The 48113-nt window shown below is 63.6% G+C and carries 48 protein-coding genes and 6 tRNA genes; 10 read left to right on the plus strand and 44 right to left on the minus strand.

All coding sequences use genetic code 11. The features are described 5' to 3' along the window. Positions 1-165: 165 nt before the first annotated feature. Positions 166-357 (minus strand): hypothetical protein, encoded by a 192-nt coding sequence (locus B5F19_RS17000; RefSeq protein ID WP_140394136.1) that lies wholly within the window; start codon positions 355-357, stop codon positions 166-168. A 75-nt stretch (positions 358-432) separates the two neighbouring features. Here B5F19_RS17000 and B5F19_RS01525 point away from each other — a divergent pair, with 75 nt between their 5' ends. From B5F19_RS01525 to B5F19_RS01550, 6 genes are all read left to right on the plus strand, one after another. Beyond that, positions 433-660 (plus strand): helix-turn-helix transcriptional regulator, encoded by a 228-nt coding sequence (locus B5F19_RS01525; RefSeq protein WP_087286996.1) that lies wholly within the window; start codon positions 433-435, stop codon positions 658-660. Between the two features lie 653 nt (positions 661-1313). Next, complete coding sequence (rbfA, locus tag B5F19_RS01530) at positions 1314-1709, plus strand: 30S ribosome-binding factor RbfA (RefSeq protein ID WP_087286999.1); 396 nt, start codon at positions 1314-1316, stop codon at positions 1707-1709. Further along, positions 1706-2668, plus strand: a complete 963-nt coding sequence (locus B5F19_RS01535; RefSeq protein WP_087287002.1) for a DHH family phosphoesterase — start codon at positions 1706-1708, stop codon at positions 2666-2668. Before rbfA ends, B5F19_RS01535 begins: the two co-directional genes overlap by 4 nt. A gap of 184 nt (positions 2669-2852) precedes the next feature. Next, entirely contained in the window at positions 2853-3722 is an 870-nt protein-coding gene (gene truB / locus B5F19_RS01540; protein ID WP_087287005.1) for a tRNA pseudouridine(55) synthase TruB, read from the plus strand. A 36-nt stretch (positions 3723-3758) separates the two neighbouring features. Next, positions 3759-4679, plus strand: coding sequence for a riboflavin biosynthesis protein RibF (gene ribF, locus B5F19_RS01545; protein ID WP_087287008.1), 921 nt, complete (start codon positions 3759-3761; stop codon positions 4677-4679). Positions 4680-4702: 23 nt separating this feature from the next. Continuing rightward, positions 4703-6058, plus strand: a complete 1356-nt coding sequence (locus B5F19_RS01550) for a DUF1576 domain-containing protein (protein ID WP_242972655.1) — start codon at positions 4703-4705, stop codon at positions 6056-6058. 327 nt (positions 6059-6385) lie between these two features. On the opposite strand, the gene B5F19_RS01555 is transcribed toward B5F19_RS01550, so the two are convergent. The 3 genes from B5F19_RS01555 to B5F19_RS01565 form a co-directional block, all read right to left on the minus strand. Continuing rightward, the gene (locus B5F19_RS01555) at positions 6386-7108 is read right to left on the minus strand and encodes a sigma-70 family RNA polymerase sigma factor (RefSeq protein WP_087287011.1); all 723 of its coding nucleotides are present in this window, start codon (positions 7106-7108) and stop codon (positions 6386-6388) included. Further along, positions 7105-7542 carry an anti-sigma F factor gene (gene spoIIAB / locus B5F19_RS01560; protein WP_087287014.1) on the minus strand — a complete coding sequence of 146 codons (438 nt, stop codon included), beginning with the start codon at positions 7540-7542 and terminating at the stop codon, positions 7105-7107. Before spoIIAB ends, B5F19_RS01555 begins: the two co-directional genes overlap by 4 nt. Before the next feature lie 195 nt (positions 7543-7737). Further along, positions 7738-8070, minus strand: a complete 333-nt coding sequence (locus B5F19_RS01565; RefSeq protein ID WP_087287017.1) for an anti-sigma factor antagonist — start codon at positions 8068-8070, stop codon at positions 7738-7740. A gap of 257 nt (positions 8071-8327) precedes the next feature. Between B5F19_RS01565 and B5F19_RS01570 the strand changes: the two genes are divergently transcribed. Further along, positions 8328-9683 (plus strand): MATE family efflux transporter, encoded by a 1356-nt coding sequence (locus tag B5F19_RS01570; protein ID WP_162612495.1) that lies wholly within the window; start codon positions 8328-8330, stop codon positions 9681-9683. Between the two features lie 50 nt (positions 9684-9733). Here the strand turns inward: B5F19_RS01570 and B5F19_RS01575 are convergent, their stop codons facing one another. From B5F19_RS01575 to B5F19_RS01640, 13 genes are all read right to left on the minus strand, one after another. Next, positions 9734-10246: a hypothetical protein gene (locus B5F19_RS01575; protein ID WP_087287023.1), complete on the minus strand. Its 513-nt coding sequence runs from the start codon at positions 10244-10246 to the stop codon at positions 9734-9736. A 232-nt stretch (positions 10247-10478) separates the two neighbouring features. Beyond that, on the minus strand, positions 10479-10844 hold the full coding sequence (locus B5F19_RS01580) for a type II toxin-antitoxin system PemK/MazF family toxin (protein ID WP_087287026.1): 366 nt from the start codon (positions 10842-10844) through the stop codon (positions 10479-10481). A 233-nt stretch (positions 10845-11077) separates the two neighbouring features. Beyond that, the gene (alr, locus tag B5F19_RS01585; protein WP_087287029.1) at positions 11078-12211 is read right to left on the minus strand and encodes an alanine racemase; all 1134 of its coding nucleotides are present in this window, start codon (positions 12209-12211) and stop codon (positions 11078-11080) included. 17 nt (positions 12212-12228) lie between these two features. Further along, complete coding sequence (locus B5F19_RS01590) at positions 12229-12831, minus strand: hypothetical protein (RefSeq protein WP_242972656.1); 603 nt, start codon at positions 12829-12831, stop codon at positions 12229-12231. 356 nt (positions 12832-13187) lie between these two features. Beyond that, on the minus strand, positions 13188-14861 hold the full coding sequence (locus B5F19_RS01600; protein WP_087287038.1) for an NAD(P)H-hydrate dehydratase: 1674 nt from the start codon (positions 14859-14861) through the stop codon (positions 13188-13190). Next, entirely contained in the window at positions 14858-15370 is a 513-nt protein-coding gene (locus B5F19_RS01605) for a hypothetical protein (protein WP_087287041.1), read from the minus strand. Before B5F19_RS01605 ends, B5F19_RS01600 begins: the two co-directional genes overlap by 4 nt. Before the next feature lie 152 nt (positions 15371-15522). Beyond that, entirely contained in the window at positions 15523-16317 is a 795-nt protein-coding gene (locus B5F19_RS01610) for a helix-turn-helix transcriptional regulator (protein ID WP_087287044.1), read from the minus strand. A 152-nt stretch (positions 16318-16469) separates the two neighbouring features. Beyond that, on the minus strand, positions 16470-16745 hold the full coding sequence (locus B5F19_RS17850; RefSeq protein ID WP_242972657.1) for a class II fructose-bisphosphate aldolase: 276 nt from the start codon (positions 16743-16745) through the stop codon (positions 16470-16472). A 1194-nt stretch (positions 16746-17939) separates the two neighbouring features. Continuing rightward, positions 17940-18014: transfer RNA gene (locus B5F19_RS01620), tRNA-Cys, on the minus strand. Between the two features lie 26 nt (positions 18015-18040). Beyond that, positions 18041-18116 (minus strand) — tRNA-Gly (locus tag B5F19_RS01625). Between the two features lie 43 nt (positions 18117-18159). Then, a tRNA-Phe gene (locus tag B5F19_RS01630) sits at positions 18160-18235 on the minus strand. A 154-nt stretch (positions 18236-18389) separates the two neighbouring features. Next, a tRNA-Asp gene (locus B5F19_RS01635) sits at positions 18390-18466 on the minus strand. A gap of 14 nt (positions 18467-18480) precedes the next feature. After that, positions 18481-18556, minus strand: a tRNA-Val gene (locus B5F19_RS01640). 300 nt (positions 18557-18856) lie between these two features. Between B5F19_RS01640 and B5F19_RS01645 the strand changes: the two genes are divergently transcribed. Beyond that, on the plus strand, positions 18857-19870 hold the full coding sequence (locus tag B5F19_RS01645; RefSeq protein ID WP_087287049.1) for an ATP-dependent 6-phosphofructokinase: 1014 nt from the start codon (positions 18857-18859) through the stop codon (positions 19868-19870). Between the two features lie 69 nt (positions 19871-19939). Beyond that, positions 19940-20197, plus strand: a complete 258-nt coding sequence (locus B5F19_RS01650) for a GNAT family N-acetyltransferase (protein WP_087287052.1) — start codon at positions 19940-19942, stop codon at positions 20195-20197. A gap of 127 nt (positions 20198-20324) precedes the next feature. On the opposite strand, the gene gltA is transcribed toward B5F19_RS01650, so the two are convergent. The 27 genes from gltA to B5F19_RS01785 form a co-directional block, all read right to left on the minus strand. Next, positions 20325-21710, minus strand: a complete 1386-nt coding sequence (gene gltA, locus B5F19_RS01655) for an NADPH-dependent glutamate synthase (protein ID WP_087287055.1) — start codon at positions 21708-21710, stop codon at positions 20325-20327. Further along, complete coding sequence (locus tag B5F19_RS01660; RefSeq protein WP_087287058.1) at positions 21703-22560, minus strand: sulfide/dihydroorotate dehydrogenase-like FAD/NAD-binding protein; 858 nt, start codon at positions 22558-22560, stop codon at positions 21703-21705. Before B5F19_RS01660 ends, gltA begins: the two co-directional genes overlap by 8 nt. A gap of 121 nt (positions 22561-22681) precedes the next feature. Further along, a complete protein-coding gene (locus B5F19_RS01665; RefSeq protein ID WP_087287061.1) occupies positions 22682-24595 on the minus strand; it encodes a 5'-nucleotidase C-terminal domain-containing protein in 1914 nt (637 codons plus the stop codon). A gap of 151 nt (positions 24596-24746) precedes the next feature. Then, on the minus strand, positions 24747-25517 hold the full coding sequence (gene sigG / locus B5F19_RS01670) for an RNA polymerase sporulation sigma factor SigG (RefSeq protein ID WP_087287064.1): 771 nt from the start codon (positions 25515-25517) through the stop codon (positions 24747-24749). 214 nt (positions 25518-25731) lie between these two features. Next, entirely contained in the window at positions 25732-27765 is a 2034-nt protein-coding gene (locus B5F19_RS01675; RefSeq protein ID WP_087287068.1) for a complex I subunit 5 family protein, read from the minus strand. 30 nt (positions 27766-27795) lie between these two features. Then, positions 27796-29259, minus strand: coding sequence for a proton-conducting transporter membrane subunit (locus B5F19_RS01680; RefSeq protein WP_087287071.1), 1464 nt, complete (start codon positions 29257-29259; stop codon positions 27796-27798). 48 nt (positions 29260-29307) lie between these two features. Further along, the gene (locus tag B5F19_RS01685; RefSeq protein ID WP_087287074.1) at positions 29308-30780 is read right to left on the minus strand and encodes a proton-conducting transporter membrane subunit; all 1473 of its coding nucleotides are present in this window, start codon (positions 30778-30780) and stop codon (positions 29308-29310) included. Positions 30781-30816: 36 nt separating this feature from the next. Beyond that, positions 30817-32304, minus strand: coding sequence for a proton-conducting transporter membrane subunit (locus B5F19_RS01690; protein WP_140394138.1), 1488 nt, complete (start codon positions 32302-32304; stop codon positions 30817-30819). A gap of 37 nt (positions 32305-32341) precedes the next feature. Then, positions 32342-32725, minus strand: a complete 384-nt coding sequence (locus B5F19_RS01695; RefSeq protein WP_087287080.1) for a cation:proton antiporter subunit C — start codon at positions 32723-32725, stop codon at positions 32342-32344. Continuing rightward, a complete protein-coding gene (mbhE, locus tag B5F19_RS01700) occupies positions 32722-33750 on the minus strand; it encodes a hydrogen gas-evolving membrane-bound hydrogenase subunit E (protein WP_087287083.1) in 1029 nt (342 codons plus the stop codon). The genes B5F19_RS01695 and mbhE overlap by 4 nt, the downstream gene beginning before the upstream one ends. Next, a complete protein-coding gene (locus B5F19_RS01705; RefSeq protein WP_087287086.1) occupies positions 33740-34000 on the minus strand; it encodes a hydrogenase subunit MbhD domain-containing protein in 261 nt (86 codons plus the stop codon). Before B5F19_RS01705 ends, mbhE begins: the two co-directional genes overlap by 11 nt. Further along, complete coding sequence (locus B5F19_RS01710) at positions 33997-34326, minus strand: monovalent cation/H(+) antiporter subunit G (protein ID WP_140394139.1); 330 nt, start codon at positions 34324-34326, stop codon at positions 33997-33999. The genes B5F19_RS01705 and B5F19_RS01710 overlap by 4 nt, the downstream gene beginning before the upstream one ends. Then, the gene (locus B5F19_RS01715; protein ID WP_087287092.1) at positions 34323-34628 is read right to left on the minus strand and encodes a monovalent cation/H+ antiporter complex subunit F; all 306 of its coding nucleotides are present in this window, start codon (positions 34626-34628) and stop codon (positions 34323-34325) included. The genes B5F19_RS01710 and B5F19_RS01715 overlap by 4 nt, the downstream gene beginning before the upstream one ends. A gap of 1 nt (position 34629) precedes the next feature. Next, positions 34630-35094, minus strand: a complete 465-nt coding sequence (locus tag B5F19_RS01720) for a Na+/H+ antiporter subunit E (RefSeq protein WP_087287095.1) — start codon at positions 35092-35094, stop codon at positions 34630-34632. Positions 35095-35323: 229 nt separating this feature from the next. Next, entirely contained in the window at positions 35324-37009 is a 1686-nt protein-coding gene (gene recN / locus B5F19_RS01725; RefSeq protein WP_087287098.1) for a DNA repair protein RecN, read from the minus strand. Between the two features lie 24 nt (positions 37010-37033). Beyond that, entirely contained in the window at positions 37034-37483 is a 450-nt protein-coding gene (locus B5F19_RS01730; protein ID WP_087287101.1) for an arginine repressor, read from the minus strand. Then, positions 37480-38352 carry an NAD(+)/NADH kinase gene (locus B5F19_RS01735; protein WP_087287104.1) on the minus strand — a complete coding sequence of 291 codons (873 nt, stop codon included), beginning with the start codon at positions 38350-38352 and terminating at the stop codon, positions 37480-37482. Before B5F19_RS01735 ends, B5F19_RS01730 begins: the two co-directional genes overlap by 4 nt. Next, a complete protein-coding gene (locus B5F19_RS01740) occupies positions 38349-39161 on the minus strand; it encodes a TlyA family RNA methyltransferase (protein ID WP_242972658.1) in 813 nt (270 codons plus the stop codon). The genes B5F19_RS01735 and B5F19_RS01740 overlap by 4 nt, the downstream gene beginning before the upstream one ends. Then, positions 39151-41010, minus strand: a complete 1860-nt coding sequence (dxs, locus tag B5F19_RS01745; RefSeq protein WP_087287107.1) for a 1-deoxy-D-xylulose-5-phosphate synthase — start codon at positions 41008-41010, stop codon at positions 39151-39153. Before dxs ends, B5F19_RS01740 begins: the two co-directional genes overlap by 11 nt. 44 nt (positions 41011-41054) lie before the next feature. Next, positions 41055-41510 carry a divergent PAP2 family protein gene (locus B5F19_RS01750; protein ID WP_087287110.1) on the minus strand — a complete coding sequence of 152 codons (456 nt, stop codon included), beginning with the start codon at positions 41508-41510 and terminating at the stop codon, positions 41055-41057. 25 nt (positions 41511-41535) lie between these two features. Next, a complete protein-coding gene (locus tag B5F19_RS01755) occupies positions 41536-42417 on the minus strand; it encodes a polyprenyl synthetase family protein (protein ID WP_087287113.1) in 882 nt (293 codons plus the stop codon). A gap of 3 nt (positions 42418-42420) precedes the next feature. Next, complete coding sequence (gene xseB / locus B5F19_RS01760) at positions 42421-42657, minus strand: exodeoxyribonuclease VII small subunit (RefSeq protein WP_087287116.1); 237 nt, start codon at positions 42655-42657, stop codon at positions 42421-42423. A 419-nt stretch (positions 42658-43076) separates the two neighbouring features. Then, complete coding sequence (locus B5F19_RS01765) at positions 43077-43577, minus strand: hypothetical protein (RefSeq protein WP_087287119.1); 501 nt, start codon at positions 43575-43577, stop codon at positions 43077-43079. Position 43578: 1 nt separating this feature from the next. Continuing rightward, positions 43579-44868, minus strand: coding sequence for an exodeoxyribonuclease VII large subunit (xseA, locus tag B5F19_RS01770; RefSeq protein ID WP_204248283.1), 1290 nt, complete (start codon positions 44866-44868; stop codon positions 43579-43581). Beyond that, positions 44865-45809: a DNA-binding protein gene (locus tag B5F19_RS01775; RefSeq protein WP_087287122.1), complete on the minus strand. Its 945-nt coding sequence runs from the start codon at positions 45807-45809 to the stop codon at positions 44865-44867. The genes xseA and B5F19_RS01775 overlap by 4 nt, the downstream gene beginning before the upstream one ends. 3 nt (positions 45810-45812) lie before the next feature. Further along, positions 45813-46325 carry a transcription antitermination factor NusB gene (nusB, locus tag B5F19_RS01780; RefSeq protein WP_087287125.1) on the minus strand — a complete coding sequence of 171 codons (513 nt, stop codon included), beginning with the start codon at positions 46323-46325 and terminating at the stop codon, positions 45813-45815. 257 nt (positions 46326-46582) lie between these two features. Continuing rightward, positions 46583-47533 carry a cell wall hydrolase gene (locus B5F19_RS01785; RefSeq protein WP_087287128.1) on the minus strand — a complete coding sequence of 317 codons (951 nt, stop codon included), beginning with the start codon at positions 47531-47533 and terminating at the stop codon, positions 46583-46585. A gap of 352 nt (positions 47534-47885) precedes the next feature. On the opposite strand from B5F19_RS01785, the gene B5F19_RS01790 reads away from it, so the two are divergent. Beyond that, positions 47886-47959: transfer RNA gene (locus B5F19_RS01790), tRNA-Gly, on the plus strand. The last annotated feature ends 154 nt before the right edge of the window (positions 47960-48113 follow it).

Raw genomic sequence — 48113 nt, forward strand, 5'->3', positions numbered from 1 at the left:
TGAGAAGTTCCAGGACATCAAGGAAGGCGATATCGTGGAGGCCTACCTCATGGAGCAGATCGAGGTCTGATTCTAATGCAGAAGGCAGAATGTCCTTCGCCAGACCCCATTTTGATGTTCAATAACCCCAACAGCAGGGCGGGCGGTTTCGCCCGTCCTGTTGTTTTATGATTGTATTTTTGAGAGCCTTTCGGCGTCCAATGAGAGAAACACCAGCGAGACAGCCAGTTTAAATCCTTCCTCAAATGCATATTGACCATAGGCTCGAACCGGGTCTCCACGCATATAATCTGGAAACCGTTCTGGATCAAACGGGCTGCACCAAGCGTTATAAAGCAATTCAAACAGTACAGTCATCAGAGACACCTCCAAATAATTTTACTTATAGTAAAATTATAGTTTACTGAAAGTTAAATGTCAAGGGGGTATTCTATGTTCAGCAAAGAAGAATTTGGGCAGCGGTTGAAAAAACTGCGTTTGGAGCGCCAGGAAAACCAGTCAGTCCTGGCAGAGGTTCTCGGCGTCAGCGTCGCCCAGATCAGCGAGATCGAAAACGGGAATAAAGCTACCACGCTGGAGAAGTTTGCCCTGATTTGTGAACACTATCAAGTGTCTGCCGATTATCTGCTGGGGTTTCAACCCGGTCCGCGGGAGGAGTAGCCCCCTCCCCTGCGGCTGTGCCGCTTCCTTCCTGGTAATGCGAGGTCTGGGACGGGTGTCCACATGGGGCCGCCCCTACAAGAGGTCCGACCCCTGCCCCCTCATCCGTCACGGCTTCGCCGTGCCACCTTCCCCCCAAGGGGAAGGTTTAGGAGGCGCAGAATTCGCACCGGGAGCGTTGGCTCGGCAAAGCCAGGCGCAGTAGTGAAACCGCACCAGCGGCAATTTTTGCAAACCCAGGGCCCAGTGGCCCGGGAGGAATCGCGGAAAGCCACTCCATTTTTGCGCGCCGGAAATGACGCACAGTCTCTCAGGAGCGCGTCCTCCGTAACGGGGGACCGGGGGTAAGGCGAATATGGACACGGAGTGTCCATCCTGAGCCGTCCCCCGGCGATTCTTTGGTGACTTTCTCATCGCTGAGAAAGTCACTCGCCGCCGGAGCGGCGAAATTCTCCCCTCATTCCCTGAAAGGGAACGAAAAGAGGCGGCGGGGGCAAGTCCCCGCCCTACCGCGGATCTGCGCCTTAACCTATCCCCTCATCCGCCCCCTTCGGGGGCACCTTCCCCTCAGGGGGGGAGGCTATCAATATTCGTACGACCATCACCATATAACAAAACCGACTCTCTGACCACAAAGGAAAGGAGAAACCACTATGGCAAGCAATCGCATCGGCCGCATCAACGAGGAGATCCAGCGTGAGCTGTCCTCCCTCATTCCCACGGTGAAGGACCCCCGGGTCACCGGCATGATCTCGGTGACGTCGGTGAACACCACGCCGGACCTGAAATACGCCAAGATCTACGTGAGCGTCCTGGACAAGAGCCAGGAGACTCAGGTGCTCAAGGGCCTGAAGTCCGCCGGAGGCTATCTGCGCCGGGAGCTGGGCCGCACCCTCAACCTGCGCAACACCCCGGAGCTCTCCTTTGTCCCCGACGACTCCATCGACCACGGGGCCCGCATCCTGTCCATGCTCCGGGACCCGGAGGTGGTCAAGCCGGTCAACCCGGACAACCACTACGGCGAGGACCAGGAGGAGGACGAGGAATGAACTTCACCATCGAGCAGACCGGAGAATTTCTCAAAGACCACGACGGCTATCTGATCCTCACCCACGTGCGCCCGGACGGAGACACAGTGGGCTGCGCCGCCGCCCTGTGCCGGGGTCTGCGGGACCTGGGCAAGACCGCCCATGTGCTCCCCAACCCGGAGACCACCTCCCTGTTCTCCCCCTATCTGGAGGGCCTGCTGGCCCCGGAGGATTTTCGTCCGGAGACCGTGGTGTCGGTGGATATGGCCGCCCGGGGGCTCTTCCCGGACAACGCCCAGCAGTATCTGGAGCGTGTGGATCTGGCCATTGACCACCACCCCTCCCAGGAGTTTTTCGCCCAAAACACCTGCCTGGATGCGGAGCGGGCCGCCTGCGGCGAGCTGATGTACGATATTCTCCGGGGAATCACCCCTATCACCCGGGGCATCGCCCTCCCCCTCTATGTGGCTGTGTCCACCGACTGCGGCTGCTTCGTGTACGGGAACACCTCCGCCGGCACCCACCGGGTGGCCGCCGCCCTCATGGACACCGGCATCCCCACGGCGGAGCTGAACAAGCGCCACTTCCGCACCAAGAGCTTCAAGCGGCTGCGGCTGGAGAGCATGCTCACCGAGTCCCTGGAGTTCCACGACGGCGGTGAAATCGCCATCGCCGCCATCAGTCTCCATATGATGGACACCCTCCAGGCGGACGAGCGGGACGCGGAGGACATCGCCGCCTTTGTGGGCCAGGTGGAGGGGGTCAAGACCGGAGTCACCATCCGGGAGCGGAAGGACGGCTCCTGCAAGATCTCCCTGCGCACCGACCCGGACGATCTAAACGCCAGCTCGGTCTGCGCCCTTCTGGGGGGCGGCGGCCACGCCGCCGCCGCCGGGGCCACGGTGGAGGGGGACATCCCTCACACCAAGCAGGTCCTGATGGAGGCCATCCGGACGGTACAGGGCCGGAAGGGCCAATAACCGGGGGGTTTTATGGCAAACGGAATTTTAATCATCGACAAGCCCCAGGACTGGACCTCGTCGGGGCTCGACCTTATGGAACGCGGAACCGCTGGCGCGATTCCGCTTATCCCGGCGGCCGGCCCCTCCTCTTCGCGGCAAACCCGCTGCGCTGGGCTTTGCCGCGAGAAACGGGGGTGTCTCAGTGCCTAACGGAATTTTAATCATCGACAAGCCCCAGGACTGGACCAGTATGGATGTGTGCGCAAAGCTGCGGCGGGTGCTGGGCGAGCGGCGCATCGGCCATGCGGGCACTCTGGACCCCATGGCCACCGGGGTGCTCCCGGTGTTTGTGGGCCGGGCCACCCGGGCGGTGGAGTTCGCCAGCGAGGGGGAGAAGGAGTACCTGGCCGGCCTGCGCCTGGGCCAGGTCACCGACACCCAGGACACCACCGGCACGGTGCTGGAGACCCACCCAGTGGACGTCACCCCGGAGGCGCTGGAGGCCGCTCTGGAGCCCTTCCGGGGGGACATTCAGCAGATCCCCCCCATGTACTCCGCCATCAAGATCCAGGGCAAAAAGCTCTATGAGCTGGCCCGGAAGGGCAGGGAGGTGGAGCGGCCCCCCCGGAACATCACCATCCACTCCCTGACGGTGGAGGAGCAGGTGAGCGGCACCGACTTTCTTCTGCGGGCGCGGTGCTCCAAGGGCACCTATGTGCGCACTCTGTGCCACGACATCGGCCGGGCCCTGGGCTGCGGCGGGACCATGTTCTCCCTGCGCCGGACCATGGCCGCCGGGTTTACTCTGGCGCAGTCCCATCCCCTGCCGGAGGTTCTGGAGCACCCGGACCCGGCCTCCCTGCTCATTCCTGTGGACGCCTACTTTTCCGGGCGGCCAGAGCTGCGCCTCCGCCCTGAGGCGGAAAAAAAGGTGCGCAACGGCGTGTCCTTCCCCCTGCCCGGCACAGAGGACGGGGAGTACCGGGTATACGGCGCCACAGGGGAATTTCTGTCCCTGAGCCGGGTGGAGCGGGGAACCCTGCGGACCATCAAGAGCTTTTTCGAGGTATAAGACCCTGTACGGGCCTGTAAAGGAGAGTAATTGGTTTTGAATAAAAGCAAACGCGTCATTGCTCTGGGCTTCTTCGACGGGGTCCACCGGGGCCACGGGGCCCTGCTGAAGCGGGTCGTGGAGACGTCCAGAGAACTGGGGGCGGTGGCCTCCGCCTTCACCTTCGACCGCAGCCCCACCGCCGCCATCACCGGCCAGGTGGTCCCCCTGCTCAGCTCGGTGGAGGACCGGGCGTGGCTCATGCGCACCTGCTATGGCATTCAGGAGGTCATCGTCTCCAGCTTTGACGGCATGATGCGCATGGACTGGCGGGATTTTATCACCCAGTACCTGGTGAAGGAGCTGGGCGTGGTCCATGTGGTGGCGGGACACGACTTCCACTTCGGCTACATGGGCAAGGGAAATCCTCAGCGGCTCCAGGAGACCTGCGCCCAGCTGGGGATCGGCTGTGACATCATCGGCAAGGTGGAGCTGGAGGACATCACCATCTCCTCCACCTATATCCGAACCCTCATTGCCCAGGGGGAGATGGACCGGGCGGTGGAGTTCTTGGGCCACCCCCACGTGCTCACCAACCGGGTCACCCACGGGAAGAAGATCGGCAGCTCCTCCCTGGGCTTCCCCACGGTGAATCTCCAGATTCCCTCCCCGGTGATCGTCCCCGCCTTCGGGGTGTACGCCACCCAGGTCTCGGTGGCCGGACAGCGCTATACCGCCGTCACCAATGTGGGGGTGCGGCCCACCGTGGAGGATAACGACGGCCGGGTGACCGTGGAGGGATTTATTCTGGACTTCTCCGGAGACCTGTACGGCCAGGAGCTGCGGATGGAGTTCTACCACCGCATCCGGGAGGAGCGCAAATTCTCCTCCTTCCAGGCCCTCTCCGACGAGATCCGCCGCAACGCCCAGCAGACCCGGGACTACTTCCAGGCGGTCCCCCCGCTCCCCATCCCCTGACACAGCGGAAAGGAGACTCCTCTATGCGCCACCATGCGGACTCCATGCGGTATGACCGGATGTATGCACTGCTTTGGATCTACACCGCCGCCCTGGCCCTGTTCGGCCTTTTTCTGGGCCCTCTGGATCAGATCCTCCCCGGTCTGGCGACCATTGTTCTCACCGAGGACGCGCTGATCACCGACTATGTGCTCATCGCCGGACCCGGGGCCGCCCTGATCAACTCCGCCCTGGTGACCGCCGTCACCCTGGTGATGCTGCGCCTCTCCCACGAGCCGTTCAACGGCTTCTCCCTTGTGGTGGTGGGGCTCATGTCCGGCTTCTCCCTGTTTGGCAAAAATCTTGTCAACATCTGGCCCATCCTGCTGGGGGCCTGGCTCTACGCCAAGCTCCGCCGGGAGCCCTTCGGAAAGTATGTCCCCACCGGCCTGCTCTCCACCGCTCTGGCTCCGGTCATCAGCTACATCGCCCTGGACAACGGCTGGGGCACCCCCCTGCTGGGCGGCTTGGCGGGGGTGCTGATCGGCTTTATCCTTCCCCCGCTCTCCGCCTACACCTATAAGATTCAAAACGGCATGAACCTATATAACATGGGTTTTGCCTGCGGCCTGCTGGCTTTTATTCTGATCCCACTGATCAGTTCTATGGGGGCCACTCCAACCACCCGCTATCACTGGGCTGAGGGGTATAACTTGCTCTTCGGTCTTGCCTTGGGCTTCTTCTGCGCCGCGCTTTTTCTCCTGGGACTGCTGTGCTCCGGCAGGCCGGCCTGGGCCTCCTGGGCCGGATACCGCCGCCTGCTGCTCACCAGCGGGCGGGCCCCCAGCGACTATCTGCGCATGTTCGGCGCCGGCCCGGTGCTGATCAACATGGGAATCAACGGCCTCATCGGCATCGCCTTTATCCTGGGCGGAGGCGGCGACCTGAACGGCCCCACGGTGGGGGGCATCCTCACCATCATGGGCTTTTCCGCCTTTGGCAAGCACGCCCGGAATATCATCCCTGTGATGGCCGGAGTCTTTCTGGGGGGCGTGGTGATGCACTGGTCCCTGAGCGACTCTGCTGTCCAGCTGGCCTGTCTGTTCTGCACCACCCTGGCCCCCATCTCGGGCTACTTCGGCTGGCCCTTTGGGGTGCTGGCCGGCTTTCTCCACTCCTCAGTGGTGCTCTATACCGGCACGCCGGTGGCGGGAATGAACCTCTACAACAACGGCTTTTCCGGGGGGCTGGTGGCCATTGTCCTCTACCCCCTGATCATTGACATCTTCCGGCACCGCAGGCCCACCCTCACCGACCGGGACTACTTCGACCCGGTGGAGCACGACGAGCCCCTTCCGCCCCCGGACCGCCAGGAGATGACCGAGGAGCGGGATCACTGACCCCAGTGTCCCCGCTCCCGAATTCTTAACGTTACTTTAGCGTTTCCCTCTCCTTCATTTATACCTGTTTAATCTTTCCGCTGTTATAATAGGAACTGTAAAGAGGATTTCTTACGGGTCCTGGACAGATTTGAGGTTTGTCCCGGGCGCCATTCTCTCCCGCGGCGTGCTGATCACGGTCCTCTCTCTCCTGACCGTATTCAAGTCCTCCACGCCCGGTTTACCGCCTCCCCTCCGCCAAGGGGAGGCGGTTTTTTCTATGCAAAAAACATTAAGATGCGCCGCTGCTCTTGTCTCTGATCCCGGTGCGCCAAGGCCCATGAAGTTTTATTCCGGCGGGTCCAGCATCTGCCGCAGCCGGTCCACCGCCCGCCGCTCCAGCCGGGAGACCTGCACCTGAGACACCCCCAGCACCTTGGCCGACTGGGTCTGGGTCAGTCCCTTGTAGTACCGCAGCAGCAGCACCTGGCGCTCCCGCTCCGGCAGCTCCTCCAGGGCGGAGCGCAGGGAGAGCCGCTCGATGAGCCCCTCCTCCATGCCGCCGCTGGTGAGCATCCCCTCCAGGGTCAGTCCCCCCTCCCCCGTCTCCGTCTGGAGGGAGATCACCGGCTCGGCGGCGGTCTCCGCCGCGGCGATCTCCTCGGGGGTCAGGCCGGTGGCCTCCGCCAGCTCGGACAGGGCGGGCTCCCGCCCCAGCTCTCCGCACAGCCGGGCCCGGACCCCCCGGAGGGAGATGCTCCGCTCCTTCAGCCCCCGGCTCACCTTCACCGCCCCGTCGTCCCGAAGGAATCGGCGGATCTCCCCGGCGATCTTGGGCACCGCGTAGGTGGAGAACTGGGTGCCGAAGGCGGGGTCAAAGCCCCGCACTGCCTTGAGAAAACCCAGGCAGCCCAGCTGGTACAGGTCGTCCGGCTCCACCCCCCGGCCATAGTACCTGCGCACCACGGACCAAATGAGGCCGTTGTTCTCCTCCAGCACCTGCTCACAGGCCCGGTTGTCCCCGTTCCGGGCGGCCTCCAGCAGCTCCGGGGCGGTGGGCGTCCCATTCATCCCGACACCCGGCGGGCGATCTGCCGCCGCATGGTCACCGTGGTCCCCTTTCCCGGGGCGGAGCGCACCTTCAGGGAGTCCATGAAGCTCTCCATAATGGTGAAGCCCATGCCGGAGCGCTCCTCGCTGCCGGTGGTAAACAGGGGGGTGCGGGCCTGCTCCACATCGGCGATGCCCACCCCCCAGTCCCGCACCACGATCTCCAGCACCTGGTTCTCCCGCCGGCGCAGCTTCATCACCACCCGGCCGATGCGGTCGGGATAGGCGTGGACAATGGCGTTGGTCACCGCCTCGCTGACAGCGGTCTTGATGTCGTTGATCTCCTCCAGGGTGGGGTCCAGCTGGGCGGCGAAGCAGGCCGCCGCCGCCCGGGCGAACCCCTCGTTGGCGGAGCGGCTGGGGAACTCCAGGGTGACATAATTTTCCGCGTTCATATGTAAAACCTCCTTGTCTGGGGCACAGCTCTCCAGGCCTTGCTTGAAACATGTCAACATACCCAAACGTGGGTCTTTTCCCGCCATACTGCGTTGATTTTTCTTGCAATCCACCTAAGGATTGCCGCGCCAAACCGCCTTGTCTGGCGAAAAAATCCCTCGCCGTCGGGCACATTTCCATGCTTCAAACAGGACCTAACCGCCAGGGTTTGATTTGACATCGGGCTCAAACGGGACCAGCTTGTCCAGGCCGGCGGCCTGAAACACCCGTCTGGCCTGCTCCGGGGCGTTGACCACCGCCATGCTCCCCTGGAGCTGCCGCATCCTCCGGAAGGTGCGCAGCACCACGGCGATGCCGGAGCTGTCGGTAAAGGTCAGCCCGGCCAGATCCAGGGTCAGCTTCCGGGGCAGGGCGGCGTCGATCTGCCGGTCCAGCTCCTCCATCACCTCCCGGGCCCGGTGGTGGTCCAGCTCCCCGGACAGGGACGCGGTGAGGCAGCGGTTTTCCTCCATACAGGTCACGGACATACGCGCTCTCCCTTCCAGGCGCCTCTCCAGACGGAGGGCGCCCAAATTCTGGATGGACTCATTATAGGACAGGCCCTCCGTCAGATTCGGCTGTTTCCTGTCGGGGCCCCGGATTTCTGTCCCGGGCCACCTATTCCTTTTTGTTTATGAGAAACCGCCGGATCATGCATTTTACAAATGCTGCTTTTTCGGGTATGATAGTAGCATCCGGTCGTTTTTTCCCGCTTCCGGAGCTCAATCCCGAGGAGGTCCTGCCTGTGTCCAAACAAATTCATCTCACCTCCGGCCCCATCACCGGACAGCTGATCCGGCTGTGCCTCCCCCTACTGGCGGCCAACGTGCTCCAGCAGCTGTACAACATCATCAACTCTCTGGTGGTCACCTACTACATCGGCGGGGACGCCTTCGCCGCCCTGGGGGTTGCGGAGAGCGTGATGAATCTGTTTATCTATGTGATCACCGGAGCCTGTATGGGCTCCTCCGTGCTGGTGGCCCGGTTTTTCGGGGAGGAGAACTTCCCCCGCCTGCGCCAGCAGCTCTTTGTCTCCGGCGTGCTCATCGGCGGAACCGTGCTGGCGGCGGTGAGTCTGACCCTTCTGTTTTTAAACCCTCTGCTGGTTTTGATCCAGACTCCCCCCGAGCTGATGGACTATGTCACCGACTACCTGCGGATCATCCTGGTGGGGATGGTCTTTACCTTCGCCTATAACTACCTGGCCGCCACCCTGCGAGCCATCGGCAACACCCAGGCGGCCCTGTTCTTCCTGCTCATCTCCCTGGGGTACAACCTGGGGGCGGCCTGGGTGCTGGTGGCCCAGCTGGGACTGGGCATCCAGGGGACCGCCCTGGCCACCTCCAGCGCCCAGCTCCTATCCGCCCTGCTGTGCCTGGTGTATATCCGAAAAAAGCAGCCCTTCCTGATGATCCAGCGCTCCGACATGCGCATGGACCCGATGCTGATGCGCCTCACCGCCAGCTATGGGGCGGTGGCCGCCCTCCAGCAGTCCAGCCTCTATCTGGGCAAGCTCATCGTCCAGAGCGCCGTCAACGGCATCAGCACCGCCGCCATCTCCGCCTTCACCGCCACCACCCGCGTGGAGAACTTCAGTCAGGCCTTCGGCATCAGCGGCTGCGAGGCCATCGCCATCTTTGTGGCCCAGAACCAGGGGGCCAAAAAACATCGCCGGGCCCTGGACGGCTTCCGGAACGGAGCCGCCATGGTGGTGGGGATCGGCGTGGTGTTCTCCCTCCTGCTGACCTTCGGAGGACACGCCCTGGTGACCCCCTTCCTGGACGGGGACGGGGAGAGCATCGCCCTGGGCGCCTCGTATCTGCTCTGGATGGGCCCCTTCTACTTCCTGTCCTTCATCGGCCACTCCTATGTGGGCCACTACCGGGGTATCGGCCGGATGAACGTCACCTTCATCGGTACCACCCTCCAGATCGCCGTCCGGGTCATCGGGACCTACGCCCTGGTGGGCCTGCTGGGCCTGAACGCGGTGGCCCTGGCTACCGGCCTGGGCTGGGTGGTCATCGTCCTGTTCCACTCCACCGTCTTTATCCTGGAACTCAAAGGGATCGGCTACCGCCTCCCCACCCGGGACGAAGCATAAAAATACGGCTCGGACCTTTTGGGTCCGAGCCGTATTTGCATTTGATTTTGTTATGAAAGGCTGTATCCGCCCCGGACCAGCACCTTTACCGTGCTGCCCCCGGCGGTGATGTAGTGGTCGGTCATGGTAGCCATGTACAGATGGTTCTGCACCAGCCCCTCGCCGCTGTTCAGGTTCCCGCCGGTGGTCACGTCCACCAGAGCCGGGTTCACCGCCGCCCCCGCGGCGGCGCTGCCCACCCGGAGCATCACCTCGGCCCCCAGGTCCAGATTCATCCTCTGTCCCGGGTTGAGGGTGACCACCGTGTAGGAGGCGCTGGTCCCCCCTCCGCCCTGGGCGGCGATCTGATTGAACTGAGTGGTGAGCTCCGCCTGACGGGTCTCGGCGCTGGCCTCCACGTCCTGCTTCAGCTTGGGGAGCACCGTATCGTTGAGATAGCTCAGGGTCACCAGGGGGTCGCTCTCGCTCCCCGCCCCCGCCGCCAAGGCCACCCCGGTGCCCAGGCACAGGGCGGTCAGGCAGAAGGCCCCCACGCGGATCTTCCAGTTGTGTGTTTGTTTCATCCTCTGTACTCCTTCGGGCCGCGCCCCTTTATCGTTATGTAAACCGCCCCAAAAGAGGCGGCCGCCCAGGCCCTGTTTGAAAATGGAAATGTACCCAGCGGCGAGGGATTTTTTCGCCAGACAAGGCGATTTGACGCAGCAATCCTTTGTGGATTGCAAGGAAAATCAACGCAGTATGGCGGAAAAAGACCCGCCGTTTGGGTATATTGACATGTTTCAAACATGGCCTATGTCACACCATGGTCTCCGGGTGGAGGCCAAAGCTGACCGCGATGGCGTTGTCTACTTTTTTCATGACCGCGTCGTCCAGCTTGCCCATGTGCTCCCGCAGGCGGCGCTTATCCAGGGTGCGGATCTGCTCCAGAAGGATGATGGAGTCCTTGGGCAGCCCGCAGCTCAGGGCCGAGAGGGAGATATGGGTGGGGAGCCGGGCCTTTCCGGTCTGGGAGGTGATGGCCGCCGCGATGACGGTGGGACTGTGCCGGTTTCCCGTGTCATTCTGCACGATGAGCACCGGCCGCACGCCCCCCTGCTCACTGCCCACCACCGGGCTGAGGTCGGCGTAAAAAATATCGCCTCGTCTTACGCTGTTGTCCACACACTTTCACACTCCGCTGGAAAATAGTATGCGTTACGAGGCCACAGTGGTCTTATGTAACGCTGTACTAGGATTTTCCCACGGGTCGTCGGGGATTATACGCCGCCGGAGCGGAAAATTCTCCCTGCGCTCCTCCCCTGCCGCAGGCAAACGGCCTGCCGCTCCAGCGCATTCTATGTGCGTTCGACGGAATGTGTGCCGGCCCTTGCCCGCCCTCCTGATGGGGGCCAGGCTTACTGGTTCTCCAGGTACACCCGGGGCACCCGGGGGCTGACGGCGCACAGCAGCTCATAGGGGATGGTGCCCGCCAGCTGGGCGGCCCGCTCCAGCAGGGGGCCGTCATACACCACGGCGGTGTCCCCGGCCTGGACTCCGGGCACGCCGGTCACGTCCACCATGCACATGTCCATGCACACCCGGCCCACGATGGGGCACTCCGCCCCGCGGATTTTCATGGTCATCCGGTTGGACAGGCTTCTGGGGTAACCGTCCCCGTAGCCGATGGGCACCACCGCCAGCAGGGAATCCCGCTCCAGCCGGGCGGTGCGGCCATAGCTCACATAGGTGCCCTTGGGCAGAGCGCGGACGGCGGAGATGCGGCTCTTCACCGTCATCACCGGCTCCAGGCCGGGGCCGTCCAGTCCCTTCAGCTCCTGGGCCGGGTAGTAGCCGTACAGGGCGATCCCCGGCCGCACCATGTCCAGGTGGGTACAGGGATAGTTTAGCACAGCGGCGCTGGAGGCACAATGGCAAATTTGAAAGGTGATCCCCCGGGCCTCCAAAGCGGCCTTGGCGTCCAGGAATTTGGTAAACTGCCCCATGGTGTACTCCTCGCTGCCGTCGGCGTCGGAGAAGTGGGTGAACAGCCCCTCCGCCTCCAGGCCGGGGAGGCGGCACAGCCGGGCCATTTCATCGGCCGTCTCGTCCGCCCGGTCCGCCTCCCAGAAGAAGCCCAGGCGGCTCATGCCCGTATCCAGCTTCACATTGACGGTCAGGGTCTCCCCCGCCCGCTGGGCGGCGGCGGACAGCTTCTCCCCGGTCTCCAGGTCCTCCGCCATCTGGGTGATGTGGTGCTCCAGCAGCAGGGGATAGCACTCCTCCGGGGTCTCCCCCAGGCACAGGATGGGGGCGGTGACGCCGCTGCGGCGCAGCTCGACGGCCTCGCTGACGCAGGCCACCGCCAGCATCTCGGCCCCCAGCTCCTCCAGCTTCTTGCCGATCACCGCCGCCCCGTGGCCGTAGGCGTTGGCCTTGCACAGTCCCAAAAACCGGCAGCCCGGGGCCAGCATGGCCCGGAGGGTCCGGTAGTTGTGCTCCAGGGCGGACAGATCGATCTCCGCCCAGGTCCTCATCTTTGTGGTATCCAAAGCTCCTCGCTTCCTCTCTATGATCCTATGGTAAATTCTGAAATGGCGCACCGGATGACCCGCAGGCCGTCCACGCTGATCTCCCCCTCCACCAGAGCGTGGGTGTCCGGGTCGAACCAGAGGGTGGTCTCCCGCCCCTCCCCCGGCGCCTGGTCCGGGTCGGCATACCGCACCTGTAAAAGGGTCCTCTGCTCCCCCTCCTCCAGGGAGCACCCGGCCATATAGCCGGACCGGGCCGCCTCCAGCAGCTGGGGCAGGGCAGACATGGGGGACAGGTCCTCCCCGTCCAGGGGGCCGGTCTCCAGGATCAGGCTGTCGTACTCCAGCTTGTCCTCCTCCCCGGTGATCCGGGCGGTGAGGCCCGCCGCCCACTCCGGCTTGGTCAGGGTGAGGACGGTCTCCTCCCCGCTGACGGCGGCGGTGAGGGCGAAGTCATAGACCCGCGCCCCGTAGTCCGCGGTGACGTCCATGCTGGCGCTCAGGCTGTCCATGGCCAGGTACTCCCCCCGGATGGTCAGGGCCAGCTCCTCCGCCTGGTTTTGTTCCTCCATCCCGCCGCAGGAGGGGAGCAGCAGGAGGGAGAGTATCATTGGTGCGAAAAATTTTTTGGATTTTCGCACGGGGTTCTTCCTTTCTGAACATAATTGCAGGGGGATTTCGCCGCCTGCGGGCGGCGACCTACTTTGCCCATGGCGGCAAAGTAGGCAAAACGCCCCCGGGGACGGCTCAGATGAGCGCTGGCGCGCTCATATTCGCCTTTCCCCGGACCCCATTGCGGGAGACGCCCTCCTGGTTTGTACTGCAATGATTCCGGCGCGCAGAATCAGGAGTGCTTGCCTGCGTTTCCTTTCGGGCCCACTGGGGCCCTGAGTGAGCAAAATTTGATTTTACTGTGGTTTTCGGACTGCGCCTGAGTTTGACGAGCCAACGCTCCCGGTCCGGTCTCCTCCGTAGGGGCGGCACACTGGCCGCCCGCCTATCGCTCCCGTTCCTTCAACGCCTCTGGGATATAGGCGATCAGATCCTCCGGGGTCATGCCGTATTCCCCAAATTTTCGGGCCGCCTTGTCCCCGGCGGAGCCGTGGAGGTACACCGCCGCGGCGGTTAGGGCCGCCGGAGATCCAAACTCCAACTGCTTCTGACTCAAGAAGGAGGTGATGAGGCCCGCCAAGACGTCCCCGCTGCCCCCCTTGGCCATACCCGGGTTGCCGCTGGTGTTGATCCAGGCCCGGCCGTCCGGGGCGGCGGTGATGGTCCGGTGGCCCTTGAGCACCAGAATGCAGTTGTGGGCCCTGGCAAAGGACTGGGCCGCCGCCAGGCGGTCTTGGACGGGCAGGGCGGTCCCGGTGAGCCGGGCAAACTCCCCGTCGTGGGGGGTGAGCACGGTGAGGGCCTTCCGCCCGTCCAGTATATCCATATGCCCCGCCAGGGCATTTATGCCGTCGGCGTCCAGCACCACGAGAATTTCCAAATCCTCCAGCAGCGCGCGGACCAGCTTCTCCGTCTTGGGCGCTCTCCCCAGGCCGGGGCCGATGAGGGCCGCGTCGCAGGAGCGGGCCTTCTCCAGGATCTCCTCGTACCGCTCCGGGAGGGGGAAGGGCATGGCGGAGGAACACTTCACCGCCACGATGGGGTAGATCTCCCTGGGCACCCCCAAAAAGACCAGCCCCGCCCCGCTGCGCACGGCGGCAGAGGCGGCCAGCACCGGTGCGCCGGTATAACCCTCGCTCCCGGCCAGGAGAAACAGCCTGCCGTAGTCCCCCTTGTGGCTGTTGGGCTTCCGGCGAGGGATGGTGAAGGTCCCCTCCACCGCCTCCACCGGGAAGCGCTCCCGGGCCTCCGGACCGAACAGCAGTTCATCTGGGATGCCAATGTCCCGGATGCGCAGTTCTCCCGTATATTCCACCCCGTCCCCCAGGTAGTGGCCGGGCTTGGCGCAGGTGAAGGTGACGGTGACTCCCGCGTGGACGGCCTCCCCCAGCACCTCCCCGGTGTCCGCGTGGACGCCGGAGGGGATGTCGCAGGACACCACCCGCCGGAAATGGGGCCGGTCCTGCATCTCCCGCACCGCATAGAGGAAGTCCCCTTCCACGGGCCTTGACAGGCCCACTCCGAACAGGGCGTCCACCAGGCAGTCGCACTGGGCCAGCCAGAAGGACTGCTCCCGATCCAGGGGCAGATATGCCTCCAGCGCCCCGCCGGCCTCCTTCAGTTTCTCCTCCATGGCCCGCTCGTCCGGGGTCATCTTGGACCGGTCCCCCACCAGGAAGGCCCTGACCCGGCACCCCATGCCCATGAGAATGCGGGCGGCGGCCACCCCGTCCCCGCCGTTGTTGCCCGGGCCGCACAGCACTCCCACCCAGGGGACCTTGCTCCTGGCCTTCTCCTCCGCCAGGGCGTTGGCCAGGTTCTGGAGCCGCTCCTGCTCCCGCCGGGCCTCCTCCCGGTCCGGGCCGCCCACCAGGACGGCGATGGGCCCGTCGGCTCCGCCAATGACTCCATTGTCCTCGTCCTCCCGGCCCACCAGACTCCAGACCGCGCCGGCCACCCCCAGGGCGGCCCGCTCCATCAGGTCCAGGGACGGGATGCCGTATTCCTCAATGGCCTGCCGGTCCAGCTCCTTCATCTGGGCCGCCGTGGCAACCATCATCGCTCCTCCGCTCCTTTCCAGTCTTTGGGCAGCAGCTCCGACAGGGGTACCAGCTCCACCGCCCGGGCGGCCGCCTCCTTGGAGGGGTAGAGGGCCAGTCCCTGGGCCGGCTCCCACAGTTCCCTCCAGTCCTCCCCCGCCAGCAGGCGGCGGGCAAACTCCTTCATACTGTTAGACACCCGAAAGGGCTCCCCCTCTGGTGTGATATAGTAAACTTCTTCCTCGCCGCAGGTTGACGTTCCAAACCATCCGCCCTCCCGGTCCCGGGCAAAGAGCTCCAGCCGGGGGACGGCAAAAAAGGGAGCTTCCAGCTCATCCCGGTCCGAGAAGAAAAAGAAGATGCCGTACCGCTCCTCCACCTCCCCATACTGGGGCGTCTGCTCCCGCGTGCGGGGGGACATCACACGGAAGGTAGTCCCGGCGGGGACCACATTGACTTCACTGCTGCTAATGCCAAAGATGCCGCTGTTAGGCGAAAGCTCACTCATATCCCAGTAAACCGTTTTCACCCGGAACCACTCCTCCGTCCTCGGCTTCTGTTGTTGGGTATTGTACCACACATTCCGCCTTTATGGTACCACCCAGGGGACAAAAAAGAAAGGGGCGGCGAATGGAGTTTTCTCCTCGCCGCTCCTCTCCTGTTTTTTCGTCCAATGGCGCTTTATTTTTGTTCCAGCAGATCCTCATAAGTCATGGAGTGGTCTGACAATCCTGTAATTCGCACCAACGGTTGGAGATACTCCACCCCGTCTATGCAAAAACCCACCGCAATGGTCTCATCTGCTCCGAGCACTACAGGCACCTGGGCGGAGTAAACACCGCCCGCCCCAGCATCGGCCTGTGTCTCCACCCGTCTGGCGGCCGTATCAGACCCATATACCTGAAAAAAGATCTCCCAGTCCCTGTCTTGCTCCCTGCGGGACAGGGCTACTGTGACCCCTACATTCTGGGTGTACCCTATCTCCGGACTGTACATCTGCACATCGCTGTCCGGGAGACTCAGTTCCCAGCCCCCCACCAGGTCCGCCGGGTCCAGGGTATCCTGCATCACCATCTGCTGAACCACCCGTTCCTCCAGGGCAGTCAGACGCACTTCTGTCCAGACCAGCCCAACAGCCAGCACCAGGCACATGGCAGTCAGAGCACCTAACAGCCACCTGGCTCTGTTTTTACGCGGGCTTCGTCCTGCCCCAGCGCTCCCCCGACTCTCATTGGGTCCGCACCCCATCTCCTGTCCGGATGTAGAAGTCCCCTCCGGCCCCTCTACCTGGAGCAGCTCATTGAGGGTGAGCCCAAACAGTTTCGACAAGGCAATCAACTTGTCAGTATCCGGCACAGCGGCATCCGCCTCCCATTTGCTCACCGCCTGGCGGGACACCCCCAGCCTTTCCCCCAGGGCCTCCTGGGACAACTCCAGCCGGAGGCGGTGCTCTTGAATCCTCTGTCCTAGCGTCATGGCGCTCACTCCCTTCTTCCGTCTCTATCCTACCTCATGGCGGAATATTTGGCAAGCGGCCGGTCCTTACACCCTGTCAACCGGCAGTTGACAGGCGCGCGCACCCCCATTTTTTCGGCTCCGGCCGGTCCGGCGGCGCTTTTCACTCCGATTCAGGGCGGCTCCAACAAAAAGCGGCGCAGCCACAGGCCGGTGTTGGTGTTCCCGCCCTTCATCTGGACCAGCTCTCCGGGGATCAGCACCTGGGAGAAGGGCTTCATCCGGGCCACCTGGCGTACATTGTTCTCATGGCTGTCGGTGGAGCGGTCATACATAATGTAGGAGAACTCCAGGCGCAGGGCCACCACAATCTTTCGGTCGGTGAGACCGTGGTCGTGGTGAAGGACCACCGGAACTGACGCCTCTTTCGCCCCCTTGTAGTCCAGCATGCAATAGCAGCCAAAATTAAGGGATGTGTGGTTATTGTCCCAAACCCATGTTATAAACTGGGTTCCGTGTTCCGTTTGGTGTCCGGCAAGTACGACGTTATTAAATTCTGACAGCAGACAGAAACCGCTCTCCAGTCCCTTAGCCTCTAAAACTGGAGCGAATTCCATTGCCGCTGCGTATTCCTGTACGGCAGCGGCTAAATCTATGGCTTTCGCACAGGCATGCTCGGCTTCAATCGTATTTACATCTTGAGGGACATAACGCACCCCGCCAGTCTCAGTGATTCAACATAGGCGGTGCCCATTCCATGCAACAGGGAGGCGCTGTTCCTGTTCTGGTAAAGGGGTAAATCCCTCTTTCTGCAGTACGATGGCCAGCTCCTTAAAGTATCGTTCTCGTATCATCTCTGAGTACCTCCTTCTGGGCGAGCGCCCTTTTTCATTTGTTGGGAAAACAAAAAAGGCGCCAGTCTGATGGTTTTATAAAACCAACAAACTAGCGCCTGATTTTTTGTATATCTTTTTTTCTTCACACTGCCCTTTTTAACCGTGAAAAAGGGTGCTGGGCGGTTTTAGAGTACACAAACCTACGAAAACACAGAGAAACCGGGGGTTCGAATCACCCCAACTTCCGAAATCACTGAAAAATATCTATGGAACAAACAACAGATTTTGAGCAATAAAAAAGTCGCTACCCCTTGATACTCTAGGCGTTCGGCCCAAAATATCTAGATTGTAGCGACTTTGTGAGAAGTCACTACAATCTGAATATTTTCAAATTCTCTGCAAGCGGACAGAACTGCACCCACCCGGCCTTCTGGCCGGCGGCGCGAGTGCGCCGTACAAGCGTTTTCACCGCAGGTGAAAACCTTGGCGCAGGGGCGGCTTTGCCGACCCCGAGCATTGAAATCCCGAAGGGCGGAGACCGCCTTTGGCGGTCGGAGCCCAAAACGAAAGGACATCCGAAAGGATGTCCTTTTGTTTTGGCAAGTCACTACAATCTAGATATTTCAAATTTTCAATCGGCTTTCTGCATCTTGCCCAACGGCCCTTCTGGGCCGCGCCGCTTTTGCGGCGTTCGAGCGTTTTGCCAAAGGCAAAACCTCGGCGCAGGGCGAATTCACTTCGCCCGAGCAATTTAAAGAACCCCAGGTATCCAAAAAAGAAGCACCTGCATAGCAGGTGCTTCTTTTTTGGAGGTGCCACCCAGATTTGAACTGGGGAGTGGAGCTTTTGCAGAGCTCTGCCTTACCACTTGGCTATGGCACCGAATGGAGCAAAGCTGCTCCAAAAAATGGAGCGAGTGACGAGGCTCGAACTCGCTACCTCCACCTTGGCAAGGTGGCGCTCTACCAGATGAGCTACACTCGCATGTTGCCTGGAAGGAGGGTGCCCTTCCAGGGCTTTGTTTGGTTGGTGCCTCCGGTCGGAATCGAACCAACGACACGAGGATTTTCAGTCCTCTGCTCTACCAACTGAGCTACAGAGGCAAATCTTTCTTTTTAAAAGACTGCAATCAGGAAAACCATCTAAAGCTTTCTTTGCTTACTTTCTTTTTCAAAAGAAAGTAAGTGGCGACTCGGAAGGGGCCTTTGCCTCATCCTTCGGATGGCGCATCAGGCAACTCCAGTCAGGAGAAATAAGTGGCGACTCGGAAGGGACTTGAACCCTCGACCTCCGGCGTGACAGGCCGGCGTTCTAACCAACTGAACTACCGAGCCAGGTAGTTAGGGGGTGGTGGGAACAACAGGGCTCGAACCTGTGACCCCATGCTTGTAAGGCATGTGCTCTACCAGCTGAGCTATGCTCCCTTGTCCGTGGCTTTCAGCGGTTCGCCGCTCTCGCGACGGCTTAGTTAGTATACTAAATCTTTGGCCGCTTGTCAACAGGAAAATCAAATTTTTTTGGAATTATTTTTTTGGAAGTTTTTCCCGGAAAAACTCGGCTTTCTTTCCCCAGAAAAAGGAACTCCAGAAGGAATTTCACTTGACTGGTTTTTGAAAGAGTGACATAATGAAACGGAACCAAACGGCCATCCGGTCCGGATGACAGCAGGCCCCCCTCTGGCAGACAGCCGGGCAAGGTGTGGTTGGATTAGGAGGTACAAGCATATGGAGAACAAGGTAAAGCGGATCGGCGTTCTGACCAGCGGCGGCGACGCCCCGGGCATGAATGCCGCAGTACGCGCGGTGGTCCGCACCGCACTGACCCAGGGGATCGAGTGCGTGGGCATCCGCCGGGGCTGGAACGGCCTGATCAACAGCGATTTCGTCCGGATGGACTCCGCCAGCGTCAGCCATATCATTGACAAGGGCGGCACCATCCTCTATACGGCCCGGAGCAAAGAGTTTATGACCGAGGAGGGCCGCGACCAGGCTCTGGCCACCTGCAAGCTGCTGGGGCTGGACGGGATCGTCGCCATCGGCGGCGACGGCACCTTCCGGGGCGCCCTGGCGCTCTCCCGGCAGGCCGCCGCAGCCGGCTCCTCCCTGAGCGTGGTGGGCATCCCCGCCACCATTGACAACGACATCGGCTGTTCCCACTACACCATCGGCTTTGATACCGCCTGCAACACCGCCATTGAGTGCATCGACAAGCTGCGGGACACCATGCAGTCCCACGAGCGCTGCTCCGTGGTAGAGGTCATGGGCCGCCACGCCGGTTATCTTGCCCTGTATGTGGGCATCGCCGTAGGCGCCACCGCTGTCCTCATCCCCGAGCGTGAGGTGGACTTTGAGAACGACGTGGTGGAGAAGATCCGCCGGGCCCGGCTGGCGGGCACCACCCACTATATGGTAGTGGTGGCCGAGGGCGCTGGCAGCGCCATCGACATCGGCAAGCGCATCCACGCCGAGGTGGGCATTGATCCCCGGGTCACCGTGCTGGGCCACATCCAGCGGGGCGGCTCCCCCACCGCCCGGGACCGGGAGACCGCCAGCCGCATGGGCTACGAGGCGGTCCTGTCCCTGGTGGAGAACCGGGGCAACCGAATCATCGCCATCCGGGACGGCCACACGCTGGATCTGGACATGGAGGAGGCCCTGGCCATGACCAAGACCTTCCAGATGGACCGCTACCAGGTGCTGGAGGCCCTGACCAACAACGGAGGTCCCCGCATCCTGTGAGACTCCTCCCGCCGCTCCCAGCCCTCTGAACCGCCGCTGTGCGCTATTCTGAACAAGGAGGCCGATCCCATGATCCCGTTTCTGCGAGAACCTACCCGGGTGTACGCCCTGGACGGCAGCGGCCGTCTGGTGGCGGAGATCACCTTTCCGGAGACCGCCCCGGGCGTGTACACCATCGACCACACCTTTGTAGACGCCTCCCTGCGGGGACAGGGCGTGGCTGACCAGTTGGTGCGCGCCGCCCTGGAGCAGATCCAGGCCAACGGCGGAACTGCCGCCGCCACCTGCTCCTACGCAGCCGCCTGGCTGGACAAGCACCCCCAGTAATTCTTAAGATGGCCGCCCCGTGGGGGGCGGCCGTCTTTTGTTTGCTCCCAATGGCAGAAAGGCCGTCTCTCCCGATCATACAGCAAAAAGATGGCAGACACTAGCGTGCCTGCCATCTTTTATATGTTTACTGTTTGCTCTTAATGTACGCGTCGATGGACTTGGCGGCGGACTTGCCGGCTCCCATGGCCAGGATGACGGTGGCCGCTCCGGTGGCGGCGTCGCCGCCGGCAAACACGCCGGGCAGGTTGGTGTGTCCGCCCTCGTCGGCGGCCACACAGCCCTTCCGGGTCTTCTCCAGGCCCTCGGTGCCCTTGGTGCTCATGGGGTTGGGGGAGGTGCCCAGGGCCATGATCACCGCGTCCACCTCGAATTGGAACTCGCTGCCCTCCACGGGGACGGGGCGGCGGCGGCCGGAGGCGTCGGGCTCGCCCAGCTCCATGCGGATGCAGGTCATGGACTGGACATGGCCCTTCTCGTCCCCCTCAATGGACACGGGGTTGGTGAGCAGGTCGAAGATGATGCCCTCCTCCTTGGCGTGGTGGACCTCCTCCGCCCGGGCGGGGAGCTCCGCCTCGGAGCGGCGGTAGACGATGTGGACCTCGGCCCCCAGGCGCTTGGCGCACCGGGCGGCGTCCATGGCCACGTTGCCGCCGCCCACCACGGCCACCTTCTGGTTGTGAAGGATGGGGGTGGGGCTGTCCTCCTTGTAGGCCTTCATCAGGTTGATGCGGGTGAGGTACTCGTTGGCGGAGTAGACGCCCACCAGCCCCTCGCCGGGGATCTTCATAAACATGGGCAGGCCGGCGCCGGAGGCGATGAACACCGCCTCATAGCCCCGCTCAAAGAGCTCGGGGATGGTCAGGATCTTGCCGATGACCATATTCAGCTCGATGTCTACGCCCATCTTCTCCAGGTTAGCCACCTCCCGGGCCACGATGGCCTTGGGGAGACGGAACTCGGGGATGCCGTAGGTGAGCACGCCGCCGGCGGTGTGGAAGGCCTCAAACACGGTGACGTCGTAGCCCATGCGGGCCAGCTCCCCGGCGCAGGTCAGGCCGGCGGGGCCGGAACCGATGACGGCCACTTTATGGCCGTTCTTGGGGGCGGTGGCCACATTGGCGATTCCCTGCCCGGCGGCCCAGTCGGCCACGAAGCGCTCCACCCGGCCGATGGCCACGGGCTCGCCCTTCACGCCCCGGACGCACTTGCCCTCGCACTGGTTCTCCTGGGGGCACACCCGGCCGGAGATGGCGGGCAGGGCGTTGGCGTTGGACAAAATCTCATAGGCGGCGGCGATGTCCCCCTCGGCCACCTTGGCCAGGAAGTCGGGGATGGGGATGCCCACGGGGCAGCCGCTGACGCAGGCGGGGTTCTTGCAGTGGATGCACCGCTGCGCCTCGTTCATGGCCTGCTCCAGGGTGTAGCCCTGGGCCACCTCCAGGAAGTTGTGGTTGCGGACCTGGGGGTCCTGCTCGGGCATGGGGGTCTTCGTCATCTGCATATTAGCCATTGAGGGCACCTCCTCCCAGACGGCAGAGGTGGTCCTCTCTCGCCTTGGTCTCAAAATCTCTGTACGTAGCGTTCCGGGCGATCACCTCGTCGAAGTCCACCTGGTGGCCGTCGAAGTCGGGGCCGTCCACGCAGGCGAACTTCACCTCGCCGCCCACGGTGAGGCGGCAGCCGCCGCACATGCCGGTGCCGTCGATCATAATGGGGTTCATGCTCACGGTGGTGGGGATCTCGTACTGCTTGGTCAGCTTGCAGGCAAACTTCATCATCATCAGGGGGCCGATGGCGAACACGTGGTCGAACTTCACCCCGCTCTGGATGAGCTCCTCCAGCTTGCCGGTGACAAAGCCGTGATAGCCGTAGGTGCCGTCGTCGGTGCAGATGTGCAGGTCGGTGCAGGCCTGCCCCATCTCCTCCTCCAGGATCACGATATCCTTGGTCTTAAAGCCGCCGATCAGGTCCACCTGGTTGCCGGCCTCGTGCAGGGCCTTGGCCACCGGCAGGGCGATGGCGCAGCCCAGGCCGCCGCCCAGGACGGCCACACGGCCGTAGCCCTCCACGTGGGTGGGCTCCCCCAGGGGGCCCACAAAATCGTGGAGACAGTCCCCCTCCTGGAGCTGGTCCAGAGCCATGGTGGTGGCCCCCACCTTCTGGAAGATGACGGTGATGGTCCCGTTCTCCGTGTCAGCGCTGGAGATGGTCAGCGGAATGCGCTCTCCATCCGCGTCCACCCGCAGAATGATAAACTGACCCGCCTTGGCCTTGGCGGCCACCAGCGGCGCATGGACGGAGATCTGGCTGATCTCCGGCGTCAGCACCTTCTTTTTCACGATTTGATACTGCTGTTTCACGCTTTCTCCTCCTTATCGGTCCGAAATCCTCAGGGCGCCGGGACATCATTCTGCGGCACCCCGCGGTCCCCCTCCGTCCTTCTCGCTATATCGAAGCGCGGCAGGCCGCGCAGGGATAACTCTATTTGAAAAATCTTCTCCGTCGGTATCCGCCGTACCGCCCGCTGCGCCTCCGGCGCACCAGGGCCCGAACCAAAAGCGCCACCGCCGCGATCAGCGCCGCCGCCAGCAGCAGGACACCGATGGTGAGCAGGCTGGGGCTCTTGATGAGCTCGATGGGGTTCCAGCTGCTGCTCACGTCCTTGCGCCCGTCTGGCCAGGCGTACGAGGTGGGAATCCCGTCCTGCCCAAAGCTCTGGAGATAGGCCGCCAGGGCGTACCACTCCTTCAGCTCGTGCCCGGAGGAATCGTACAGGATGTAGTCCTCCAGATTGGTCGCCGGCTGACCGTTCTCATCCTTCGGCACAATGGAGAGCAGCCCGAAGGAGCGGTCCCGCACTGTGCTGAGCATCTGGCCGCAGTACAGGCTGGTCACCACCCGGTACAGCTTTCCGTTTTCCGGCGCCTCCCCCGTCTGGGTGAGGGACGCCCCCGTCACCTTATTGAAAAACATCCGGTGGGTGTTGAAGGAGTAGTCCACTCCGGACAGGTAGAGCTGGGCCTCCGGCATCAGGGTGGACACGGTGGCGTCAACCTCCAGCACCGCCCGCAGCTCCTTGCCCGTGAGGTAGCAGGAAATCAGCGGAGACCCGGCGGTCCCGTCGGCCCCGGCCCCCACATTCAGCACATCAAAGACCTGGGCCGTGGTGACATTTCCCCGGGGCAGCGGCGCCCGCAGCACCCCGTCCGCCGTGAGGGCGATCAGGGGCTCTCCCTCCGGCAGCCCGGCAATGGTTCGTGCCGCCCAGGCAAAGGAGTCCGCCGTCAGCTCTCCCAGGCCGTTTCCGTCCTGAACCCCCGCCTGGGGCAGCGGGAGGAAAAAGTCGCTTCGGGTCAGCACCTGGTCATAGGTGAGGCCATAGGAGCCCAGATAGCCGATGTCCACCTGCTCCTTCCAGTCCTGGGCCAGAGCGGAAATCTCCGGGTCCTCCCCCGCCGTCCCGTCAATGGGGATCAGGCGGTACTCCTCCAGGGTCTTCTCCCCCGCCCCGTTCCAGGACAGGGTGATGCTCCCCAGGTTTTCACAGTTGGACCCGGCGGAGACAATGTAGGTGTCCCCCACCACAATGGGTTCCGGCAGGGTGGTGTGGGTATGTCCCGATACGATCAGGTCGATCTCCGGCACCGCCCGGGCCAGCTCCTCATCCTCCGAGACGGAGGTCTGGCTGGTGCCGCTGTGGGACAGGCAGATGATAAACTCCGCCCCCTGCTCCTCCAGCCGGCTCACACAGCGCTGGGCCGCCTGGGCCGGCTCCTCCAGCACAAAACTGGAGGTGGGCGCGCTGGCGTGGGCGTCCTGACCCATCAGCCCAAAAATGCCGTAGGTCACGCCCCCCCGCTCTAAAAGCAGGTACTCCTGCACCCCATACGCGGCCATGGCGCGCTGGAGGTCCAGGCGGTTCGGGTCGTCCTCCGCCGGGCGGTAGTTGGCCATGACCAGGGCGGGCAGGGCGCCGCTCCCTCTCCCGGCGGCGGTGAGCATCTCGCCGAAGCCCAGCGGCCCGTTGTCAAACTCGTGGTTGCCCGCCGTCACCGCGTCATAGCCCATGGCCCCCAGGGTAACCAGCTCCGGGGCGCGGGTGGTGGACAGGGTCTGGACCAGGGAGCCGGAGGAGAAGTCCCCGGCGTCTACCGTCAGGGCGTCCGGATGCCCTGTCCGCTCCTCCGTCAGGGCAGCGGCCAGGCGGGCAAAGCCGCCCCGCTCCTCCCCGCCCTCCTGGACCCTTGGAAAAAAGCAGGAGTGGAGGTCGTGGGTAAAGAGCACCGTGGCTTCCCCGGCCGATTGTCCTTCCGCCGCCCAAATATTCAGCGGCAGCAGGCCCAACAAAAGCACAGCCGTCAGCAGAATCCTGAAAAAATGGCCCTTTCGTCTCATGCCGCCCCTCCTTGCTCCGACGGTTCTTTGGTTCCAGGGTTTATTTTGCCACAAATCCTGCAAATACGCAAGAGGCGATTGCCGGACGGACCAAAATACTTTCAAAATACCGGCGCGGGAGGCGGTTCTCTCCGCCCCCCGCGCCCAAAATTCACAGCTCCTTGCGGATCTGCCGCAGAGCGTTTTTCTCCAGGCGGGAAACCTGGGCCTGGGAGATGCCGATCTCCTCCGACACCTCCATCTGGGTCTTGCTCTGGTAGAAGCGCATGGCCAGGATCTTCTGCTCCCGCTCGGTCAGGTGGGAGACCGCCTCTCTCAGAGCGATATGCTCCAGCCACATCTCGTCGGTGTTCTTGCTGTCCTTCACCTGGTCCATGACACATACCGTGTCCCCGCTGTCGGAGTAGATGGGCTCGTACAGGGACACCGGGTCCAAGATGGCGTCCAGGGCGAACACCACATCCTCCCGCTTGATGCCCAGGATCCGGGCGATCTCCTCCACCGTGGGCTCCTTCTGATGCTTGGCCATATAGGCCTCTTTGGCCTGGAGCACCTTATAGGCGGTGTCCCGCATGGCCCGGGACACCCGGATGGTGCTGTTGTCCCGGAGATAGCGGCGGATCTCCCCCACGATCATGGGGACCCCGTAGGTGGAGAAGCGCACGTCCAGGTCGGTATTGAAATTGTCAATGGCCTTGATAAGGCCGATGCACCCCACCTGGAACAGGTCGTCCACATTCTCTCCCCGGTTGGAAAACTTGTGGATCACCGACAGCACCAGACGCAGATTGCCCTGGATCAGCTCCTCCCGTGCCTGCTTGTCCCCCGCCTTTGAGCGGCGGAGCAGTTCCTGGGTCTCCTCATTCTTCAGCACTTTCAGTTTCGCGGTGTTCACGCCGCACAGCTCCACCTTGTTCTGCATGACCAACAAAACCTCCCGCCCAGGTGATACCGATAGTTCCAGTATCTCCTGAGCGGGTGGTTTCATACTGTTCCCAGGCCTGCAATATTTTTTAACGTCAGACGGACTTCGATTGCTTTTTCACAGCGGCTGCAAGAACGGCACTTTCCCGGCGTCCCGACGGCCGGCGTTATGCTTTACACAGTCAATGCAGCTCCTTTTCTTTGTTCCCTGATCAGACGTGAATGCCATAGAGCAGGATGAACAGCAGCGCAAAGGCCATCCCCAGTCCGGTGAGAATCAGCCCGAACGCCAAGGACTGAACAAAGCCCCCTCCCCGGCGTGGGGCGTCCTCATAGTGGGCAAAGTGCTCGTCGTCCGCCGCCTGCTCCACCGAGGGCTGGGGGGCGTAGCGGCCGCCGGTCAGTCTCCGGACCGCCCCCTCCCAGCACTCCACCCCGCTCTGGTGAATCCGTCCGATCCACCGGGGCAGGGCCTGGAACAGCAGCCGGGGCAGCAGCCGGTCCACCAGAGTGGCCAGCACCACCGCCGTCTTGGCCAGCAGGTCCAGAAGCGGGCGGTACAGCCCGTACTCCAGACTAAGCCCCGGCGGGATGGGGTCAAAATAGCGTTTTTTCCGCACCAGCAGCAGCCGCACCACCAGCACATAGACGACGGCGCCGATGGCCAGGGAGATCCCCGCCCCCTCCAGATTCACCGGGGAGAAGTAGTCCACCGGGTGGTCCGGGGCGTGGCCGTGGAGAAAGCCGCGGGTCATGGCCGCCACCGCGTCCATGGTCATGTTGGGCTCCGAACCCAGTCGGACCATCACCAGCAGGTAGCAGGCGATGGTCCCCAGGGAGGCGGGGGCGATGTAGTGCTCCCCCCTCCGCCGCCACTTTTTGTCCAGCACCTCCTGGGGCAGGGGGTTCTTCTCCACGAACAGACAGACAAACAGCTTGAGCATATAGGCCAGAGTCAGCCCGCCGCTGAGCAGGAACAGCCCCTCCAGGGCGGAGAACAGCAGATCGTACTCCCCCGCCAGCGGAATGTACTCCACAATGCTCTCGTGGAGGAGGGTCTTGCTCACATAGCCGTTGAGGGCGGGCACTCCCGCCAGACTGAGCATGGGCAGCCCCATGAGCAGGGCCAGCATGGGCTTTCCCCGGCCAAAGCCCCGGATCTCATTGAGATCGAAGGAGTGGGTGGACAGATGGATGATCCCCGCCAGGGGAAAGAGCACCATTTTAATGAGGGAGTGGTTCAGGATGTGCAGGATGGTTCCGTCCACCGCCAGGGCGTTGTGCTCCCCCAGCAGGCACACCATGGCCGTCCCCACCAGAATAAAGCCGATCTGGGAGATGGAGGAGCAGGCCAGGGTGCGCTTCAGGTCGATGGAACACACCGCCAGCACCGCCCCCAACACCATGGTCACCGTACCGATGGCGGCCAGCAGCAGCCCCCAGGCCCCGTCATACAGGAAGATGGTGGTGGACAGCACCAGAATGCCGTACACCCCCGTCTTGATGATGATGCCGGACAGCACCGCCGAAGCCGGGGCGGGAGCCGCCGGGTGGGCGGTGGGCAGCCAGATGTGCAGGGGGAAGGCTCCCGCCTTGGCCCCAAAGCCCACCAGCACCAGCAGGGAGCCCGCCCACAGCAGCGTCCGGTCCTCCACCGCCGCCGCGGCCGCCCCCATCCGGTCCAGGTCCAGGGTGCCCAGCTGTCCGTAGAGGAGGAACAGTCCCGCCAACGCCGCCAGGCCGCCGATCACCGCCACCGCCAGATAGGTCTCCCCCGCCTTCAGGGCCTGGTACTCCTCGGTCTGAATCACCAGGACGAAGGAGGTGAAGGACATGACCTCAAAAAACACGAAGGCGGTGAACAGCTCCGCCGACAGGAACACCCCCATGGTGGCCCCCAGGGTGAGCATCCAGAAGAAGTAGAACCGGTTCCGCTTGCGGACATGGACCATATACTCCCGGCAGAACACCGAGGCGGCCAGCCAACCCGCCGCCGTGAGCAGGGCCATCAGGGTGTGGAAGCCCCCCGCCTGGAAGCGGATGCCCAGGGCGCAGAAGCCCTCCACCGCCACCGAGGCCTGGGACAGCTCCGGGTTGGTCCAGATGGTCAGCACCAGCAGCAGCTCCATGGCCGTGGCCGACAGCACGAACATGTCCCGTGCCTTCTCCTGCCAGCGGCCCAGCTGAAAGGCGAACAGACCGGCCAGCATGGGAAAAAACACCGGAAACAGCAAAAATCTGTCCACTCTCTCCCCTCCTTTCCCGCTATTTTTCCGTCATACCCCCAACAGCAGGGAGACGGTGCGCTCCAGAACGCCCGCCCCCAGGCCCAGGACCACCGACCCCGCAGACAGCACGGTCAGGGGAACGGTCATCCGCCAGCAGGGGTCCTGCCGGGCCCGCTTGGGCACCCGGACGGTGAGCTGCCGGTTCTGCCGGGGGAAGAAGGCCAGCAGAACGATCTCCATGAGGTACAGGGCGGTGAGCAGGGCGGACACGATGAGGGCCGCCGCCCCCAGATAGCCGATCCACTCCCCCATGCCCACCGCCGCCGTGGCCAGCAGCCACTTGCTGGCGAAGCCCGCCAGGGGCGGCACCCCCATGAGCCCCAGGGAGGCCACGGCAAAGGTGCCGAACACCACCGGCATGAGCACGCCGCACCCCTCCACATCGGGCACAAAGTCCCGGTGGAGCTTGTAGTGGACGGCGCCCACGCCGAAGAACAGGGTGATCTTCAGCACCGCGTGGACCACCATGTGGACCATGCCGGCAATGAGCCCCGCCGTGGTGAGGGTGGCGATCCCCAGGAGGATGTAGGACAGGTTGCTGACGGTGGACCAGGCCAGACGGCGCTTCAGGTGCTTGGTGCGCAGGGCCTTGGAGGAGGCGTAAACAATGGTGAACACGGCCGCCCCCATGGCCAGATACTGGCACCAGCTCCCCCGGAGCAGGTCGGGGCCGAAGCCGTACCAGGTGATCCGGGCCACCGCGAACACCCCCGCCTTCACCACCGCCACCGCGTGGAGCAGGGCGGTCACCGGCGTGGGGGCCACCGAGGCCCGCAGCAGCCACTTGTGGCCGGGGAACACCGCCGCCTTGACGCCGAAGCCGAAGAATCCCAGAATATAGGCCATCCGCAAGGTATTTTCCTTGCTGGCCGTCACCGTCACGCTGCCCCCGAACTGGAAGAACCAGGCCCCGTGTTCGATCATCAGCACCATGGCAATGAAGCCCAGGGCGGCCCCGCACATGGAGTAGGTCAGATACACCCGCCCGGCATACCGGGCCTTACCGTCCATGTGGTGCATCACCAGGGGCAGGGTGGCCAGGGTGAGCAGCTCATAAAAGAGGTACATGGTCAGCACATTGGCAGAGAAGGCGATGCCCAGGGTCACACCAAAGCTGCTGAGGTAAAAGACAAAGAAGCGGTTCTCGCTCCCCTCCCGGCTCATGTACTCCACCGCATACAGGCTGGCCAGGGGCCACAGCACCGACACCAGGGCGGCAAAGATACAGGACAGGCCGTCCACCTGGAAGGCGATGGTCAGCTTCTCCCCCATGGACAGGAGCACCAGAGGGTCCTCCCCCCGGAGGGTGAACACCGCCGCCAGGGCGCACGCCGCCGTCAGGCAGGCAGACCCCACCACAAAATTCTGACGGGCCGTCCGGTCCTTGGGCCGCCAGGCGGCCAGGGCTCCCCCCGCCAGCATGGGCAGGGCGATGGCCAACAGCATCCACATGGGCTGATTCACTCCTCTCCGGTGGATTTTTATTGGGCGGACCGCTGGTCACCCCTGGAACATGGGGCTCACGATCCCCTCCATCAGCGGGTCCAGCACCCCGGGGAACATCCCCAGCAGCACCACCGCCGCCGTCAGCAGGCACAGGGTGATCCACATGAGCCAGGTGTTCTGCTGGCGGACCACCGACTGCTGGTCAAAGTCTTTTCCCGGGAAAAATGCCCGGACCACGATGGGCAGCAGGTACCCCGCCGTCAGCAGGGCGGACGCCATCAGCACGCCGATACCCCAGAAGGCCATGGGGCCGGTCTCCGCCGCCAGGGCACCCTCCGCCAAAAACCACTTGCTCACAAAGCCGCCGGTGGGCGGGATGCCCACCAGGGACAGGGAGGCCAGGGTGAAGCACCACATGGTGATGCTGTATGGGCCGCCGATGCCCCGCAGCTGGGACACCTGGGTCAGGTGGGTCTGATAGATGATGGCGCCGGTGGCCATGAACAGGGCGTTCTTGGCGATGGCGTGGAACACCGCCTGATAGATGGCCCCCTCCAGGGCCAGAGGGTGAAAGAGCATCAGCCCGAAGATCACATAGGAGACCTGGCTCACCGTGGAGTAGGCCAGACGCTTTTTCAGGGTGTCCTCCCGCAGGGCCAGGGAGGAACCCATGAACACCGTGATGAGGGAGAGCACCAGCACGGCGGCCTGGGCCCAGGAGCCGTCCAGGAAGGACCAGCCGAACAGGTAGTACGCCACCCGGATCAGGGCCAGCACCCCCATCTTGGTGATGAGGCCGGACAGCACCGCCGAGGCGGGGGCGGGCGCCACCGGGTGGGCGATGGGCAGCCAGGCGTGGAGGGGGAACATCCCCGCCTTACAGCCGAAGCCGACCGCCATCACAAAGAACACCAGCAGCAGCAGCTCCCGGTCCTCCCCCGCCCACAGGGCGTCCAGCACCCCCCCGGGGGTAAACAGGTCGGTGGTGCAGTAGCCCTGGAGGACGAACAGGCCCAGCAGGCCCAGCCCGGCCCCTGCCACCGAGAAGCCCAGATAGCGGTAGGCCGCGTCCAGGGCCTTCCGGGTGCCGATGTGGAGCACCAGGGGGACGGAGAGCAGGGTCATCATCTCGTAAAACAGGTACAGGGTGACCAGATTGCCCGCGAAGCACACCCCCATCATGGCCCCCAGGGTCATCAGGTAGAAGCCGAAGAACCGCTCCCGGTGGCCCTCGTGGTTCATGTACTCAAAGGCGAACACCGCCACAGCCAGCCAGACGGCGCAGATGAGCAGGGAGAACAGCCGCCCCAGGGCGTCCGCCTGGAGCACCAGCCGCACCCCTCCCGCCAGGGTCAGGATCTGGGCGGGCTCCGCCGCCCGCGCCCCCAGGACAGCCACCAGCGCCAGCTGGACGGTCAGGAGGAGAAAGATGACCCGGCGGCGGGTCTTTAACGTATGAATGCCCAGCACCCCCAGCCCGCCTAACAGCGGGAACAGGATGGGCAGCAGCAGCCAGCTTCCCGGCATCTTCTCACCTCCTCCCAGCGTATTTTGCCGTTACGTTCAAAACAGGGCGATTCCCTGCTGGAGCAGCTCCCAGACCGGGCCGAAGGCGGTCCCCAGGAACACGTTGCCCGCCAGCAGGACCACCAGGGTCCCCTTCCCCGGCTTGTCGCTCCAGTCCCACACCAAAGGCTGCTCCTCCCCCGCCCGCTTCCGGCCCCAGATGGCCAGGATGGCGGGGATGTAGTACATGGCGTTGAGCACCGAGCTGGCCGCCAGCCCGAACAGGGCGGGGAAGGTCTGCCACTCCGCCTCCAGCGCCGCCCCGGCGATGCAGTATTTGGCGGAAAAGCCCGCCAGCAGGGGCAGTCCGCACAGGGACAGCCCCCCCACGGTGAAGGCCAGCCCCCCCAGAGGGGCCAGCCGGGCCGCTCCCCGCAGCTCCCCCCAGTAGTGGCCGCCGGAGGCCCGGATCATCTCCCCCGCCCCCAGGAAAATCATGGATTTGGTCATGGCGTGGGCCAGGATCTGATAGCAGGCGGCGATCAGCCCCTCCGTGCTCCCCAGCCCTAAGGCCAGGAAGATGTAGGAGATCTGGGCCGAGGAGGAGTAGGCGATCATCCGCTTGACCTCCTCCTGCCGCAGGGCGGCCACCGAGGCGAACAGCATCCCCGCCAGCCCCAGCAGGAACAGCAGGTCGTCCATGCAGATGCTCACCAGCAGGGCCGGGCTGAACACCCGCAGGATCAGCTTTATGATAATCACCAGATAGCCCTTGAGCACCAGGCCGGACAGAATGGCGCTGGACGCGGTGAAGGTGCTGGCGTGGGCGTCGGGCAGCCAGGCGTGAAAGGGGAACTGGGCGCTCTTGATGGACAGACCCAGGGTCATCAGCAGAGCGGAGACCACCAGTGGGATGAAGTAGGTCCGGCTCTCCGCCAGGGCGGCCACCGCCCCCTCCAGGCTGTCAAAGAGCAGGTGCCCGGTGATGCTGTACAAAATGGAGATCCCCAGCAGAATGAGGCCGGACCCCAGACAGCTGAACATCAGGTACCGGATGGCCGAGAGGATGGAGCGGCCGCTCTCCCGGGCGGCCACGGCGATACAGGCGGTCACCGCCGCGATCTCCACGAAGACGTAGGCGGTAAACAGGTCGTCGGTGTACACCATGGCCAGCAGCGCCCCGTACAGCAGCTGCATGAGCAGGCAGTACCACCCCAGCTGGTCGGAGCGCAGGGACTCCCTCAGTTCCCGGGCCCCGCCGGTGAGGGAGAGCACCATCACCAGGCTGAAGGTCAGGGCCAGCGCCGCCTCCAGGGGACCGGCCCGGAGCATGTTTCCCCACGGGGCGGGAAAGTGGCCCATCTGAAAGGTGAAGCTCTCCCCGGCCAGGCTCAGCTCCGCCAGAAGATAGGCCGAAGCCGCCGCCGCGGCCAGCTGCACCCCCCGCACCAGATTCAGGGCCCAGCGCCCATTGCGGAGCAGAGGGACCAGGATGGCGCTGACCATGGCCAGAAGGATGCTGAGAAACGGGATATTATAGGACAAGGACAACGGCTTTCCCCCTCTCTCCTTGCAGCAGGTTTCAGTGATCGTTCTTCTCCCCGCCCTCCCGGGCCAGCATGAGAATCACGTCCAGATTCAAACTGTGGTACTTCCGGTACAGGCGGTGGGTGAGGGCCAGAAACAGGGCCGTGGTGCTCACCGCCACCACGATGCCCGTGAGCACCAGCCCGCCGGGCACCGGGTTGACGTAGGCCTCCGCCGCCGCTCCCGGCTCCACCATGGGGGCCTTCCCCCCGTCCACATAGCCCATGGCCGCCAGGAACAGAAAGACCGCCGTATCCATCAGGTTCATGCCGATAATCTTTTTGATGAGATTGGGGTGCAGGAACAGGGTGACGAAGCCGATGCTGAACAGCACCACCGCCGCCACATAGTACCGCTGCTGCAGCAGCGTCTCTATCATTCCGTCTCCTCCTCTCCCGGCAAAAACAGGGTATAAAAGGTGTACATAGTGCAGGCCACGATGATCCCCACGCAGATGTTCAATGGCAGGATCAGCCCGCCGCTGAGCAGCTCCCCCGGGGTCCCCTTGGGCACGTCCCAGCCCACATGGTTGCCCCCGGTGAAGAAGGAGTACCCCTTCATCACCCCATAGGCCAGCAGGCAGGCCGCCGTCAGAACCGTGGTCCGGCGGCCGGGCAGCAGCTGCTCCATCCGCTCCTCCCCCAGCACCAGGGAGGCCAGGATCAATCCTGCCCCCAGCACCGCGCCCCCGGAGAAGCCGCCCCCGGGGCTCAGGTGGCCGTTGAGGACCACATAGACGCCAAAGAGGAGGATCACCGGCAGCAGGGACCGCCCCAGCAGGCTGGTGAGCTGGTCGGGCCCCCGGTAGGTGCGCAGATGCCGTCTGGGGCTGTTCAGCAGCAGAATGGTGCTGGAGGCCGCGGCAAAGAGCACCGCCGACTCCCCGAAGGTGTCGAAGGCCCGGTAGTCCAGAATCATTCCGGTGACCGCGTTCACCGCCCCGGTCTCCTCCGTCCCCCGCTCCAGGTAGCGCTCCGACACCTCATTGAGGGCGGGAGCGGACGGGTCGCCGAAGGCGGGCAGCTCCAGGGCCACCACCAGAAAGACCGCCGCCAGCACCAGCGTCACCGCCACGCTGAGGACCCAGTACAGCTTGATCTGCTTTTTCAGCCGGCCGGGGCGGTGTCTGAGGGGCTCCTGCCCCGTCAGATCCGGCGGGACCGGGTCCGGGCTGTGGGGCGCCGGGGCGGTGTCCGGGATCAGCCCCTTGGCCCTCCGCTCCTTCCAGCGCATGAGGCGGTAGGCCCCGAAGTCCATCTCCCCGTGGGCGTCCATGTACTCCAGATACTCCTGAAACTCCTGCCGGGCCGGGTCCTCGGGCCCCTCGGGGCCGTCGGCCTCCTCCCCGCCGGCCCAGCGGAGAAAGCGCTCATACAAGCTCTCTCTGGTGGGATCAGTCTTCATCCCGCTCCATCCCCTTCAATCCGTTGATCTTCCGCAGGGTGAGGAAAAACAGCAGGGTGGTCACCCCGGCCCCCACCGCCGCCTCGGTCACCGCCAGGTCGGGGGACTCCAGCAGGAACCACAATAGGGACATCACCGCCGAATAGGCCATAAAAATGATCACCGACGACACCAGCCGCCTGCACAGGATGGCGGCGACGGCGCAGAAGATCAAAAAGGCCAGCAGCAGCACCTCCAGCAAAACCGTCACAGCTCCTGTTCCCCCTCTCCCGGCAGCTGGTCCGGGTCCAGCTCCAGCCCGGTCAGCACCTCCATGCGGGCGATCAGGTGGGCGGCCACCGGGTTCACCGTCCACAAAATCACCGCGGCCAGAATCAGCTTGGCGGAGTGTACCGTGAACCCGCACAGCACTAGCAGCCCCGCCGTAATCAGAAACAGCCCCAGGGTGTCGGCCAGGGCGCTGGCCTGGAGCAGGTCCAGGGTCCGCCGGAAGCGGAACAGCCCCACGGCGGCGATCACCACCACCAGCACCCCCAGGGCCAGCAGAAGCATTCCAATTCCCGTCCGCAGCGTCACGACTTCTTCCCCCTTCTCCTCTCCCGGTGGCGGCGCACTGAGATGCGGCTGAGCACCGCCACCGCCAGCAGATTCAGCAGTCCGTACAGGATAGCCACGTCCACCAGGTAGGACGCGCCCAGCACATAGGACAGGATGCACACCATCAGCACCACCACGGTGCAGATCAAATTGAGGGCCGCCAGCCGGTCAGTGTACCGGGGCCCCCGCACCGCCCGGATCAGACAGAGAAGCATCACCGCCGTGAGGATACACAGCAGCACAATCAGCACGTCCCGCAGGACCGGCGTACATTCCGCCATCTCACTTCTCCTCCCAACGGCGCAGTTTTTGGACGAAGCCGCACTCCGACAGCCCCGCGGCAAATTCCTGATCCATGGCGTAGACGCACAGCCGCCCGTTTTTCAGGGAGACCGTGATGGTCCCCGGGGTCAGAGTGATGGAGTTGGCCAGCAGCATCTGGTGTCCCGGCTCCTTCAGCCCGGACTGGAACCAGGTGAGCTTGGGCGCCCCCTTCCGCCGTTTGGGGAAGAGAATCCGGCCCATCACCTGGAGGTTGGCCCGCAGAATTTCCCAGGCCAGATAGAGGATATAAAAAACCGCCCTGGAGAAGCGGTCGATCCGGCCTGCTCCACCCATGGGCGGCAGCTGTAATAGACGGTAGGAGGCCCAGGACAAGACAGCCGAAATCACCACTCCGGCCGCAATCACCTGCAGATTCAGGCTCCCGTTCAGTACGATCCACACCAAAAGCAGCAGAACAAACAAGGGCCTCGCTCCTCCTCCAGGGTGCTCCGCGCATCAGAATTCAGAGACGCGGGCCTTTTCTTAACGAAATTATTATATCAGGCGCATTTGTAGAATGCAAGTGAAATGCAATTTTTTCATCCCAATAATTCTTTTTCTGACTGACAAAAATATTTTGTGGAGGCGCTCTCCGGCTCAACAAAAAGCGGACCGCGCCCCCTGCTCTGAGCGGCGCGGTCCGCGTTTATGATTATACCTGTTTCTGCTGCTCCGCCTGGCGCAGCAGCTCCTCGGCGCTCTCCAGCAGGGAGGGCGTGATGGAGGCCCCGCCGATGAGGCGGGCCAGCTCCTCCCGGCGCTGGGAGCGGTCCAGCCGCTCCAGCCGGGTGTAGGTGCGCCCCTCCCGCTCCCCCTTCTGGACGGAGAAGTGGGTGTCCGCCATGGCGGCGATCTGGGGCAGGTGGGTGACGCACAGCACCTGCTTGCCCCGGGCCACCTGGGCCATCTTCTCGGCCACCTTCTGGGCGGCCCGGCCGGACACGCCGGTGTCCACCTCGTCAAAGACCAGGGTGCCGATCTGGTCCCCCTCGGCCAGCACATTTTTCAGGGCCAGCATGATCCGGGCCAGCTCGCCGCCGGAGGCCACCTTCTGGATGGGCTTCAGGGCCTCCCCCAGGTTGGCGGACATGAGGAACTGCACCTCGTCCAGACCGGTCTCGTCCATCCCGGCCTCGCCCCCCTTGGGGGTAAACTCCGTCTGGAACTGGACCTTGGGCATGTCCAGCTGGCGCAGCTCCTCCTGGACCCGCGCCTGGAGGGCCCCGGCCGCCTCCCGCCGGGCCTGGGACAGGCTCTCGCCCCGGCGCGCGGCCTCCTTTTGTGCCTTCTTCAGATCTTTCTCCAGCCGGGCCAGGGTGTCGTCGGCGTACTGGATCTGGTCCAGCTCCTTCCGGCACCGGTCCAGGTAGGCCAGCATGTCCTCCACCGTGGGGCCGTACTTCTTCCGCAGGCGGTAGAGCAGGTCCAGCCGCTCCTCCACCTGGTCCAGCTCCCCGGGGGAGAAGTCGAAGGAGCGGCTCAGGTCCCGCAGGGTGTCCGCCGCGTCGTCGGCGGCGCACCGCAGGGCGGTGAGCTTTTCGGACAGTTCCCCCAGCTCCGGGCTGATGGAGGACACCCCCTGGACCTCCCCCTCCGCCTGGGCGATGAGGGAGCAGGCCCCGTCCCGGTCCTCGTCTCCGGACAGGGCAAACTCCGCGCTCTGGACCGCCTCCATGAGCTTGCCCGCGCTGCGCAGCAGGGTCCGCCGGGCGGAGAGCTCCTCGTCCTCCCCAGTCTTCAGCTGGGCCCGCTCCAGCTCCTGAATCTGGTAGTTCAGGGTGTCTACCCGGCGGGAGCGCTCCGCCTCGTCCATCTGGAGCTTGTCCATCTCCCGGCGGATGTCGTGCCACTTGCGGTAGGCCTCCTGATAGTCCTCCAGCAGAGGCTGGCACCCGCCGAACTGGTCCAGATAGCCCAGGTGACTGGCCGGGTCCAGCAGCTGCTGGCCGTCGTGCTGGCCGTGGATGTTCAGCAGCTGCCGCCCCAGCTCCCGCAGCTGGGCCACCGTCACCAGCTTTCCGTCGATGCGGCACACGTTCCGGCCGTCCCCCTGGAGCTCCCGCTGGAGGAGCAGATCCTCCTCCCCGGTGGGGAAGCCGTTCTCCTCCAGCCAGGGCAGGGGGGGCACCTGGGTAAACACCGCCGTCACCAGGGCGGACTTGGCCCCGGTGCGGATGAGCTCCCGGCTGGTGCGCTCCCCCAGCACCGCGCCGATGGAGTCGATGACGATGGATTTGCCCGCACCCGTCTCGCCGGTGAGCACGTTGAACCCCGGCTCGAACCGAATGTCTGCCGACTGGATGAGGGCGATATTTTCAATGTGAAGCAGGGAAAGCAAAGCTGTACTCCTCCTCTCTCCCGGTCACTTTAAGAGCTTGTGGACCTCCTGGTTGAAGCGCTCCGCCGCGTCGTTGTCCCGCATGATGAGGATGCCCGTGTCGTCCCCGGCCAGGCTGCCCACCATGCCGGGAATCTCCATGCTGTCCAGGGCGGAGCAGGCCGCCGAGGCCAGCCCCGGCATGGTGCGCACCACCACGATGTTTTGAGCCCGGTCCACCGAGGTGACTCCCTCTTTGAAGATGTTCCGCAGACGGGCGTCCGAGTCGGCCAGCCCCTTCCGCTCAGAGGAGGCGTAGCGGTACCCGCCGCCGGAGAGTTCCTTCACCAGCCGCAGCTCCTTAATGTCCCGGGAAATGGTGGCCTGGGTGGCGGAAAAGCCCCGAGCCTTCAGCTCGTCCAGCAGCTGCTCCTGGGTCTCCACATCCACCGCCTGAATGATGTTTAAGATCTCCGCTTGACGCGCGCGCTTCATGGGGTGTATCCTCCTAACTTCTGGTTGATGATCTCATAAAAGCTCCGGCCGGACAGCTGCACCAGCTGTGTCTTGTACCGGGACCGGGTGATCTCCACCCGCTCGCCACCTGTCAAGCGGATCGCTTTGCCGCCATCCACCGACAGATACAGGTGTTTCCGGTTCCCCCGTGGCAGCTGAACCACCACCCGGCGGTTCGGTTCCAGCACCAGCGCCCGGGCCGCCAGCTGGTGAGCGCACACCGGCGTGACGATCAGGCACTGGGAGGAGGGCTCCACAATGGGCCCCCCCGCCGACATGGAGTAGGCGGTGGAGCCGGTGGGGGTGGCCACGATCACCCCGTCCCCCATGATCCGCTGGACCATGGTCTGGTCGGCCCAGACCTCCACCTCGGCCACCCGGGCCATGGACCCCTTGGAGAACACCGCGTCGTTGAGGGCCAGGTCCTGGCTCACTGGCCGCCCGCCCCGGAACACCTGCACGTCCAGCATCATCCGCTCCTCGGTGACAAAGTGCCCCTGGGCCAGGGGGACCAGCAGGGAGAGCTCGGTGCGCTCCAGCTCGGCCATAAAGCCCACGCTGCCCATGTTCACCCCCAGGATGGGCACCCCGTGGAGGGTGGCATCCCGGGCGGCGTGGAGGATGGTCCCGTCCCCGCCGAAGCAAACCAACAGGTCGGCCCGGGGCAGCTCCTCCTCCAGCTGGCGGAGGGAGAGGTTCCGGGGCAAATCCAGCCGGTCCCCCTTCCGGGGAACAAAGGGGAGACACAGCACCGTCTCCGCCCCAGCCTTCCGTAAGATCCGGTCGGCCTCCAGGGCGGTGCGCAGCCCCTTGTCCCGGTATGGATTGGAGCTTAAAATGATCCTCATGCCCTGTCCCCCTTGTCCAGCTCGTGGGAGGCCTCCACCAGCGCCTTCAGGTCGCCGCCGTAGGCCGGCCCCGGCTGGGTGGACAGATAGCCCAGGTACTCAATATTGCCCTCCGGCCCGCGAATAGGGGAAAAGGTAATATCCTTTACAGTAAATCCTCCGTGGGCGGCGTGCTCCAGGAAGTGCTCCAGCACCTCCAGGTGGACCGATGCATCCCGGACCACGCCCTTCTTGCCCACCTTGTCCTTTCCGGCCTCAAACTGGGGCTTGATGAGACAGACCCCCTCGCCCCCCTCCTTCATCAGGGGGCGAACCGCCGGAAAGATCAGGTTCAGGGAGATGAAGGACACGTCCACCGAGAAGAAGTCCAGAGGCTCCGGAATCTGTTCCCGGGTGAGGTAGCGGGCGTTGGTGCGCTCCATGCACACCACCTTGGGGTGGGTGCGCAGCCGGTAGTCCAGCTGATTGTAGCCCACGTCCACCGCGTACACCTTTTCCGCCCCGTTCTGGAGCATGCAGTCGGTAAAGCCGCCGGTGGAGGCTCCGATGTCGGCGCACACCGCCCCCTCCAGCCGGATGGGCCACAGCTCCATGGCCTTCTCCAGCTTCAGGCCCCCCCGGCTCACATAGGCCAGGGTCTTGCCCCGGACCTCAATGGCCGCGTTCTCCGCCACAGGGGCGCCCGCCTTATCCACCTTCTGTCCGTTTACATAGACCTGTCCCGCCATAATGACGGCCTGGGCCTTCTGGCGGCTCTCCGTGAGCCCCCGCTCTACCATGGTCACATCCAGCCTCTTTTTACTGCTCACGGCCCAGCACCTCCATGGCCCGGCGGAACAGGCTGTCCCGGTCCAGGCCCAAGCTTTTTTTCAGCAGATCCACCGCCCCGTGGGTCACATAATCCCGTCCGCAGCTGACCAGGGCGGTCCGGGCCTGGACGCCCGCCGCCTCCAGAGCGGCCAGCGTCCGCACACCCACACTCCCCTGCTCCACGCACTCCTCGGCCACCAGGAGATGGCCGGTTCTGCGGACAGACTCCAAAACAACAGATGTTTCAAGAGGTGTAATGATATTCCACTTGACAACCTCAGCCTGGATTCCCTCCTGAGCCAGCCGGTCGGCCGCCCCCAGCAGCTCGTTGAGCTCCGTACCGTAGCCTGCCAGCGTAATGTCAGTTCCGGCGCGGAGGACCACCACCGGCTCCGGCCCCGAGTCCCCCCGGAACTCCCCCTGGCCGCCCCGGGGATAGCGCACCGCCACAGGCCCGGAGACCCGGCACACCGCCTCCTCCAGCATCCGGTCCAGCTCCGCGAAGCTGGCCGGAGCGTAGACGGTAATCCCGGGGATGCTGTCCAGATAGGCCACGTCGAACACCCCCTGGTGGGTCTCTCCGTCCTCCCCCACCAGGCCGGCCCGGTCCACCGCCAGTACCACATGGAGGCGGTCGATGGCCATGTCATGGAGGAGCATGTCGTAGCTGCGCTGCAAAAAGGTGGAGTACACCGCAAAGACGGGCACCGCCCCCTGCTTGGCCATGCCGGCGGCCATGGAGACGGCGCAGCCCTCGGCGATGCCCACATCGAAGAACCGCCCGGGGTAGGTCTGAGCGAAGCCGTCCAGTCCGGTCCCCCCCACCATGGCCGCAGTGAGGGCGCAGATGCGGGGATCATTCCGGGCCAGCCGCACCATGGTCCGGCCAAAGACGCTGGAGAAGGTCTCTCCCGACGCTTTTTTCGGTTCCCCTGTCTCGGGATGGAAGGGGGACACGCCATGGAAGGCGTCGGGGTTTCGCTCCGCAGGTGCAAACCCTTTCCCCTTTACAGTTCTTACATGGAGCAGGACCGGCTCCTTCAGGCTGACGGCGTAGCGGAGAATTTTGGTCAGATAGGCCACGTCGTGGCCGTCCACCGGCCCCAGGTAGGTGAAGCCCATGTTTTCAAACATACTGCAGGGCAGAATACTCTGCTTCAGAGCCTTCTTCACGCTGTGGGTCACCCGGTAGAGCTTCCGTCCCAGCCAGAAGGAGCCCATCACCTTCCGGTACCCCTGCTTGAAGCTCAGGTACTGGGGTTTGAGCCGCTGGCTGGCCAGATGCTGGGCCACCGCCCCCACGTTCTGGGCGATGGACATGCCGTTGTCATTGAGGATGACCAGAAGCTGTCCCCGGTACTGTCCCCCGTTGGACAGGCCCTCATAGGCCAGGCCGCCGGTGAGGGCCCCGTCGCCGATGAGGGCGGCCACTATATTGTCCGCCCCCATCACATCCCGGGCCTGGGCCATTCCCAGGGCCACCGCCACCGAGTTGGAGGCGTGTCCGGCAATAAAGGCGTCATGGACGCTCTCGCTGGGCTTCGGGAATCCGGCGATGCCTCCGAACTGCCGCAGAGTGGTCATCTGCTCCCGCCGGCCGGTAAGCATTTTGTGGAGGTAGCACTGGTGGCCCACATCGAATACCAGCCGGTCCCGGCTGGTATCCAGCACCCGGTGCAGGGCCACCGTCAGCTCCACCGCCCCCAGGTTGGAGGCCAGATGCCCCCCCGTCTGGGACACGTCCCGGATCAGCTCCTCCCGAAGCGTCCGGCACAGCTCCGCCGCCTCCTGGTCACTGACCGCCCCCAGGATGGGACTGCGTTTTGTTTTATCCAACTGTTCCTGCAAGAAAATCCCTCACATCTCTAAAGGCTCCCGGTCCCCCGGCCGGTTCACCAGATCATCGGCCCAATCAGTCCGATGGCGGTGCCCAGCAGGGCCCCCATAATCACCTGAGGCAGGGTGTGCCCCAGGTGCTCGTTGAGCTTCTTTCCCTGAAATTCCTCCGGGAGGTCGGCCCAGTGCTCCCGGACATAGTTGAGGACCTTGGCCTGCTCTCCCGCCGCCCTTCGCACATTGCAGGCGTCGTACATCACCACCAGGGCCACCGCCGCAGACAGGGAGAACAGAGGGTCCCGCCAGCCGCAGATCTGGCCGATGGAGGCGGTGGCGGCACAGATGAAGGCGGAGTGGGAGGAGGGCATGTTGCCGCTTCCCACCATGCGCTTCAGGTCCAGACTGCGGTTGACCACCAGATTGATCAGGGTCTTCAGCAGCTGCGCGATGAACCAGGCAAAAATGGCCAGATCCAAGGTCAGATTTCCCGTTAAAAAGCCGGCGTGATCCATTGTGTCCTCCCTTCGGCGCGCTGTCTCATTTTCTCCGCTGGGCCAGGCTCTGTGCCAGCTGGATCAGAAACTCCGGCTGGTCAAACCCTTCCAAAGCCGCCTCCGCCTGATCGGTGAGCCTGTGCACCAACGCGTGGCTCTCCTCCAGGCCCAGAGCGGTGACAAAGGTGCTCTTTTCGTTGACCTGGTCCGAACCTGTGGGCTTTCCCAGCTCCTCCGCCGTCCCTGTCACATCCAGAATGTCGTCCTGGATCTGAAAGGCCCGCCCCAGGCACTGGGCATAGGTCCGCACTGCCGCCCGCTGTTCCGCCGTTCCTCCGGCGGCGATGCAGCCCAGTTCCGCCGCCGCCGAGATCAGGGCGCCGGTTTTCAGGCTTTGGAGCAGCTCCAGCTCCTTCCGGGTGAGGGCGCGGCCCTCTCCGGCCATGTCCAGGGCCTGTCCTCCCACCATGCCCTCGGGTCCCGCCTCCTTGGCCAGGCAGGCGACCGCCTCCACCACCCGCTCCGCCGGAAGCTTGGCCCCGGCCAGAGCCTGAAAGGCGGCGGTGAGCAGGCCGTCTCCCGCCAGGATGGCGGTGGCCTCTCCATAGACTTTATGGTTGGTGGGCCACCCCCGGCGCAGGTCGTCGTCGTCCATGGCGGGCAGGTCGTCGTGGATCAGGGAGTAGGTATGGATCATCTCCACCCCGCAGGCAAAGTTCAGGGCGGCCTCCGGGTCCCCGCCGCACAGGCGGCAGCACTCCAGAGTGAGCACCGGCCGGATGCGCTTTCCCCCCGCCAGGAGAGAGTACTCCATGGCCTCGGTCAGGTCGGCGTACCGGGCACTGTCCTGAAACTGGGCGTGGAGGGCGGCCTCCACCGCGCTCTGGTCCTGTTTCAGCTGCGTCTCAAACTGTTCCCAGTCCATCGGTTACTCCTCCCCCTGGAAGGGCTGCTCCTGGGGCTGGCCATCGGGGCCGGCGGTGAGCAGCTTCACCTTCTGCTCCGCCTCGTCCAGCTGGGCCGAGCAGGTCCGCAGGATGGCGGCTCCCTCCTCAAAGAGGGCCATGGCCTGCTCCAGCGGGGCGTCGCCCCGCTCCAGCAGACCCACGATCTCCTCCAGGCGGGCCATGGACTGTTCAAAGGTCAGTTTCTTCTTAGTGGGCATGGGGGCCACATCCTTTCTTGGGTTTTTCTCGTTTCTGAGGGGGATTTCGCCGCCTGCGAGCGGCGACCTACTTTGCCCATGGCGGCAAAGTAGGCAAAACGCCACCGGGGACGGCTCCGATGAGCACTTCGTGCTCATAGTCGCCTTTCCCCGGACCCCATTACGGGGGACGCGTACCTGCTGGATTTTGCAGCATTTCCGGCGCGCAAAATCTGAGCGGCTGGTCTGAATTCCCGCCGGGCCACTGGGCCCTGGGCTTGTAAAAATTAGAACTGGTGTGGTTTAAGAACTGCGCCTGACTCTGCCGAGCCAACGCTCCCGGTCCGGTTTCCGCCGTAGGGGCGGCACACTGGGCCGCCCGTTCCGCGGGAACCTCCCCTGCGGGGCGGAGGCTTATCCCCGCTCCCGGTCCAAGCCACTCATACTGCGGCGTTTTCGTATTCGCTTCGGAGCCGCGAAACCACAACTTGTTCTGCCCCAGATGAATACGCTGTCTCCAGTACATCCAGGTTTTCAGAAAACTCATTGGAATCTGCATACCAAGAGGCGGCCGCCAAAGCAGTATGTTCACAAAGGATCTTCTGCTCTTCTTCCGGCAGGAGGGACACATAGGTCACCCAAGTGCGCGGCGCCTCCACAAAACGACAGTATAACTGGTCGAATCCGTCCTCAGCGAAAACCCCGTCCGCACCCAGGCAGTATGCCGCCAGCTTATCCAGAGGATAACCATCTAAATCCGTCAGATCATCATAGGTAATCCCAAAATCCTCTGGAGCAGTGCTCACCATGGACCAAACGGGGGTCTCCTCCCGCCAATCCGGCCCCTCCACCGTGGTCAACGGTTCCTCCGTCCCCTGGCATCCGGCCAGCAACAGGACGGCTCCAAGAAGGCATCCAAACCAGTACCCGTTCCGTCTCATTTCAATACTCCTCCCGTTCCGTCTCTTCCACAGTACATTTCAAACTTCCATCGGAGAGGCGCAGGGAAAACCGCTCGCCGGGCTGAACACTCCTGACAGAGGAGATCACCCTTCCGTCCCCCTTCTGGGCGATGGAGTACCCCCGTCCCAGCACCTTCAGCGGGCTCATGGCGTCCAGGGCGGCGGCCAGGCGGGCAAAGCGCTCCTGCTTCCCGGAGAGGCACTTCTCCAGCCCCCGGTGTAAATCCTTATCCAGGGCGGCAGAGCGGACCCTCAGCTGAAACAGCCGGCCCGTCATGCTGCTCCCCAGGCGCTGGGACAGGTGATCCAAATAGAGGTTTTTGTCCTGAAAATAGGCCTGGGGCTCGGTCATCACCCGGCTCTTGGCCAGACGCTCCAGCCCCTGCCGCTCCCGCAGGAGCCGGTGGCGCATCGCCTGTTCCAGCCGCCGCCCCGCCCCCAGGAGGGAGGCGTACACCTCGTTCTGGTCGGGCACCGCCAGCTCGGCGGCGTTGGAGGGGGTGGCCGCCCGCAGGTCGGCGGCAAAGTCGGCAATGGTCACATCGGGCTCGTGGCCCACGGCGGAGATCACCGGGATATCAGAGTCATAAATGGCCCGGGCCACGACCTCCTCATTGAAAGCCCACAGGTCCTCCATGGAGCCGCCCCCCCGGCCGGTGATAATCAAGTCGGCCGCCTGGTGGAGGTTGGCCCAGCCGATAGCGGCGGCAATCTCCTCCGCCGCCCCCTCCCCCTGGACCCGCACCGGGAGGACATAGACCCGGGCCATGGGCCACCGGGCCCCTAAAATTCGGAGCATGTCCCGCACCGCCGCTCCCGCCGGGGAGGTCACCAGGGCAATCCGTCCCGGCATTCTGGGAATGGGCTTCTTGTGGGCCGGGTCGAAAACTCCCTCCTGGAGCAGGCGGGCCTTCAGCTGTTCAAAGGCCACCGCCAGATCCCCCGCCCCCTCCGGGGTCAGGCGGACGCAGTAGAGCTGGTACTGCCCGTCCCGGGGAAAGACGGTCACCCGCCCGGCGGCGATGACCTGCATGCCGTTCTGGGGCTGGAACCGCAGGGAGGCCGCGTCGCTGCGGAACATGACGCACCGCAGGGCCCCCTCCCCGTCCTTCAGGGTGAAGTAGTGGTGGCCCGAGGGGTAGCGCTTATAGTTGGACAGCTCTCCCCGCACCAGGAGGCCGGACAGCAGCCGGTCCCGGTCCATAAAGCCCTTGATATACTGCCCCACCTGACTGGGGGTGAGGATGGTCTGTTCGCCTCTTGCGTTCACACTCTCCGCCCCCTCTCCAGGGCCCGCCAGGTGAGGACGGCCGTCCCCATGGCGTTGTCGGTGGAGAACTGGGGCTGGGCAAACAGGGCTCCGCAGTTCTGCCGCAGCAGCTCCTTCAGCCGTCCGTTGGAGGCCACCCCCCCGGAGCACAGCACCGGCAGGCCGGGGTACTCCTCCATGGCGGCCTTGGTGCAGGCCTGGACCACCCGGCAGACGGTCTCCTGGGCAAACCAGGCGATCTCCGCCGGCTCTTCCCCTCTCTGGACCATCTGCCGCACCTTGTTCTCCATGCCGGACAGGGAGAAGGTGAGGCCGTTTACCTTCACCTTATAATATTCCCGCTTTTGCGCCTGGCGGCTGAGCTTCTCCACCCCTTTCCCGGCGGGGAAGGACAGGCCCAGCAGCACGCCGGTGCGGTCGATGAGCTGCCCGGCGGAGATGTCGCTGGTCCCCCCCAGGATCTCCGCCCGGACGGCCACTCCGTCCTCCTCCGGCTCCACCCGGAGCAGCTCGGTGGTGCCCCCGGACAGGTGCCAGGCCAGGAAGGGCCGGTCCAGCAGGTCCAGCCGGCCGGCGGACCAGGCCGCCGCCGCCAAATGCCCCTGCTGATGAGAGAATGCGTAAAAGGGCACCCCCAGCACCTGGGAGAGCACCTGGCCCTGGGAGGCTCCCGCCAGGAAGCAGGGCATATAGGAGCCCTCCACCGCCCGGGGGCGGGTGCTGGCCCCCACGGCCTGGACGGTCCCCAGGCCCTCCTCCCCCAGCAGCGCTTCCACCACCTCCGGCAGGTGCTTCACATGCTGAAAGAGGGCGTCGCTCTGGCGCAGGCCCAGCTCCCCCGGACGCACCTCCAGCAGCCGTCCCTGATTCCGGCCCCTCTCCCCGTCAAACACGGCGGCGGAGGTGGTGTAGTTGCTGGTATCCAGCCCCAATACCGGCATGGTTCAGGCCTCCCCGCCGGGGACTTCCTCCCCGCCGGCCTCCGGCTCCGCCTGCTCCCCAGCGGGCTCATCCGGCAGCTCGGTGCGGACAAAGGTGCCCAAAATTCCGTTGACGAAAGAGGCCACCTCCTGGGGCTCGTACTGCTTAGTCAGCTCCACGGCGGCGTCAATGGCCGAGGCGTTGGGCACATCGGGCATATACAGCACCTCATACATGGCGGTGCGCAGGATGGCCCGGGCCATGCGGGGAATCCGGCTCAGGGACCAGCCCACCGCGTAGCGGCTGATGTAGGCGTCCAGCTCCTCTCCGTGGGCGTAGACCCCCTCCACCAGGGCCCGGATATATTCCCGCTGCTTTTCATTGGGGTATTGGGCGTACAGTGGGGATTCCTGTCCCAGGGCCTCAAAGCGCTCCCGGCTGAGCTCACTTTTCAGCACCTCTTCCGCGCTCCGGGTCCCAAATTCCAGCCCAAATACCAGATGTACCGCGATCTCGCGGGCATTGTTTCTTGTCATGTTTTTTCCTCCGTCCACCGGGTCCTGTGATAGTCTTGTCTCTGACATTATACAGCCTGCGCGGTAAATCCGCAAGCCTCGGCCGGCTTCCGCTCCGGCCTCTCGCTCAGCGCCCGCGGGAGATTCCGCCCGGCGCCGCAGATTCAGCAGAGATTATTATATACATGAATATACAAAAAAGAAACCCCTAAAATCCACAGTCCGTGAATTTCAGGGATTTGCTTCTTCGTACCTTATGCCGCGGGAACGGCTCCCGATCAGGCGTAGAACCGGTGCCCGCCGATGACGGCCACGCAGGTCCGATTTCGGGAGGCCCAGCTGTTGGCCGCGGAATCAAAATAGAGGGCGTTCTTTACTTCCTCCACCACGCCGCCGTCCAGCACCAGCTTGGCCGCGATCACGCTCTCAGCGTTGGGGGTGCTGCGGGCGATGTGGCCGCTCCAGTAGGTGGTAAACTGGTTCTTCTGAGCCAGCACTCCCTCAATGGTGCCGGGGAAAGAGGGGTGCTTCACACGGTTCATGACCACGTTGCCCACCGCCATTTTTCCCTCCAGGGGCTGGTTCCCGCTCTCGGTATAGATGACCCGGGAGAGCCAGAACAGGTCGTCGGCGTTGTAATACTGCTCCCCGAACTTGGCCGCGCCGCTCCCGCGGGTCACCGCAGTGATGCCGGTAGACCCATTCCAGGTCAGAGAACCGTCAAACGCCTTTACCAACGCGGAGAGGGGTACCATCACCTGTCCGTTTTCAATCTGGATTCCCTCCGGGGCGTAAAAATACCGGTTGTTGACGGTGAGGTATAAATTTCCGACCGTAGCCTTCAGTACCAGTTTATCATTGTGTACCGTCGCTGTACGCGTTCCTGCGTCCCACTTGCTCAGAATTGTGGAGTCCAGACATTTGGACATGGGAACCAACGCCACATAAGTCGTATCGCCCCGGTAGGTCTTTGCCACATCTGTGGAAACAGGCTGACCATCCACTGTTAAAGCGGGGTCCACCTCCTCTACCTGGGACAACACACTCTCCCCGGACACAGCGGATGCAGGCTCCGCCTGCTCCTCCGCCCCCACCCGGGCAGCTGCTGTCTGCACGGACTCGGAACCGCTCTCATCTACCAGAGCAGCGGAGTCCTCCTCCACGCCGGCTCCCATGAGAAGAAGCACGGCAAAGGAGCTGATCAGCAGCGAACACAGCTTTCGTGTCATTGTCTTCACTCCTATGGTTACAAAATTATGTCAACAAAAGTGACAGCAAAAGCAACTGTTTGTTACTTTTGTTACCACATTGTAACTAATTCACCTCGTCAATACAAGGGCAATTTTCACTATACTTTCTGTGAATTTCTTGTGTATTTTTTCTGACATGTATGAAAATAACCTGTTTATCTCCAAAATTATAACTTTTTCGCGAAGTTTTTGCCATTAAAACTGTACAAAGCATTTTCGCCGCAGAGGCCTCTCCTCCCGTCCTCCCGCTGCGGAAAAACCGCGCCCTGTGACGAAAAGTTTTTCTTGCATTACCTTGGCATTTATGCTATATTAGATAAGCAATCGACACGCAGGTGTAGTTCAATGGCAGAATGTCAGCTTCCCAAGCTGAACACGAGGGTTCGATTCCCTTCACCTGCTCCAAAAAGAAAGACATGACCTTTGGTCATGTCTTTCTTTTTGGGTTCCGGCCGCCGGAGGCGGCCTCCACCCTCTGGGATTTCAATGCTCGGGGCGGCAAAGCCGCCCCTGCGCCAAGGTTTTCGCCTGCGGCGAAAACGCTTGTACGGCGCACCCG

The organism is Pseudoflavonifractor sp. An184, from assembly GCF_002160305.1.
Lineage (GTDB): Bacteria > Bacillota > Clostridia > Oscillospirales > Oscillospiraceae > Lawsonibacter > Lawsonibacter pullicola.

Coding starts and splice junctions, on each gene's coding strand:
- nusB (WP_087287125.1), bottom strand. CDS start 46,325: ATGACAAGAAACAATGCCCGCGAGATCGCGGTACATCTGGTATTTGGG.
- xseB (WP_087287116.1), bottom strand. CDS start 42,657: ATGCCCACTAAGAAGAAACTGACCTTTGAACAGTCCATGGCCCGCCTG.
- B5F19_RS01680 (WP_087287071.1), bottom strand. CDS start 29,259: ATGTGGATGCTGTTGGCCATCGCCCTGCCCATGCTGGCGGGGGGAGCC.
- B5F19_RS01525 (WP_087286996.1), top strand. CDS start 433: ATGTTCAGCAAAGAAGAATTTGGGCAGCGGTTGAAAAAACTGCGTTTG.
- sigG (WP_087287064.1), bottom strand. CDS start 25,517: ATGCAGAACAAGGTGGAGCTGTGCGGCGTGAACACCGCGAAACTGAAA.
- B5F19_RS01775 (WP_087287122.1), bottom strand. CDS start 45,809: ATGCCGGTATTGGGGCTGGATACCAGCAACTACACCACCTCCGCCGCC.
- B5F19_RS01600 (WP_087287038.1), bottom strand. CDS start 14,861: ATGATGGTTGCCACGGCGGCCCAGATGAAGGAGCTGGACCGGCAGGCC.
- B5F19_RS01735 (WP_087287104.1), bottom strand. CDS start 38,352: ATGAGGATCATTTTAAGCTCCAATCCATACCGGGACAAGGGGCTGCGC.
- B5F19_RS01685 (WP_087287074.1), bottom strand. CDS start 30,780: ATGCCGGGAAGCTGGCTGCTGCTGCCCATCCTGTTCCCGCTGTTAGGC.
- B5F19_RS01550 (WP_242972655.1), top strand. CDS start 4,703: ATGCGCCACCATGCGGACTCCATGCGGTATGACCGGATGTATGCACTG.
- gltA (WP_087287055.1), bottom strand. CDS start 21,710: ATGGCTAATATGCAGATGACGAAGACCCCCATGCCCGAGCAGGACCCC.
- B5F19_RS01695 (WP_087287080.1), bottom strand. CDS start 32,725: ATGATAGAGACGCTGCTGCAGCAGCGGTACTATGTGGCGGCGGTGGTG.
- B5F19_RS01565 (WP_087287017.1), bottom strand. CDS start 8,070: ATGTCCGTGACCTGTATGGAGGAAAACCGCTGCCTCACCGCGTCCCTG.
- B5F19_RS01730 (WP_087287101.1), bottom strand. CDS start 37,483: ATGAAGCGCGCGCGTCAAGCGGAGATCTTAAACATCATTCAGGCGGTG.
- rbfA (WP_087286999.1), top strand. CDS start 1,314: ATGGCAAGCAATCGCATCGGCCGCATCAACGAGGAGATCCAGCGTGAG.
- B5F19_RS01785 (WP_087287128.1), bottom strand. CDS start 47,533: ATGACACGAAAGCTGTGTTCGCTGCTGATCAGCTCCTTTGCCGTGCTT.
- B5F19_RS01645 (WP_087287049.1), top strand. CDS start 18,857: ATGGAGAACAAGGTAAAGCGGATCGGCGTTCTGACCAGCGGCGGCGAC.
- spoIIAB (WP_087287014.1), bottom strand. CDS start 7,542: ATGAACGCGGAAAATTATGTCACCCTGGAGTTCCCCAGCCGCTCCGCC.
- B5F19_RS01750 (WP_087287110.1), bottom strand. CDS start 41,510: ATGGATCACGCCGGCTTTTTAACGGGAAATCTGACCTTGGATCTGGCC.
- B5F19_RS01610 (WP_087287044.1), bottom strand. CDS start 16,317: ATGACGCTAGGACAGAGGATTCAAGAGCACCGCCTCCGGCTGGAGTTG.
- B5F19_RS01650 (WP_087287052.1), top strand. CDS start 19,940: ATGATCCCGTTTCTGCGAGAACCTACCCGGGTGTACGCCCTGGACGGC.
- B5F19_RS01715 (WP_087287092.1), bottom strand. CDS start 34,628: ATGGCGGAATGTACGCCGGTCCTGCGGGACGTGCTGATTGTGCTGCTG.
- B5F19_RS01765 (WP_087287119.1), bottom strand. CDS start 43,577: ATGAGACGGAACGGGTACTGGTTTGGATGCCTTCTTGGAGCCGTCCTG.
- mbhE (WP_087287083.1), bottom strand. CDS start 33,750: ATGAAGACTGATCCCACCAGAGAGAGCTTGTATGAGCGCTTTCTCCGC.
- B5F19_RS17850 (WP_242972657.1), bottom strand. CDS start 16,745: ATGCTGGACTACAAGGGGGCGAAAGAGGCGTCAGTTCCGGTGGTCCTT.
- B5F19_RS01555 (WP_087287011.1), bottom strand. CDS start 7,108: ATGAATGGGACGCCCACCGCCCCGGAGCTGCTGGAGGCCGCCCGGAAC.
- B5F19_RS01665 (WP_087287061.1), bottom strand. CDS start 24,595: ATGAGACGAAAGGGCCATTTTTTCAGGATTCTGCTGACGGCTGTGCTT.
- B5F19_RS01535 (WP_087287002.1), top strand. CDS start 1,706: ATGAACTTCACCATCGAGCAGACCGGAGAATTTCTCAAAGACCACGAC.
- B5F19_RS01755 (WP_087287113.1), bottom strand. CDS start 42,417: ATGGACTGGGAACAGTTTGAGACGCAGCTGAAACAGGACCAGAGCGCG.
- B5F19_RS17000 (WP_140394136.1), bottom strand. CDS start 357: ATGACTGTACTGTTTGAATTGCTTTATAACGCTTGGTGCAGCCCGTTT.
- B5F19_RS01575 (WP_087287023.1), bottom strand. CDS start 10,246: ATGAAACAAACACACAACTGGAAGATCCGCGTGGGGGCCTTCTGCCTG.